The following is a 40,853-nucleotide window of genomic DNA, read 5'->3' as shown; positions in this document are numbered from 1 at the left end:
AAGCCAGCTTCCAACCCGTTACGCCTGACGACCTTAGCGAGTGGGAACCACCTGATCCCTTGCCGAACTCAGTAGTGAAACCACTCAGCGCCGATGATAGTGTGGGGCCTCCCCATGTGAAAGTAGGACATCGTCAGGCACCTATAAGATAATCCCTCTGACTCCATGAGTCAGGGGGATTTTTTATGCTGAAAAGAACTACTTGAACCTGCCCAGGTGACTGATGCGTCGGGAACGCATCAGAACGGCCGAAGGACGGCCCGAAGGGTGAGCGCCAGGGACGGTGCGAATAAAGTAGGTCATCGTCAGGCACCTCTACTAAACCCCTTGAGCACTGCTCAAGGGGTTTTTTTATGCCTAAAAGACTACTCCTGCGAGGGGTTATAGTTGCCTGAGATTTCAGAGTGCAATTATGCGTGAGTTTGGGGTATTTAAAAGAGGCAAGAATTTCTCAAAAGCAAAAGACGCACTACAAAGCTCCTGGACCACCCATCAGGCTTATTAACTAAAAACAGTTCCAACGTTAAGACTTCAAATTAGGAAGGAGAGAGTGCTAGGAGGCGTAGAGACCCTTCGTCGAGTTTTGAAAACAAATTCTTGGATTATTGAAGCTGCTCTATACCTTTTATTAGAAGAAGTTAGTGCGTAAACGTCGTTGGGCAATTACATCCTGGATCTTAAACAGATAGAATTGCTGCTTCTATTGGAGTGCCTATGAATTTATATCCACTTGTAAAGTTGCTCAGTGATGGTCAGCCTCATTCTGGCACTGAACTCGGCCAGAAACTGGGTATCAGCAGAACTGCCATCTGGAAGCAGATTCAGAAACTTCCTGAATTAGGCCTGACTTACCGCAGCGATAAGCAAAAGGGCTACAGTCTTTCTGCCCCGCTGGATTTGCTTGACCCTGGCTACCTCGAACAAGCTTTGCAGTCTTCAGAAGGCTTGAACGGTTGCGAGTTATTTTTTGAGCCCGTCATTACCTCAACCAATACATTTCTGTTGGATAGAGTCAATTCAGGTGAGCCTATCCATAAGTCTTTGGCCGTCGCCGAAATGCAAAGCTCGGGAAAAGGGCGTCGTGGAAAGAGTTGGTTCAGTCCTTTTGGCTATTCTCTAAGCTGTAGTCTTGGCTGGCAATTTGAGGGGTCAGCACAAGAGCTCCAGGGGATGAGTCTTGCGATTGCTGTTGCGTTAAAGAATGCTCTTGAAGGCCTGGGCATCCAGGGTATTGGCTTAAAATGGCCCAATGACCTCTATCTACAAGATGCTAAGTTGATTGGGGTTTTGATTGAGATCAGTGGTGATCTATCCGGTCCTTGTCAGCTAGTAGTCGGATTTGGGGTCAATGTCTACCGTCCCCAGCAACTGGACGCAGAATGTATTGATCAGCCTGCCAGTTTTTTGAGCGATTTAGGCAGTCTTTTACCGAGCCGCAATGACTTGGTCGTTGCCATGAATTTAGCGGTTGCTAACGTTCTTACACGCTTTGCCAATGATGGCTTCCAGCCCTGGCAAGCGGCCTGGAATGAAGCGCACCTATGGGATAATAAGCCTGGGTGGGTGATAGCTGGTGAGCATAAAGAGGCGGTTACTTTGCATGGTGTGAACGACCAGGGCGAATTACGAGTCACTCTCGAGGATGGTAGTGAAAAACACCTTAATTCGGGAGAGATTAGTGTGAGGCTGAAAGCATGATACTCGATCTTGATATTGGCAACACTCTGACCAAGTGGCGCCTGAAATGCGTCACCAGCAGCCGGATACTAGATCGTGGCTCCATCTGGACCCGTGATCGCTGGGAAGATTCAGATGAAATTCCAGACTTTCGCGATATTAAGGTGATGCGCGTTTCCAATGTGGGTGGTAAAGAGGTATTAGGTGAGGTAGAACGTATTGCCCGTCGCTATCGTGTGCCCCTGCATATTGCACGTTCATCCGAGCGATTTTCGGGTGTACGCAACGCCTATCAAGAACCGAGTAAGCTGGGCGTTGATCGCTGGCTGGGCCTCCTGGCCGGTTTTCATGTTGCAGGAGGTTGCTGTGTTGTTGACTGCGGCAGTGCCATTACGATTGATTTTGTGCTTCCCAGTGGCGAGCATCTGGGTGGTTTTATTGCTCCAGGTATTCGATTGATGAAAGAAAGCCTGAAGCTGGGGACTAGAAATGTCCCTGTCAATCCAGATGAAGATCATCAGGGCTTGACCACGCCAGGGCTTTCCACTCATGAGGCCGTAAGCCATGGAATTTATCTTGCTGCAATCGGCCAGATCAACATGGCCTACGAGCAATTGTCTGCAACGCATGGGCAAGGTTATCCACTGATTCTGACCGGTGGTGATGCATTCTTGGTATCAGGAGGGCTGGATCAAAAACCCTTCTGTTGGCCTGATATGGTCTATGCCGGGCTGGAGCTGATGTTTCCAGTTACCGCCCACGAAAAGTCAGGTACTCTAAGCGGCATTCCTGAAGGAATTTTTGAAAAAAACCTTGCTGAATCATCAGCTAACTGTTAAAGTTGCGCCCGTTGTTGAGGAGAGGCCAAGCAATAAATTCTTTCCTTGACACAGGCGAAAATTTGAATATAATTTATCGCCTCGCTGGAGGGGTTCCCGAGTGGTCAAAGGGAGCAGACTGTAAATCTGCCGCGCGAGCTTCGAAGGTTCGAATCCTTCCCCCTCCACCAGTTTTCTGCCGGGCAAGCGGGCATAGTTTAATGGTAGAACCTCAGCCTTCCAAGCTGATGACGCGGGTTCGATTCCCGCTGCCCGCTCCAGTTTGCTCATGTAGCTCAGGGGTAGAGCACACCCTTGGTAAGGGTGAGGTCGGCGGTTCAAATCCGCCCATGAGCTCCACGATCCAGTATTTTCGTTTCGTGAGTGCCAAGCAAGTAAATGCCAAGTTTAGGCCAGTAGCTCAATTGGCAGAGCAGCGGTCTCCAAAACCGCAGGTTGGGGGTTCGATTCCCTCCTGGCCTGCCAATCTCCCCCAGGTTGGTCTGAAACGATTTCCAAATTATAAGCGCTGCCGTAAGGAGTTGATTCTCTGATGAAAGCAAAAGCCGAGGCTCAGCCAGCTCGCCTGGATGGTTTGAAATGGGCACTTGTAGTGCTGCTGGTTTCAGCTGCAGTGCTGGGGAATATGTATTTTGATGAGGCGCCACTGCTATACCGAGCAGTTGGCGTTGTTGTGTTTTTGGCGCTGGCTGGTCTGGTTTTTACTCAAACCGGCAAGGGTCAGAACTTCTTGGTGATGGCGCGCGAAGCTCGTACCGAGATTCGTAAGGTCGTTTGGCCGACCCGTCCGGAGACAATGCAGACAACCTTGATTGTTCTCGCTGCTGTCGCCCTGGTTGCGCTGCTACTTTGGCTCATAGACACATTCTTGGGCTGGATAATTCAAAGCCTGATTCAGTAGGAGAAGCTTTATGGCCAAGCGTTGGTATGTTGTGCACGCTTATTCTGGCTTTGAAAAGCAGGTTATGCGATCGCTCCAGGAAAGAGTAAAGCTCAAAGAGATGGAAGATCTCTTTGGGCAAATTCTCGTTCCTACCGAAGAAGTTGTGGAGATGCGCGATGGCAAAAAGCGCAAGAGCGAGCGTAAATTCTATCCCGGCTATGTCCTGGTAGAAATGGATATGAACGATGATAGCTGGCACCTGGTGAAAGAGACGCCCAAGGTGCTTGGCTTTATTGGCGGCACTCCTGAAAAGCCGGCTCCTATCACTAGCAAGGAAGCCGATCAGATTCTTCAGCGAGTTCAGGATGGTAGTGATAAGCCACGCCCCCGCACGATGTTTGAACCCGGTGAAGTGGTTCGCGTGCTGGATGGTCCTTTTGCCGATTTCAATGGTGTGGTCGAAGAAGTGAATTACGAAAAGAGTCGACTGCATGTGTCGGTTCTTATTTTTGGCCGCGCCACACCAGTCGAACTGGATTTTGGCCAGGTCGAAAAAGATTAAAACAGCTGCCTTTTAGGTAGTTTAATAAACGGGAAGCCGCAAGGCGCTAAACCCACTAGGAGTAAACATGGCTAAGAAAGTACAGGCCTATATCAAGCTGCAAGTTGGAGCTGGTAAGGCTAATCCAAGCCCCCCCGTTGGTCCAGCACTGGGTCAGCACGGCGTTAATATCATGGAATTCTGTAAGGCTTTTAATGCCGAGACTCAAGAAGTCGAAGCTGGTCTGCCGATTCCTGTTGTTATTACTGTATACAGCGACCGTAGCTTCACTTTTGTCACCAAGACACCACCTGCTTCTATCCTGCTGAAGAAGGCCCTGGGTCTGAAGTCTGGTTCTGCAGAGCCTAACAAGAACAAGGTTGGCAAAATTACCCGCGAACAGCTGGAAGAAATTGCCAAGATGAAAGACCCTGACCTGACTGCTGCCGATATGGATGCAGCGGTACGTACAATTGCTGGCACCGCGCGCAGTATGGGTATTGATTCGGAGGGTGTGTAAATGGCCAAGCTAACTAAACGCCAAAAGCTGATTGCTGAAAAAGTAGATGCGAACAAGGCTTACACCCTGGAAGAAGCTGTTGAACTGCTGTCTTCTCTGCCTGCAGTTAAGTTCAAGGAAACCTTTGAGCTGGCGGTAAATCTGGGCGTAGATCCGCGTAAATCCGATCAGGTTGTACGTGGCGCTACAGTTTTGCCCAATGGTACCGGTAAAGACGTACGTGTTGCTGTTTTTGCTCAGGGTGCTGCTGCTGATGCTGCCAAAGAAGCTGGTGCAGACATCGTGGGTATGGAAGACCTGGCTGAAACCGTTAAGAAAGGCGAGCTGAACTTTGACGTAGTCGTTGCAGCGCCCGACGCTATGCGCGTTGTGGGTCAGCTGGGCCAGATCCTGGGTCCACGTGGCCTCATGCCTAACCCTAAAGTTGGCACAGTAACTCCAGATGTGGCCACAGCGGTTAAAAATGCTAAAGCCGGTCAGGTTCGTTTCCGTACTGACAAAAACGGTATTATCCATGCTGGCGTTGGCAAGATCGATTTTGCCGCTGATGCAGTGCGTGGCAATATCGAAGCCCTGCTGGCAGACCTCAAGAAGCTCAAGCCTGCTTCTTCTAAAGGGGTTTATGTTAAGAAGATTTCCCTGTCCAGCACGATGGGACCAGGCCTTACGCTTGACACTTCAAGCCTGAGCCTCTAAGAAGTAACTTTGCGGAATCCGGCTGGTGTTGCTAGCCGGATCACCGTCAAAGACCGCAGGAGCCTATGGCTTAATATTTCCTGCGCAGATGGCGACCGCCAAAATTGTCGGTCCAACCATCATTACCGACTCCAGTTTACTGGAGGGTTGGAAACCGTAGAGAGCTATAAAGCCTCTCTTAAATAGGAGCAAGTAAAGTGGCACTTAGTCTGAAAGACAAAAAAGCTATTGTTGCTGATGTCAACGAAGCTGCCAAAGCTGCTCAGTCCGTTGTTGTTGCTGACTCTCGTGGTGTCACCGTGGCTGCGATGACCGAGCTGCGTAAGCAGGCTCGTGAAAACCAGGTGGATATGCGCGTTGTGCGTAATACCCTGGCTCGCTTCGCCTTTGCGGACACCCCTTATGAAGAGCTGTCTGAGTTCTTCGTAGGTCCAACTCTGGTTGCTTTTTCCATGGACCATCCGGGTGCTGCTGCCCGTTTGTTCAAGGACTTCGGCAAAGACCAGAAGGAATTTGAAGTCAAGGCAATGGCCTACGCGGGTGAGATTATCCCAGCCAAAGATATCGATCGTCTGGCAAGTCTGCCAACTTACGACGAAGCGATTGCCAAGCTGATGTCTGTTATGAAAGAAGCTTCGGCTGGCAAGCTGGTACGCACCCTGGCGGCACTGCGCGATCAAAAGGAAGAAGCGGCTTAATCCCTTCTTCATTCCTGTTTACGAGTTATTACTCAAATCAAATTAGGTAGAGCTAACATGGCACTTAACAAAGACGACATCATCAACGCTGTTGCTGAAATGTCAGTAATGGAAGTAGTTGAACTGATCGAAGCAATGGAAGAGAAATTCGGTGTATCTGCTGCAGCTGCTGTAGTTGCCGGTGGTCCCGCTGCTGGCGGCGAAGCTGCTGAAGAACAGACTGAATTCGATATCGTTCTGGCTTCCGCTGGTGACAAGAAGGTTAACGTTATCAAAGCTGTTCGTGAAATCACTGGCCTGGGCCTGAAAGAAGCCAAGGGCATGGTAGACGGTGCACCTGCAACTGTTAAAGAAGGCGCTTCCAAGGAAGACGCTGAAGCAGCCAAGGCAAAACTTGAAGAAGCCGGTGCTACGGTGGAACTCAAGTAATTTGCGTGGCAGCTTACGGCTGCAACAGTTGAGTGGCTGGTGGCGCTTTGCGCCCCCGGCCTTTTTCTGTTCAAGCCTGCTGAATATTAGATGACTGCATGTTTCACCGTGACTGGTGCATCGCAGTTGGGGCGCGCCTCCCCCTGAAGGCGTAGTGACCACTTGCGGTCTGGTTTCTGGTGAACAAGCTGGGGAAAATTGATGGCTTACTCGTACACAGAGAAAAAACGCATCCGCAAGGATTTCAGTAAACTGACCCAGGTAATGGATGTTCCCTACCTGCTGGCCATTCAGCTGGATTCCTATCGCCAGTTCCTTCAAGAAGATAAGGATGGCGATACGCGTACTGAAACTGGTTTGCATGCTGCATTTCAGTCCGTGTTCCCTATCGAGAGCTACTCAGGCAATGCAGCGCTTGAGTATGTAAGCTACCGTCTTGGAACCCCGGCGTTTGACGTTAAGGAGTGTATTCTGCGTGGTGTGACCTACGCTGCACCTCTGCGCGTTAAAGTACGTCTGGTAATCTATGACAAGGATTCGCCCAACAAGGCGATTAAGGACATCAAGGAACAAGAAGTATACATGGGCGAAATGCCGCTCATGACTGAAAACGGTACCTTCGTTATCAATGGTACTGAAAGGGTTATTGTCTCTCAGCTGCACCGTTCACCCGGCGTATTTTTTGACCATGACCGGGGTAAAACCCATTCTTCCGGGAAGCTTCTCTATTCTGCCCGTATCATTCCCTACCGTGGTTCCTGGCTGGATTTTGAATTTGATCCCAAGGACATGGTTTTTGTCCGTATCGACCGTCGCAGAAAGCTGCCTGCATCGATTCTTTTGCGTGCTCTGGGCTACTCTGCCGAGCAGATTCTCGACATGTTTTTCGAGACCAGCACCTTCTATATGGATAAAGACGGCTTTGCCGTGGACCTGGTGCCCTCCCGCCTGCGTGGTGAGACGTCATCTTTTGAAATCTGTGATCAGGACGGCAAGGTTATTGTCGAGAAAGATCGCCGTATCACCCAAAAGCATATTCGTCAGATTGAAAAAGCGGGTATTACGCGACTTGCAGTTCCTGCTGAATATCTGTTCGGTAAGGTTCTGGCCAAGGATATGGTTGATCCAGGTACCGGTGAGCTGATTGCCGAGTGTAACACTGAACTCAACACCGAAGTTCTGGCCAAGCTGGCAGAAGCCAAGATTAGCAGTTTTGAAACGCTCTACACCAATGATCTGGATTGCGGTCCTTTCATGTCGGATACCCTTAAAGCGGATCCGACGCGTTCACAGCTGGAAGCACTGGTAGAAATCTATCGCATGATGCGCCCTGGTGAACCACCCACCAAGGAAGCAGCAGAAAGTCTGTTTGAAAATCTTTTCTTCTCTGAAGATCGTTACGATCTATCTGTCGTAGGCCGGATGAAGTTTAATCGCCGCCTGCGTCGTGACGGTGATCGCGGTTCTGCAATTCTGGAACATGAAGATATCATCGATGTCATGCGTGAGCTGCTGAACATTCGGAATGGCAAGGGTGATGTGGATGATATCGATCACCTGGGTAACCGCCGTATACGTTCAGTCGGTGAAATGGCTGAAAACCAGTTCCGAGTTGGCCTGGTACGTGTTGAGCGCGCAGTTAAAGAGCGTCTGTCCCTGGCCGAAAGCGAAGGCCTGATGCCTCAGGATCTGATCAACGCCAAACCGGTTGCCGCGGCGGTCAAAGAATTCTTTGGTTCCAGCCAGCTGTCCCAGTTTATGGATCAGAACAACCCCTTGTCCGAGGTAACTCACAAGCGTCGTGTTTCTGCCTTGGGCCCTGGTGGTCTGACTCGTGAACGTGCTGGCTTTGAGGTGCGTGACGTACACCCGACCCACTATGGACGTGTGTGCCCAATCGAAACGCCAGAAGGCCCCAATATCGGCCTGATCAACTCGCTGGCTACCTATTCGCGCACTAACTCCTATGGTTTCCTGGAAACGCCTTACCGTAAGGTTGTGGATGGCAAGGTAACGGATGAAGTGGCTTATCTCTCCGCGATTGAGGAAGGACAGTTCGTTATCGCTCAGGCTTCAGCCAAGCTGAATGATGAAGGTGAGCTGGTTGATGACCTGGTGCAGGTACGTCATAAAGGCGACACCACCTTTGTAACACCTGACCAGGTTACCCTGATGGATGTATCTCCACGTCAGGTGGTTTCGGTCGCGGCATCGCTGATTCCTTTCCTTGAGCATGACGATGCTAACCGTGCTTTGATGGGTTCCAACATGCAGCGCCAGGCTGTACCTACACTTAAGGCAGATAAGCCGTTAGTGGGTACTGGCATGGAGCGTTTCGTGGCTCGCGACTCCGGCGTTTGCGCTGTTGCCTTGCGTGGCGGTGTTGTCGATTCTGTCGATGCCTCGCGCATTGTCGTACGCATCAATGAAGATGAATTGGTGGGCGGTGAAGCAGGTATTGATATTTACAACCTGACCAAATACACCCGCTCCAACCAGAACACTTGCATTAATCAGCGTCCGATTGTTAAGCCTGGCGACACTGTCAGCCGTGGCGACATTCTGGCCGATGGTCCTTCGGTCGATATGGGTGAACTGGCCCTGGGTCAGAACATGCGTATCGCCTTTATGCCTTGGAATGGTTTCAACTTCGAGGACTCCATCCTGGTATCCGAGCGCGTGGTTGAAGAAGATCGCTTCACCACTATTCATATTCAGGAACTGACCTGTGTATCCCGTGATACCAAGCTGGGTTCTGAAGAGATTACCTCGGATATTCCCAACGTGGGCGAGTCTGCACTCTCCAAGCTGGACGATTCAGGCATTGTTTACATTGGCGCGGAAGTAGGCCCCGGTGACATTCTGGTCGGTAAGGTCACGCCCAAGGGTGAAACTCAGCTAACACCTGAAGAGAAGCTGCTGCGTGCCATCTTCGGTGAAAAGGCGTCTGATGTTAAGGACACCTCCCTGCGGGTTTCTACCGGCATGAAGGGTACGGTTATCGATGTCCAGGTCTTTACCCGCGATGGCGTGGAGAAAGACAAGCGTGCTCTGTCGATTGAGCAGATGCAGCTGGACGAAGTACGCAAGGACCTGAAAGAAGAGTACCGGATCGCCGAAGAAGCTACCTTTACCCGTCTGCGTAATGCCCTGGATGGCCAGCCAGTTAATGGTGGTCCAGACCTGTCCAAAGGCGATAAGGTCAGCACTGACTACCTGGATGGTCTGCCGACTGCCCAGTGGTTCAAGCTGCGCATGCAAGATGAAGCGCTGAACGAACTTCTTGCCCAGGCCCAGCAGCAGCTGGAAGAGCGCAAGAACATCATGGAAGAGAAGTTCGAAGACAAGAAGCGCAAGCTTCAGCAGGGCGATGACCTGGCACCTGGCGTACTTAAGATCGTCAAGGTCTATGTGGCAGTTAAGCGTCGCATCCAGCCTGGTGACAAGATGGCCGGTCGTCACGGTAACAAGGGTGTTATCTCTGCGATCATGCCGGTCGAAGATATGCCTTATAACGAAAAAGGCATTCCTGTTGATGTGGTCCTCAACCCTCTGGGTGTACCTTCACGGATGAACGTAGGTCAGGTACTGGAAACTCACCTGGGTCTGGCAGCCAAGGGGCTGGGTGAACGCATCGAAGAAATGCTGATGCAGGAACGTGCAGCCCAGGTTGGTGAAATCCGCAGTTTCCTTGAGCAGGTTTATAACCAGCTAGGTGGTAAGAACAAGGAAGAGCTGGATAGCTTCAGTGATGAAGAAGTCATTGAGCTGGCTCACAACCTGAAGAAGGGCGTGCCCATGGCTACCCCGGTCTTTGATGGTGCCAAGGAGCACGAAATCAAGGGCATGCTGGAGCTTGCAGGTCTGCCGCGTAGTGGTCAGATGGACCTCTATGATGGCCGCACCGGTGAAAAGTTTGACCGTCCGGTAACCGTTGGCTACATGTACATGCTGAAGCTAAACCACTTGGTTGATGACAAGATGCATGCGCGCTCCACCGGTTCCTACAGCTTGGTTACCCAGCAGCCTCTGGGTGGTAAAGCCCAATTCGGTGGTCAGCGCTTCGGTGAGATGGAAGTCTGGGCACTGGAAGCTTACGGCGCTGCCCACAGCTTGCAGGAAATGCTGACAGTTAAATCGGACGACGTGAATGGTCGTACCAAGATGTACAAGAACATCGTGGACGGCAATCACAAGATGGAGCCAGGCATGCCTGAATCCTTCAACGTTCTGATCAAAGAAATACGTTCTCTGGCGATCGATATCGACCTGGAGTATTAATACCCCAGGCTGATATCCGGGGAACCCCCTTGCGGGGCTAGAGTAGAAAGTGCCGGCGGATCCCAGTGATCCGCCGTAACTCCAACGGGAGCTGCGGCTGATGAAAGACCTAGTCAATGTATTGCGTACTCAGGGACAACCTGAGGAATTTGAATCCCTTAAGATCTCCCTTGCTTCACCGGACATGATTCGTTCCTGGTCCTTTGGTGAAGTCAAGAAGCCAGAAACGATCAACTATCGTACGTTCAAGCCTGAGCGTGATGGCTTGTTCTGCGCCAAGATTTTTGGTCCAGTTAAAGACTATGAGTGCCTCTGCGGTAAGTACAAGCGCATGAAGCACCGTGGCATTATTTGTGAGAAGTGTGGTGTAGAAGTTACCCAGGCGAAAGTCCGTCGTGAGCGTATGGGTCACATCGATCTGGCTTCTCCAGTTGCTCATATTTGGTTCCTGAAATCCCTGCCATCCCGCATCGGTCTGATGATGGACATGACCCTGCGTGACATCGAGCGGGTTCTCTACTTCGAAAGCTTTATCGTTATCGACCCCGGCATGACCACCCTGGAAAAGGGTCAGCTGCTCAATGACGAACAGTATTTCGAAGCACTGGAAGAATTTGGTGATGACTTTGATGCCCGTATGGGTGCCGAAGCTGTCCAGGCTCTTTTGAATGACATCGATCTGGATGAAGAGATCGAAACCATTCGCGAAGAGATTCCTCAGACTTCTTCTGAAACCAAGATGAAGAAGCTGACCAAGCGTCTTAAGATTCTTGAAGCCTTCCGTGATTCCTCCAACCAGCCCGGTTGGATGGTAATGGAAGTGCTGCCCGTGTTACCACCCGATCTGCGCCCTCTGGTCCCTCTGGACGGTGGTCGTTTTGCGACTTCCGATCTGAACGACCTCTATCGCCGCGTGATCAACCGTAACAACCGCCTCAAGCGTCTGTTGGAGCTGAATGCTCCTGATATCATCGTGCGCAACGAAAAGCGGATGCTGCAGGAAGCAGTCGACGCCCTGCTGGATAACGGTCGTCGTGGTCGTGCTATTACCGGCAGCAACAAGCGTCCTCTGAAATCCCTGGCCGACATGATCAAGGGTAAGCAGGGTCGTTTCCGTCAGAACCTCTTGGGTAAGCGCGTCGACTATTCCGGCCGTTCCGTTATCACTGTGGGCCCGACTCTGCGTCTGCACCAGTGTGGTTTGCCCAAGAAGATGGCACTGGAGCTGTTCAAGCCGTTTATTTTTGCCAAGCTGGAAGCTCGTGGTCTGGCCACGACCATTAAAGCGGCCAAGAAGATGGTAGAACGCGAGTTGCCTGAAGTCTGGGATATCCTCGCTGAAGTTATCCGTCAGCATCCGGTTATGTTGAACCGTGCACCGACGCTGCACCGTCTGGGCATCCAGGCATTTGAGCCGGTACTGATTGAAGGTAAGGCCATTCAACTCCACCCTCTGGTCTGTGCGGCCTACAACGCCGACTTTGACGGTGACCAGATGGCGGTTCACGTGCCTCTGACGCTGGAAGCCCAGCTGGAAGCCCGTGCCCTGATGCTGTCCACTAACAACGTTCTGTCTCCATCGAATGGTGAGCCGATCATCGTTCCTTCGCAGGACGTGGTTCTGGGTCTTTACTACATGACCCGTGAAAAAATCGGTGCTGAAGGTGAAGGTCGTATCCTCAGTGGTATGGACGAAGCCGAACGTGCTTACGATACCGGTAGCCTGAGCCTGCATGCGCGCGTGAAGGTTCGTATCCACGAAACCGTAAAAGAAATTGAAGGCGAGCCACAGAGTCGTACCTTCCTGGCCGATACCACGGTTGGTCGTGCGCTCTTGTTCCGCATTCTGCCCAAGGGTCTGCCCTTTGAGCTGGTTAACCAGCCACTGAACAAGAAGGCGATTTCGCGTCTGATCAATGAGGCCTACCGCCGCGTTGGTCTGAAGGATACCGTCATTTTTGCCGACCAGCTGATGTACACCGGCTTCCGTTATGCGACCTGGTCCGGCTGTTCCATCGGTGTTAACGACTTTGTTATTCCTGATGAGAAAGCGGAAATCGTTGCTGATGCAGAAGCCGAAGTCAAACAGATCGAACAGCAGTTTGCGTCCGGTCTGGTCACCCAGGGTGAGAAGTACAACAAGGTAATCGACATCTGGTCCAAGGCCAACGATAAGGTTGCCAAGGCGATGATGACCGGTATTTCCAAAGAGAAGGCCGTTGACCGTAAGGGTGTCGAACACGAACAAGACTCCTTTAACAGCGTCTTTATCATGGCTGACTCGGGCGCTCGTGGTAGTGCTGCGCAGATCCGTCAGCTGGCCGGTATGCGGGGTCTGATGGCCAAGCCTGATGGCTCCATCATCGAGACGCCAATCGTGGCCAACTTCCGTGAAGGTCTGAACGTACTCCAGTACTTCATCTCCACTCACGGTGCGCGTAAAGGTTTGGCGGATACCGCTCTGAAAACAGCTAACTCCGGTTATCTGACGCGTCGTCTGGTGGATGTGGCTCAGGATCTGGTTGTCACTGAAGAAGATTGTGGCACCGAAGAAGGCCTGACCATGCACCCGATTATCGAGGGTGGCGATATCATCGTGCCTCTGTCCCAGCGTGTTCTGGGTCGCGTGGTAGCCCGCGATGTCGTGAGTGCTGACACTGGTGAAGTTGTCATTGCCAAGGGCACGCTGCTCGACGAAAAATGGTGCAGCCGCCTGGACACCCTGAGTGTGGATGAGATCGTCGTTCGTTCAGCGATCACCTGTGACACCCGTTATGGCGTTTGTTCCAAGTGTTATGGCCGTGATCTGGCACGGGGTCACCAGGTTAACGTAGGTGAAGCAGTGGGCGTTATCGCTGCTCAGTCCATCGGTGAGCCGGGTACTCAGCTGACCATGCGTACCTTCCACATTGGTGGTGCGGCTTCGCGTGCTTCTGCAACCGACAGTGTTCAGGTCAAGCATGGCGGTAAGATTCGCTTCCATAACATCAAAGTGGTTGATCGTGAAGACGGTAAGCTGGTTGCCGTTTCTCGTTCCGGTGCCTTGGCGGTTGCCGATTCCCAGGGTCGTGAGCGCGAATTCTACAAGCTACCCTATGGTGCTGAAATCAGCGTCAAAGATGGCGAGCAGGTTGAAGCCGGACAGGTAGTCGCCAAGTGGGATCCACACACCCATCCGATCGTTGCCGAAGTGGCTGGTCAGGTTCAATTCAGCGATATGGAAGATGGCATCACTATCAACCGTAATATCGACGAGCTGACCGGTCTTTCTTCGATTGAGGTTATCGAAACCCAGCACCGTCCAGCAGCCGGTAAGGACAAGCGTCCTATGCTTCTGCTGTTGGACGAAAATGGCAAGGAAATTACCCTGCCAGGTAGCCAGACGCCTGTTCAGTACATGATGCCAGGTAAAGCGGTGGTCACCATTGAAGACCGTTCTGAGGTTAAAGTGGGTCAGATCATTGCCCGTATTCCTCAGGAAAGCAGTGGTAACAAAGATATCACCGGTGGTCTGCCACGCGTTGCCGACCTCTTTGAGGCGCGTAAACCCAAAGAGCCTTCCGTACTGGCAGAAATTACCGGTACCATCTCGCTGGGCAAGGAAACCAAAGGCAAGCAGCGGATCATTATCACCCCCAATGATGGTGGTGATCCGGTTGAAACCCTCATTCCCAAGTGGCGTAAAATCAACGTCTTCGAAGGTGAAACGGTCGAACGTGGTGAAGTCATCTCAGATGGTCCTTCTAACCCGCATGACATTTTGCGTCTGCTGGGTGTGAGTGAGCTGGCCAAATACATCACTTCCGAGGTTCAGGATGTTTACCGCCTCCAGGGTGTAGGCATCAATGATAAGCACATTGAAGTGATCGTGCGCCAGATGCTGCGTAAGGTTGAGATCACTGAGCCAGGTGATTCCAGCTTTATTGGTGGTGAACAGGTTGAATACTTCAAGGTTATCGAAGAAAACGATCGCCTGAATGCAGCGAACAAGTTCCCTGCTAAATTCAACCGCTTGCTGCTGGGTATAACCAAGGCTTCGCTGGCGACGGAATCCTTCATTTCCGCAGCCTCGTTCCAGGAAACAACCCGCGTTCTGACCGAAGCAGCGGTAACTGGCAAGAAGGATTACCTGCGCGGCCTGAAGGAAAACGTGGTGGTGGGACGTCTGATTCCTGCCGGTACAGGTTTGACTTATCACGCGCAGCGTAAGCGCCGCCGTGAAGAGCAAGAAGCTCTGCTGGCTGGTCCAAGTGCCAGTGAAGTAGAAGCAGCCCTGACCAGTGAGCTTTCTGCACTGGATCAGGACGAGGAATAAGCGTAATTAGTCAAGATTTGCAGGAAATTCCCTGCAAGTCTTGACCTTGTCTACCGAGTAACCGTAGAATGCGCTTCCTCAAAAGAGGGGATAGGTGCGTCTATCCATTTTGTAATATCAGAAATCTGCCTAGTTGCAGCACCTCTAGAAGGTGCTAAAACAGACATTGGAGTTTGCTTGCATGGCAACAGTTAATCAGTTGGTTCGCAAGCCACGTAAGCGGAAAGTAGCCAAGAGTGACGTTCCTGCACTTCAGGCCTGCCCGCAAAGACGTGGCGTATGTACTCGTGTTTACACGACTACCCCTAAAAAACCTAACTCGGCACTGCGTAAAGTCTGTCGTGTGCGTTTGACCAATGGCTACGAAGTTTCTTCGTACATTGGCGGTGAAGGTCACAACCTTCAGGAGCACTCGGTTGTTCTGATTCGCGGCGGTCGTGTAAAAGACCTTCCCGGTGTGCGCTATCACACCGTACGCGGTGCTCTGGATACCTCCGGTGTTCAGGATCGTAAGCAAGGTCGTTCCAAATACGGCGCCAAGCGTCCTAAGTAATATTTATTTTAACAAGTGTCTGATAAGAGTAAGGCCAGGCCGTTAGATTTTATTTGGTGTCCTGGAGTTACCTGAAGACCGTTTAGAGGGCTTATCATGCCAAGAAGAAGAGTTGCGGCAAAACGTGAAGTACTTCCAGATCCTAAGTACGGAAGTGAGCGTTTGGCCAAGTTTATGAACCACGTGATGGAAAGCGGCAAAAAATCCGTTGCTGAGCGTATTGTCTATGGCGCGCTGAGCAAAGTGGAAGAACGCACCAAGAATGATCCCCTGGAAGTTTTCGAGAAAGCCTTGGAAACCATTCAGCCGCTGGTCGAAGTAAAATCACGTCGTGTTGGTGGTGCCACTTACCAGGTGCCCGTTGAAGTCCGTCCTTCGCGCAGAAATGCACTGGCCATGCGCTGGCTAGTAGATTTTGCCCGCAAGCGCGGTGAAAAATCCATGGATCTCCGCCTGGCGGGTGAAATTCTGGATGCCGCTGAAGGTAAAGGTGCAGCCGTTAAGAAGCGTGAAGATGTGCACCGCATGGCCGAAGCCAACAAAGCATTTTCTCACTACCGCTTCTAAGGGAGGCCCCAAGTGGCACGTAAGACCCCTATTAAACGCTATCGCAACATTGGTATCTGTGCTCACGTTGACGCAGGTAAAACCACTGCGACCGAGCGGATTCTGTTTTATACCGGTGTAAACCACAAGCTGGGCGAGACCCACGACGGTGCATCCACCACTGACTGGATGGCTCAGGAGCAGGAGCGTGGTATTACCATCACCTCCGCTGCTGTAACAACCTTCTGGAAAGGTATGGACCACCAGTTTGAAGAACATCGGGTTAACATCATCGATACTCCTGGGCACGTTGACTTTACCATCGAGGTAGAGCGTTCCCTGCGTGTACTGGACGGTGCCGTAGTTGTTTTCTGTGGCTCCTCAGGTGTTGAGCCTCAGTCTGAAACAGTATGGCGTCAGGCCAACAAGTACGAAGTACCGCGTCTTGTTTTTGTTAACAAGATGGACCGTTCCGGTGCGGACTTCGAACGCGTTGTTGGTCAGATCAAAACCCGCCTGGCTTCCAATCCTGTTCCCATTCAGCTGCCAATCGGTGCCGAAGACGAATTTGAAGGTGTTATCGACCTGATTCGCATGAAGGCTATCTACTGGAATGAAGAAGACAAGGGTACTACCTTTGAACTTCGTGACATTCCGGCTGAGCTGCAGGAGAAATCCGAACAGTATCGCGAAGAGATGCTGGAAGCCGCTGCAGAAGCTAATGAAGAACTCATGGACAAGTACCTGGAAGAAGGTGACCTGTCTACTGAAGAAATCAAAGCAGGTCTGCGTCAGCGTGTTCTGGCCAACGAAATTGTTCTGGCCATGTGCGGTTCTGCGTTCAAGAACAAGGGTGTTCAAGCAATGCTGGACGCTGTTGTTGAATACCTGCCTGCACCTGACGAAGTTCGTGCTATTGAGGGTGAGCTGGAGAACGGTGAGATCGGCACTCGTCCGGTTGATGACAAAGAGCCGTTTGCTGCGCTGGCCTTTAAAATCGCCACTGACCCCTTCGTGGGTACTTTGACGTACATCCGTGTTTACTCCGGTGTTCTGGAAACTGGCCAGGGTGTCTATAACTCTGTCAGCCAGAAGAAAGAGCGTGTTGGTCGTCTGGTTCAGATGCACGCCAACAACCGTGAAGAGATCAAGGAAGTACGTGCTGGTGATATCGCGGCCTGTGTTGGTCTGAAAGATGTAACCACGGGTGATACCCTGTGTAACCCAGATCACAAGATCGTTCTGGAGCGCATGGAATTCCCTGATCCGGTTATCTCTGTGGCTGTTGAGCCCAAGTCCAAGGCTGACCAGGAGAAGATGAGTATTGCACTGGGCAAACTGGCTCAGGAAGATCCATCTTTCCGCGTTAAAACTGATGAAGAGTCCGGTCAGACCATCATCTCCGGTATGGGTGAGCTGCACCTGGATATCATCGTTGACCGCATGAAGCGCGAATTCAAGGTTGAAGCCAACATCGGTAAGCCTCAGGTTGCCTACCGCGAATCCATCCGCAAGACAGTTGAGCAAGAAGGCAAGTTTGTTCGTCAGTCTGGTGGTCGTGGTCAGTATGGTCACGTTTGGCTGCGCATCGAGCCTCTTACCGATAAGGGTGAAGATGGCGAGAAAGACTATGAGTTCGTTAATGAAATCGTTGGTGGTGTAGTTCCACGCGAATATATCGGCTCTGTAGATAAAGGCTGTTACGAGCAGCTGCAGAACGGTGTCTTGGCTGGCTACCCAATGATCGACGTTAAGGTTACCCTCTATGATGGTTCCTACCACGACGTTGACTCTAACGAAATGGCCTTTAAGATTGCCGGCTCTATGGCAATCAAGGAAGGCGCCAAAAAAGCAGGTGCAGTGCTGCTTGAGCCTATGATGAAGGTTGAAGTGGTTACCCCTGAAGAGTACATGGGCGACGTCATGGGCGATCTTAACCGCCGTCGTGGCCTGGTGCAGGGTATGGATGATGTGCCTTCCGGCAAGATTATCCGTGCTCAGGTGCCGCTGGGCGAAATGTTTGGTTATGCAACCGATCTGCGCTCTGCGACCCAAGGTCGTGCTAGCTACTCGATGGAGTTCTCCGAGTACGCCGAAGCTCCGTCCAGCATCGTAGAAGCCGTAATCAATCAAAAGTAATTGTTAAATTCTGCCGTTAACTGAAGAGGTTATCGTTGTGGCTAAAGAAAAATTTGAACGTAGTAAACCGCACGTAAACGTTGGCACCATCGGTCACGTTGACCATGGTAAAACCACTCTGACAGCTGCTCTGACTCGTGTATGTCACGAAGTTTGGGGTTCTGGTGCATCCGTTGCTTTTGACGGTATCGACAACGCTCCTGAAGAAAAAGAGCGTGGTATCACCATCGCTACTTCTCACGTTGAGTACGATTCTCCAATTCGTCACTACGCGCACGTAGACTGCCCAGGCCACGCTGACTATGTTAAGAACATGATCACTGGTGCTGCTCAGATGGACGGCGCTATCCTGGTTTGTTCCGCTGCTGATGGCCCCATGCCTCAGACTCGTGAGCACATCCTGCTGTCTCGCCAGGTTGGTGTTCCTTACATCGTTGTCTTCCTGAACAAAGCTGACATGGTTGACGATGAAGAGCTGCTGGAACTGGTTGAGATGGAAGTTCGTGAACTTCTGTCTGACTACGACTTCCCAGGTGATGACACGCCTATCGTTATCGGTTCTGCACTGATGGCTCTGGAAGGTAAAGACGACAACGAAATGGGTACTACTGCCGTTAAGAAGCTGGTAGAAGCCCTGGATGATTACATCCCTGAGCCAGAGCGTGCTGTTGACCAGCCGTTCCTGATGCCTATCGAAGACGTTTTCTCTATCTCCGGTCGTGGTACTGTTGTTACCGGTCGTGTTGAGCGCGGTATCATCAAAACTGGCGAAGAAATCGAAATCGTTGGTATCGAAGCTACCACCAAGACTACCTGTACTGGTGTTGAAATGTTCCGCAAAATGCTCGACGAAGGTCGTGCTGGTGAGAACATCGGTGCCCTGCTGCGTGGTACCAAGCGTGACGAAGTTCAGCGTGGTCAAGTACTGGCCAAGCCTGGCTCCATCACTCCTCACACCGTATTTGAGTCAGAAGTTTATGTTCTGTCCAAAGACGAAGGTGGTCGCCACACTCCTTTCTTCAAGGGCTATCGTCCTCAGTTCTACTTCCGTACTACTGACGTAACCGGAAGCTGTGAACTGCCAGAAGGTACTGAAATGGTTATGCCTGGCGACAACGTCAAGCTGGTTGTTACTTTGATCGCTCCTATCGCGATGGAAGAAGGCCTGCGTTTCGCTGTTCGTGAAGGCGGCCGTACTGTAGGTGCTGGTGTTGTAGCCAAAATCATTGAGTGATTTGGTGACCAACTAGGTACCTGAAGAGGGCCTCCGCAAGGAGGCCCTCTTTGTTGTATAAATCTTGATGGCAAGATTTGACATTAGCTTTAACGCAGCACTATAATGCTGCTCCTTTTTTAGGTGCAGTGCAGATGTCTGCATCATAGAGTCCGTATCGGAGCATTGGATAATGCAAGACCAGAAAATCCGTATTCGGCTGAAATCGTTTGACCATCGACTGATCGATCAGTCCGCGCTGGAAATCGTTGAAACTGCCAAGCGCACTGGTGCTCAGATCAAGGGTCCGATTCCTTTGCCGACTCGCAAAGAAAAGTTTACTGTGCTGATTTCTCCGCACGTAAATAAAGATGCCCGTGACCAGTATGAGATCCGTACTCACAAGCGTGTACTGGATATCGTCGAGCCAACTGAAAAAACAGTTGATGCCTTGATGAAACTTGAGCTGGCTGCTGGTGTTGATGTTCAGATCAGCCTGGGTTAATACCTGCTGAGACACTAAGTGGTTCGCGTCGCGAGACGCAATACAATTGAGATAGTGGAATGCCCTGAAAAAGGCAGCCATAGCGGGTGATAGCCCCGTACACTGATAGGAGACATAAACATGGCTCTTGGTTTGATCGGTAAGAAAAGCGGCATGACCCGCATTTTCACCGAAGACGGTACATCTGTACCAGTCACCGTTATTGAAGTGACTCCTAACCGAGTAACGCAGGTACGTAGCCCTGAAGCTGATGGCTACTCTGCTGTTCAGGTTACTGCAGGCTCACGCAAAGCCAAACACCTTACTAAGGCCCAGGCAGGTCACTTTGCCAAGGCGGGTGTTGAGGCAGGCCGTGTTCTGCGTGAATTCCCCCTCGCTGAGGGTCAGGAAGCTCCTGAAGTGGGTGCTGAACTGACTGTCAGCCTGTTCGAAGCTGGTCAGGCAATCGATGTCACCGGCACATCCAAAGGTAAGGGTTTTCAGGGCGCTGTTAAGCGCTGGAATTTCCGTACTCAGGATGCTACCCACGGTAACTCTCTCTCTCACCGCGCTCCTGGCTCCATCGGTCAGAACCAGACTCCTGGTCGTGTCTTTAAAGGCAAGAAAATGGCCGGTCAGATGGGTAACGAGCGTGTCACCGTGCAATCCCTGGAAATCGTCCGTGTCGATGAAGAGCGTAACCTGCTGTTGGTAAAAGGCGCTGTGCCTGGATCCACTGGCAGTGATGTGCTGGTTCGTCCGGCGGTCAAGGCTCGCAGCTAAGAGGATAGAGACACATGAACCTGAATCTTGCCGGAGCTCAGGGTACTGTCGAAGTATCCGATGCGACCTTTGGAAAAGAATTCAACGAAGCCCTGGTTCACCAGGTCGTCGTTGCCTACATGTCTGGTGCTCGCCAAGGCACCCGCGCACAGAAGAATCGCGCTGAAGTCAGTGGCGGTGGTAAGAAGCCCTGGCGTCAGAAAGGTACTGGCCGCGCTCGCGCCGGTACAGCGACTTCTCCGATCTGGCGGAAAGGTGGCGTTACTTTTGCGGCCCGCCTTCAAGATCACTCACAAAAAGTGAACAAGAAAATGTATCGCTCTGCGATGCGTTCCATTCTCTCCGAGCTGGCCCGTCAGGATCGCTTGGTGGCTGTCGAAGATTTTTCAGTAGACGCTCCCAAGACTAAACTGCTGGCGACCAAGCTTGCTGAGATGAAGCTGGAAAAGGTACTGATCGTTACTTCTGAATTGAACTCCGATCTCTACCTGGCAGCGCGTAACTTGCCGCACGTTGATGTGATTGAAGCCAATGCTGCTGATCCTGTAAGCCTGATCGCCTACGAAAACGTGCTGGTCACTGTGCCAGCCCTGCGTCAGTTCGAGGAGAAATTGGGATGAACCAGGAGCGCCTATACAAAGTGCTGCTCGGTCCACATATGACCGAGAAGGCTGCTGTACAAGCTGACGAAAGAAATCAGTATGTATTTAAAGTAGCTTCAGATGCGACTAAGCCTGAAATCAAGAAGGCTGTCGAGCAACTGTTTGATGTCAAGGTTGATGCCGTTAACGTAGTTAACAATAACGGCAAAACCCGACGCACTCTTCATGGTCTCGGTCGTCGCAAAGGTTTCCGCAAGGCGTATGTCAGCCTGGCGGAAGGTCAAGCGATCGATTTCGCTGACGCGGAATAAGGCAAGGGGTTGAATCATGGCAGTTATGAAAGCTAAGCCGACTTCAGCCGGTCGCCGCCACCTGGTAAAGGTGGTGAATAAGGATCTGCACAAGGGCGCCCCCTACGCACCCTTGCTGGATACCAAGCGCAAGTCTGGCGGCCGCAACAACAATGGACGCATTACCACTCGCCACATTGGTGGTGGTCATCGTCAGCACTATCGTATTGTTGACTTCAAGCGCAATAAAGATGGTGTTGCCGGTGTAGTAGAGCGTCTGGAATATGATCCTAACCGCTCAGCACACATTGCGCTGATCAAGTACCTGGATGGCGAGCGTCGTTACATCATCGCTCCCAAGGGTCTGACAACTGGTGACCGTATTCAGTCGGGTATGGATTCACCAATCAAGGTGGGTAACACCCTGCCGCTGCGCAATATGCCGCTGGGTTCTACCGTACACTGCATTGAGCTGAAGCCTGGCAAGGGTGCCCAGATGGCACGTTCCGCCGGTACTTCCGCACAGCTGGTTGCCCGTGAAGGTGCTTACGCTACTCTGCGTATGCGCTCTGGTGAAACCCGCAAGGTTCTGGTTGACTGCCGCGCCACTTTGGGCGAAGTCAGCAACTCTGAACACAGCCTGCGTGTACTGGGTAAGGCCGGTGCTTCTCGCTGGCGTGGCGTACGTCCAACTGTTCGTGGTACTGCCATGAACCCAGTTGATCACCCCCATGGTGGTGGTGAAGGACGTAACATGGGTAAACACCCAACCACGCCTTGGGGTGTACCTACCAAGGGTTACAAAACTCGCAAAAACAAGCGTACTAACAATCTGATTGTTCGTCGCCGTAAAGCGAAATAACGAATAAGGGGATACCGCTGTGCCTCGTTCACTGAAGAAAGGTCCTTTCATTGACCTTCATCTGTTGAAGAAAGTGGAAGTTGCGGTCGAAGGCAATGACAAGAAGCCAATTAAGACTTGGTCTCGTCGTTCAATGATCATTCCTGACATGATCGGCCTTACTATCGCTGTCCACAATGGACGCCAGCATGTACCGGTCTACATCACTGAAGAGATGGTCGGTCACAAGCTGGGTGAATTTGCTGCTACCCGTACTTATCGCGGACATGCAGCTGACAAGAAAGCCAAGCGCTAATCCAGGAGGTAATGATGGAAGTCGCCGCTAAATTGCGTGGTGCCCGTCTGTCCGCACAGAAGGCGCGCTTGGTTGCTGATCAGGTGCGTGGCAAGAAGGTTGCGGATGCACTTAACCTGCTTGCGTTCAGCCCCAAAAAGGCTGCCACGCTGGTTAAGAAAGTTCTCGAGTCTGCAATTGCAAACGCTGAGCATAACGAAGGTGCAGATATTGATGAGCTGCGTGTCTCTACCATTATGGTAGATGAAGGTATGACCATGAAGCGTATTAAACCACGCGCCAAGGGTCGTGCTGACCGCATTCTCAAGCGCACTTGCCATATCACCGTCAAGGTTGCAGACCGGTAAGGAGTCACCCGATGGGTCAGAAAGTCAATCCTACCGGCATTCGCCTGGGCATCGTAAAAGATCATACCTCTACTTGGTATGCCGAAGGCCAGGCTTATGCCGACAAGCTTAACAATGACTTGCAGGTGCGTAGCTTCCTCGAAGCTCGTCTAAAGCAAGCTGCAGTCAGTCGCATTCAGATCGAGCGTCCTGCTAACAACGCTCGCATCACCATTCACACCGCCCGCCCCGGCATCGTGATTGGCAAAAAAGGTGAAGATGTAGATCGCCTGCGCAAGGATGTGTCTGACATGATGGGTGTGCCTGTGCACATCAACATCGAAGAAGTCCGTAAGCCTGAGCTGGATGCAGCTCTGGTGGCACAAAGTGTTGCTGGCCAGCTGGAGCGTCGTGTGATGTTCCGTCGTGCCATGAAGCGCTCTGTGCAGAACGCCATGCGTCTGGGTGCCAAAGGCATCAAGATTCAGGTCGGTGGACGTCTCGGTGGTGCAGAGATTGCCCGTTCCGAGTGGTACCGCGAAGGTCGTGTACCTCTGCACACTCTGCGCGCTGATATCGACTACGCCACTGCTGAAGCACACACCACCTATGGTGTCATCGGTGTGAAGGTGTGGATCTTTAAAGGCGAAATTCTGGGCGGGATCGAAGAGGTGCGTGCAAACGCTGCCAAGCAGCAGCCGCAACAGGCGCCTAAGAAGAAAGGTTCCAAGTAAGGGGATAGTCGATGTTACAGCCCAAGCGTACAAAATTCCGCAAGATGCACACTGGCCGTAACCGTGGCCTGGCAAATCGCGGTAATAAGGTCAGCTTTGGTGAATTCGGTCTGAAAGCCACAGGTCGTGGTCGTCTGACTGCCCGCCAGATTGAGGCGGCGCGTCGTACTATGACCCGTCACATTAAACGTGGTGGTAAAATTTGGATCCGGGTTTTTCCTGATAAGCCGATTACAGAAAAGCCGTTGGAAGTTCGTATGGGTAAAGGTAAGGGTAACGTAGAATACTGGGTCGCCCTCATCCAGCCCGGCAAGGTACTTTACGAAGTTGAAGGTGTATCTGAAGAGCTTGCTCGCCAGGCCTTCACCCTCGCAGGTGCCAAGCTTCCTATTCCGACAACTTTTGTTAAACGGACGGTGATGTAATGAAAGCTCAAGAACTGCGCGAGAAATCCGCTGACGAGCTCAATGAACAGCTGCAAGGTCTGCTGCGTGAACAGTTTCAACTGCGCATGCGTAAAGTGACCGGCCAGCTGGGTCAGACACATCTGCTGAAGCAGCTGCGTCGCGATGTGGCTCGGATTAAAACCGTGCTCAACGATAAGGCAGGTAATTAAAATGGCCGAAGTCGAAAAGAAAGCCAGAACTGTCACCGGTAAGGTGGTCAGCGATAAAATGGATAAAACTGTAACAGTTATGGTCGAGCGTAGTGTTGCTCACCCTCTGTACGGCAAATACGTTCGTCGCTCCACTAAGCTACATGCACATGACGAGTCCAATGATGCTCGCATGGGTGACACCGTAACCATCCAGGAAAGCCGTCCGCTGTCTAAGACGAAAACCTGGAAACTGGTCGAGATTGTTGAGCGTGCTAAAGAGGTCTGAGGTGACTCAGACTCTGAACGCTTAAAGTTTGGAGATAACAAATGATTCAGACGCAATCAATGCTGGATGTTGCCGACAACAGCGGCGCGCGTCGCGTCATGTGCATCAAGGTGCTCGGTGGTTCCCACCGTCGCTATGCACGTGTTGGTGACATTATTAAGGTCACCGTCAAAGATGCCATTCCGCGTGGCAAGGTGAAAAAAGGCCAGGTTCTGAAGGCTGTGGTAGTCCGCACCAAGGCACCGGTTCGCCGTCCTGACGGCTCTGCTATTCGTTTTGACGGCAATGCTGCTGTCATTCTGGATAACAAAGACGCACCTATGGGCACCCGTATTTTCGGGCCGGTAACCCGTGAGCTGCGTGGCGACAAGTTCATGAAGATCATTTCCTTGGCACCCGAAGTGCTGTAAGGAGCGAGGCCGGTTATGCGTAAAATTAAACGTGACGATGAAGTGATCGTCATCGCAGGCAAAGACAAGGGTAAGCGTGGCACTGTTAAGCGTGTACTCAAGGACAACCGTTTTGTTGTGTCCGGAGTTAACATGATCAAGCGCCACACACGCCCAAACCCCTATGCCAATCAGCCTGGTGGCATTATCGAGCGTGAAGCTCCGATTCATGCCTCCAACGTTGCCATTTTCAATAAAGAAACTGGCAAGGCAGATCGAGTAGGGTTCAAGGTCCTGGACGACGGTTCCAAGGTACGTATTTTTAAGTCGACTCAAGCTGAGATCGACTCCTAATCAAGTCAGGTAACAGCATGGCTAGATTGAAAGAGCTTTACCGTGAAGAAGTAGTAGCCAAGCTGACAGAAGAGTTTGGTTTGAAAAATGTGATGGAAGTTCCACGCGTTACCAAAATCACCCTGAACATGGGTCTTGGTGAAGCACTCAGCGATAAAAAGCTGATCGAGAACGCCGTTGCAGATCTGGAAAAATTGAGCGGGCAAAAGCCTGTTGTGACCAAGGCGCGTAAGTCGATCGCGGGCTTCAAAGTTCGTGAAGGCTGGCCCATTGGTTGCAAGGTGACCCTGCGCCACGAGCGCATGTGGGAATTCCTCGATCGTTTGGTGGATATTGCGATTCCTCGTATTCGTGACTTCCGTGGCTTGAGTCCCAAGTCTTTTGACGGTCGTGGTAACTACAGCATGGGTGTGCGTGAGCAGATCATTTTCCCTGAAATCGAATATGATAAAGTCGACAGGGTGCGTGGCCTGGACGTAACCATCACCACAACTGCCCGTAACAATGACGAAGGTCGTGCGCTACTGACTGCGCTCGGCTTCCCGTTCAAGAAGTAAGGGGAAAGACATGGCGAAGGTTTCCATGGTTCAACGCGAGCTCAAGCGCGCCAAACTGGTTGATAAGTATGCAGCCAAGCGTGCAGAGCTGAAAGCGATCATTGTTAACCCTAACTCTTCCGAAGAAGAGCAGTGGGAAGCATTGCAAAAACTGCAAAAGATGCCACGCGATGCCAGTCCTGTTCGTCAGCGTAACCGCTGCCGTTCAACCGGGCGTCCGCATGGTTTTTATAACAAGTTCGGCCTGAGCCGCAACGCACTGCGTCAAGCAGCTATGCGTGGTGACGTGCCTGGCCTGCGTAAGTCCAGCTGGTAAGCTTAGGATCCAGGAGTGCAAAGCGAATGAGCATGCAAGACACCCTGGCGGATATGGTCACCCGTATTCGCAATGCACAGATGGCAACTAAGGAAACGGTTACCATGCCGTCTTCCAAGATGAAGGTTGAAGTTGCCCGGGTGCTTAAAGAAGAGGGTTTCATCGTGGACTACCAGGTCCAGGGTGATGTAAAGCCTGAACTGACTGTGACTTTGAAATATTTTGAAGGCAAAGCGGTCATCGAGAAGATCGAACGTGTAAGCAAACCCAGTTTGCGTAGCTACAAAGGCAAAAGCGAACTGCCTAAAGTTGCCGGCGGCCTGGGCGTAGCGATCATTTCCACTTCGCGTGGTGTAATGAGTGATCGTGCAGCACGTGCGGCCGGTGTCGGTGGCGAAGTCATCTGCACCGTGTTCTAAGGGAGAGTATAATGTCCCGCGTAGCAAAGAAACCGATTGAACTACCAGCAGGCGTTGAGCTGAAGCTCAATGACCGCAAGGTAACTGTCAAGGGCGCCAATGGCACTCTTGAGCTGGATCTGCATCCGCTTGTTGAAATGCAGGTCGAAGACAAAACTGTGACGGTTGCTGCTGGTAACCCTAACAACCGAGCTGCCTGGGCTCATGCAGGTACAATCCGCGCACTGGTCAACAATATGGTGACTGGCGTTTCCACTGGCTTTACACGGTCTTTGGAAATCAATGGTGTGGGTTATCGTGCACAAGCCAAAGGGCAAACCATCAATCTTACCTTGGGCTTCTCCCATCCGGTGGAATATACCCTTCCTGCCGGTGTGACTGCAGAAACGCCCAGCAACACACAAATCGTACTGAAAGGTGCGGACAAGCAATTGCTTGGCCAGTGTGCTGCTGAGATTCGCAGTTATCGCCGTCCAGAGCCTTATAAAGGCAAGGGCATCCGCTATAGCGACGAGATGGTTCGTCGTAAAGAAGCCAAGAAGAAGTAAGGCAGGGTTATGAACGCGAAGAAAGAATCTCGTTTACGTCGTGCCCGCCGTGCCCGCGCCAAAATTCGCGAGCTGGGTGCGATTCGCCTGTGCGTGAACCGCACTCCGCGGCACATTTATGCGCAAATTATTTCCGCCGATGGAGGCCAGGTTCTTGCCAGCGCTTCCACTTTGGATAGCAGTCTGCGCAGCGGTGCGACAGGTAATATCGAAGCCGCCACCAAGGTTGGCAAGTTGATCGCCGAAAGAGCCAAAGCTGCAGGTATTGAAACTGTTGCCTTTGACCGCGGTGGTTTCAAATATCATGGTCGCGTAAAAGCCCTGGCTGATGCGGCTCGTGAAGGCGGCCTGGAATTCTAAAGGGTGTGACGATGGCGAATATTGATAAGACAGCCGGTGACCTGCAAGAAAAGCTTGTCCAGGTTAACCGTGTCGCCAAAGTAGTTAAGGGTGGCCGTATTTTCGGTTTTACCGCCTTGACTGTAGTTGGCGACGGCAAGGGTCGCATTGGCTTTGGTCGCGGTAAGGCACGTGAAGTGCCTGTTGCGATCCAGAAGGCAATGGAACAGGCTCGCCGTAACATGGTAAGCGTCCAGCTGGACGGTACCACTCTTCAGTATCCTGTACGTGCAGCTCATGGTGCTTCCAAAGTATTCATGCAGCCTGCATCCGAAGGTACCGGTATCATTGCCGGCGGTGCGATGCGCGCCGTACTGGAACTGGCTGGTGTACACAACGTACTGGCCAAGTGTTACGGTTCAACCAATCCAGTAAACGTGGTACGTGCCACGGTTAAGGGTCTGGCTGCTATGCGCGCGCCAGAAGACATAGCCGCAAAACGCGGCAAGACCGTAGAAGAGATTCTGGGGTAAACCATGGCGAAAATTAAAGTAACTCTGGTACGCAGCCCCATTTCAATTCTGCCCAAGCACAAGCTTTGTGTGAAAGGGTTGGGTCTGCGCCGTATTGGCCACCAGGTAGAACTGGAAGACACTCCCGCAGTACGTGGCATGATCAATAAGGTCAACTATCTGCTGCGAGTTGAAGGAGCATAAGTCATGCATCTGAACGATCTGAGCCCGGCACCGGGCTCCAAGACCGACGCTCGCCGCGTTGGTCGTGGTATCGGTAGTGGCCTGGGTAAAACCGGCGGTCGCGGCCACAAGGGTCTGAAGTCTCGCTCCGGCGGTACTGTGAAGCCGGGTTTTGAAGGCGGTCAAATGCCCTTGCAGCGTCGTCTGCCCAAGTTTGGTTTCACTTCGCACAAGGCGCCTCTGAGTGCTGAAGTGCGTCTGCATGAAATCGGACTGGTTGAAGGTGACGAGGTCACTCTGGAAACACTGAAAGCGGCTGATGTGATCAAGAACTCCATCCAGTACGTTAAAGTGATTCTGTCCGGCGAAATCAACCGCGCAGTTACCGTTAAGGGTCTCAAGACCACTAAGGGTGCTCGTGCGGCCATTGAAGCGGCTGGCGGTAAAGTCGAAGACTAAGTAAGTCGAGGACGAAATGGCAAAACCAGGATCCATACCAGGTAATCAAAGCGGACTCGGCGAAGTTTGGGCCCGCTTACGTTTTGTCATCCTTGCGATCATTGTGTATCGCATTGGTGCTCACGTACCCGTTCCTGGTATCAATCCTGACCAGCTTACTGCCATCTTCGAACAAAACAAGGGCACCATTCTTGACATGTTTAACATGTTCTCGGGTGGTGCTCTTGAAAACATGAGTATCCTGGCGCTGGGCATCATGCCCTATATCTCCGCCTCGATTATCATGCAATTGCTGACAGCAGTGACACCCAAGCTGGAAGCTTTGAAAAAAGAAGGTGAGGCCGGGCGCCGCAAGATCAACCAGTACACCCGTTATGGCACGGTGGCACTGGCATTTCTGCAGGCAATCGGCATGTCAGTGGGTCTGGCAGGACAAAGTGGTGTCGTCTACATGGCGGACTTCGGGTTTTACTTTGTCGCGGTAACGACCTTGGTTAGTGGTGCCGTCTTCCTGATGTGGCTCGGTGAGCAGATTACTGAAAGGGGTATCGGCAACGGTATTTCCCTGTTGATCTTCTCTGGCATAGTGGCAGGTCTGCCCGGTGCCATAGGTAGCTCGCTGGAGATTGCACGCAGCGAAGGCAGCTGGAATCTGATTCCTCTGCTGGTCATTGGTGTGCTGGGTATTGCAACCATCGCGTTTGTTGTTTTCATGGAACGTGGTCAGCGCCGTATCACAGTCAACTACGCCAAGCGCCAGGTTGGCAATCAGATGTATGCCGCCCAGTCTAACCATCTCCCGCTTAAAGTGAACATGGCCGGTGTTATTCCGCCCATTTTTGCTTCAAGTATCCTGTTGTTCCCTGCCTCCTTAGGTCAGTGGTTCGGTAGTGCAGAAGGTATGGGTCTGATGCAGGATCTGGCGCAACTCCTTTCGCCAGGTGCTCCGCTCTATATCTTGCTTTTTGCACTCAGTGTTGTATTCTTCTGCTTCTTTTATACAGCACTCATGTTCAACCCCAAGGAAATTGCTGAAAACCTGAAGAAATCAGGTGCCTTTTTACCCGGTATTCGTCCAGGTGAACAGACAGCAAAATATATCGATGGGGTAGTAACACGCCTGACCCTGTTTGGGGCACTGTATATTACGGCTGTTTCCCTGATGCCTCAGTTCCTGCAGGTTGCCTGGGATATTCCCTTCTACGTTGGCGGCACATCCTTGCTGATTGTCGTGGTCGTGGTAATGGATTTCATGGCACAACTGCAGTCACACTTGATGTCGCATCAATACCAGAATCAGTCCTTGCTTAAGAAAGCCAACCTGAAAGGTTATGGTCGCCGGCGGTGATCCTAGCTGAGGGGAACGGAGTAGAAGATGAAAGTTCGTGCATCTGTTAAGAAGATCTGTCGTAACTGTAAGATCATTCGTCGTCGTGGTTCTGTTCGTGTAATCTGCATCGAGCCACGTCACAAGCAGCGCCAGGGTTAATTCCCTGGACAGGACCATAAAGGTTGCGCCTACCCCTTGATATTTTTTTTATCAGGGGGTAAGCTTTTGCGCCCTTTATGGACATAAAAACTGTAACAGGCTTTTGCCTGTTTGGAATCGGAGTAAAGTGAATGGCACGTATTGCTGGTGTCAACATTCCGGACAACAAACATACGGTCATCTCCCTGACCTACATCTTCGGTATCGGTAAAACCCGTGCCCAGAAGATCTGTGCTGAGTCCGGTATTGAACCTAATCGTAAAATTGCCGACCTGTCGACTGACGAGTTGGACAAACTGCGTACTGCCGTGGGTACTTTCACTGTTGAAGGTGACCTGCGTCGTGAAACTACGCTGAACATCAAGCGTCTGATGGATCTGGGTTGTAACCGTGGTATTCGCCACCGCCGCAACCTGCCGGTTCGTGGTCAGCGCACTAAAACCAATGCGCGTACCCGTAAAGGACCGCGTAAACCTATTCGCAAATAAGCTGGCACCACACCGTTAGGGTGTGGTCCCGCGAAAATCAGGAAATTAAGATACTATGGCTAACCCGCGTACTCGTAAAAAAGTTAAAAAGACGGTGGTGGATGGCGTTGCCCATATCCATGCCTCTTTTAACAACACCATCATTACGATAACTGACCGCCAGGGCAATACCCTTTCCTGGGCTACTGCCGGTGGTTCGGGTTTTCGTGGTTCTCGCAAGAGCACCCCGTTCGCAGCGCAAGTCGCGAGTGAACGTGCCGCTACAGCGGCAGCCGAGTATGGTCTGAAGAACGTCGACGTTATGGTTAAGGGCCCTGGTCCTGGCCGTGAATCTGCCGTTCGCGCCCTGAACGCTGCTGGTTTCAAGGTCACCAACATTACCGATGTGACCCCGATTCCACACAACGGTTGTCGTCCACCGAAGAAACGCCGCGTATAAGGAGGCAGATTCATGGCACGTTACTTAGGTCCCAAGTGTAAGCTCTCACGCCGTGAGGGTACTGATCTGCTGCTGAAGAGCGGTGTAACTCCTTTTGAGAAGAAGTGTAAATCAGAAGCAGTTCCCGGTCAGCACGGTCAGCGTCGTTCGCGCCTTTCAGACTATGGTCTGCAACTTCGCGAGAAACAGAAAGTCCGTCGTATGTACGGTGTTCTGGAAAAGCAATTCCGTAATTATTACAAAGCAGCTGCCCGCATGAAGGGCGCAACAGGTGAAAACCTGCTGCAGCTGCTGGAATCACGTCTGGATAACGTGGTTTACCGCATGGGCTTTGGCTCCACTCGTGCAGAAGCACGCCAGCTGGTCAGCCACAAGGCCCTGACAGTTAATGGTAAGACCGTTAATGTTGCGTCTTACCAGGTTCAGCCCGGTGATGTCGTTGCCGTGCGTGAAAAGGCCAAACAGCAGCTGCGTATCAAGAACGCTCTGCAACTGGCTTCTCAGCGCTCTGACGTTTCCTGGGTCGAGGTTGATGGCAACAAGCTGGAAGCAACTTATAAGTCTGTGCCTGAGCGCACCGACCTTTCAGCTGAAATCAACGAAAACCTCATCGTCGAGCTTTACTCCAAGTAATCTTGGGGTAACCGTCTGGCAGCCAAACAGGTGTTCATATGCAGCGTTCAGTGACAGAGTTTCTTCGCCCAAGAGATATCAAAGTCGAGACCCTGAGTCCGACCCGAGCAAAAATCATTCTCGAACCTTTCGAGCGTGGTTTCGGCCATACCCTGGGGAATGCTCTGCGTCGTATCCTGCTTTCCTCCATGCCCGGCTGTGCCATAGTCGAAGCGGAGATCGAAGGCGTCGAGCATGAGTACAGCGCCCTGGAAGGTGTGCAGGAAGATGTAATCGAGATCCTGCTCAACCTGAAACAGGTAGCGGTTAAGCTCTTTAACCGTGACGAAGCTGTATTGACGCTGACAAAACAAGGTCCTGGTCCTGTAACGGCGGGTGATATCCAGGGTGATCACGATCTCGAGATCGTTAATCCTGATTTGGTTATCGCCCACGTCAACGAAGGGGCTGAACTGAAAATGCAACTGCGTGTTCAAAAAGGACGCGGTTATGTTCCAGCAGATGCCCGGGTCGCGGATGATGATGAAAGCCGCCCCATCGGTCGTCTGGCTCTGGATGCCACTTTCAGCCCCGTTCTTCGTGTTGCCTATGCTGTTGAAGCAGCACGTGTTGAACAGCGTACTGACCTTGATAAGCTGGTTCTTGAACTGGAAACTGACGGCACTCTGGACCCTGAAGAGTCCATTCGTCGTTCAGCGACTATTCTCCAGGAGCAGCTGGCTGCCTTCGTTGATCTGGAAACAGACAAGCAACAAGAGCCCGAAGAAGAGGAAGATCAAATCGATCCAGTACTTCTTCGCCCGGTAGACGACCTTGAACTGACTGTGCGTTCTGCCAACTGCCTCAAGGCCGAGAACATTTACTACATTGGTGATCTGATCCAGCGCACTGAAGTCGAGCTGCTCAAGACACCTAATCTGGGTAAAAAGTCCCTGACCGAAATCAAGGACGTTCTCGCCGCCCGAGCCTTGTCTCTGGGTATGCGGTTAGAAAACTGGCCACCCGCCAGTTTGAAGAACGACGATAAGGCCAGCGCCTAAAACGTCATTTCAAGTCTCAAGGTTTGGAAAGGATAAACGACAATGCGTCATCGTAAGAGTGGTCGTAAACTCAACAGAAACAGCAGCCACCGTAAGTCCATGTTTAAAAACATGAGCGTTTCGTTGGTTGAACATGAAGTCATCAAAACTACCCTGCCCAAGGCAAAAGAGCTGCGCCGTGTCGTTGAGCCTCTGATTACCCTGGCTAAGGTAGATAACGTCGCTAACCGTCGTTTGGCAATGGCTCGTACCGGTTCTAAAGCTGCCGTTGGTAAGCTTTTCTCTGAACTGGGCAAGCGTTATGCTGAACGTCCAGGCGGTTATGTACGCATCCTCAAGTGTGGCATGCGTACAGGCGACCAGGCTCCCATGGCCTATGTGGAACTGGTTGACCGTCCTGTTGCTGAGGAAGATGCTGAATAAGCAACTTTCCAGTATAAAAAAAACCGGCCTGTTGGCCGGTTTTTTTATGCCTGCTTTTCGGCTTTACAGCATCCTCGCCAGAAAGCGCCCCGTATGCGAAGCCTCAATGCTAGCCACTTGCTCCGGGGTTCCCTCGGCAATCACCTGACCGCCGCCTTTGCCGCCTTCCGGTCCCATATCGATAATCCAGTCTGCTGTCTTGATGACATCCAGATTATGTTCAATAACCACCAGGGTATTGCCTTGGTCACGCAGGCGATGGAGCACAGCCAAGAGCTGTTTGATGTCTTCAAAATGCAGGCCGGTCGTGGGTTCATCGAGGATATAAAGCGTTTTGCCGGTATCGCGCCTTGCCAGCTCTCTTGCCAGTTTAACGCGCTGTGCTTCACCACCTGAAAGAGTGGTCGCACTCTGTCCCAGGCGTATGTAGGATAGCCCGACATCCATCAGGGTTTGTAGACGCCGCGCGACTGCCGGAATGGCCGTGAAGAACTCTCGGGCTTCTTCGATGGTCATTTCCAGTACTTCATGGATGCTTTTGCCCTTATAGCGTATTTCCAGGGTTTCCCGGTTATAGCGCTTGCCCTTGCAGACATCGCAGGGGACATAGATATCGGGCAGGAAGTGCATCTCCACCTTGATCAGGCCATCGCCCTGGCAGGCTTCGCAGCGCCCACCCTTGACGTTAAAGCTGAAGCGTCCCGGCTTGTAACCGCGTGAGCGGGCCTCCTGGGTTCCGGCAAAAAGCTCGCGGATGGGTGTAAAGATGCCGGTGTAGGTAGCCGGATTGGATCTTGGTGTGCGACCGATGGGGCTTTGATCGATATCGATCACCTTATCCAGAAGATCCATCCCCTGAATTGCCTTGAATGGGTGGGGACTCAGGCTTTTGTTGCCATTGAGTTCATGGGCTGCGTGAGGATAGAGGGTGGCATTGATCAGGGTGGATTTACCCGAGCCGGAGACCCCGGTTACGCAGGTCATAATGCCCAAAGGGATGCTGACATCCAGGTCCTTCAGATTGTTGCCTGCAGCTCCCTGGATTCGCAAGGACTGGCCTTCCTCGGGAAGATGGCGTACCTGGGGTACTTCAATTTTCTTGCGCCCGGTCAGGTAATCAGCGGTTATCGAGCCTTCTGCCTGCATGACCTCCTGCGGCGTACCCTGGGCCACGATCTGCCCACCATGGACACCAGCGCCGGGACCGATATCGATTAGATGATCGGCCTGACGGATGGCATCTTCATCATGTTCCACCACCAGGACGGTATTGCCCAGGTCTCTCAGCCGCGTGAGTGTATTGAGAAGTCGCTCGTTGTCACGCTGATGCAGACCGATGGAGGGTTCGTCAAGAATGTACATGACACCAACCAGACCCGCACCGATCTGACTGGCTAGACGAATGCGTTGCGCTTCCCCGCCGGACAGGGTTTCGGCACTGCGCTCCAGGGAAAGGTAATCCAGGCCGACATTGACCAGAAAATTCAGCCGCTCAACGATTTCCACGAGGATGCGCCCGGCAATCTCACCGCGTTGACCCTCCAGCTTCAGGTTGCCGAAGTAATCACTGGCTTCGCCCAGGGGCATTCTGACGACCTCGGGCAGATTGACGTCCCCCACAAACACATTGCGTGAGGCTTCACGCAGACGGCTGCCATGACAGCTGGGGCAGGCATGGGTGGTCAGTAGCTTGGCCAGTTCTTCGCGCAGGTTCTGGGATTCCGTTTCCCGATAGCGCCTTTCCAGATTGGGCAGGACACCCTCGAAAGGATGCGCCTTGACCACCTTGCGTCCGCGGTCACTGGTGTAACTGAAATCGATCTCTTCCTTGCCGCTGCCTTCCAGCAATATCTTCTGGATTTTACGTGGCAGCTCCTTCCAGGGGGTTTCCAGGGCAAAATCATAGTGCTGGGCCAGGTGTTTTAGCAGCCCGAAATAATAGATGTTGCGTCTGTCCCACCCCTTGATCACGCCCTCGGCCAATGATAGTTCCGGCGACACGATCAGTTTTTGTTCATCAAAAAAAGCCTTGTGGCCCAGGCCATCACAGGTAGGGCAGGCACCGGCCGGATTGTTGAAGGAGAAAATCCGTGGTTCCAGTTCGGGCAGGGCATAGCCACAATGCGAGCAGGCATAGTTGGCGGAAAAGAGCAGATCCTCCTGCTCGCCACGCATGAAGCTGACCACCGCCAGTCCATCGGAAAGGGCCAGGGCGGTTTCAAAAGACTCAGCCAGACGTAGCTGCTGGTCTTCACGCACCTTGAGGCGATCCACCACGACTTCGATGCTGTGCTTGCGTTTTTTATCCAGCGCAGGAGCTTCATCCAGCTCGACGACTTCACCATCAATACGGGCGCGAATAAAGCCCTGGGCTTTGAGGTCAGCCAAGAGGTTCAGGTGTTCACCCTTGCGATCCTGAATCACCGGGGCGAGGATCAGAATGCGCGACTCCTCGGGCAGATTAAGAACTTCATCCACCATTTCCGAGACAGTCTTGGCCACCAGCGGTTGCTGGTGTTCAGGACAGCGGGGAATCCCGGTGCGCGCATACAGCAGGCGCAGGTAATCATAGATTTCGGTAATCGTGCCCACAGTGGAGCGGGGGTTATGGGAGGTGGATTTCTGTTCAATGGAGATGGCCGGGGACAGCCCTTCGATGTGGTCAACATCCGGCTTTTCCATCATGGATAAAAACTGGCGGGCATAGGCCGACAGGGATTCAACGTAGCGCCGCTGGCCTTCAGCATAGAGAGTATCAAAAGCCAGTGAGGATTTGCCCGAGCCGGATAAGCCGGTAATCACTACCAACTGGTCGCGCGGAATCTCCAGGGAGACATTCTTCAGGTTGTGGGTTCTTGCCCCACGTACACTTATTCGGTCCAGAGCCACCTTGCCACCTCCTCGTTAATGCGACCGACTATTATAGGTTTTTATACAGGTCTGTGTCTGTAGCCGGATCAGAAAGGTTGGGGTGCTGGTGAGTCGTCTTGCAGAAGGGTAGAATAGCGGGTTTTCTGCAAACGGAAGCACTATGTCCAGCAATACCCTGTCATCCCTGGAAATCAGGGCAGTAAGCGGCCTGGCCGGTCTTTATGGACTGCGCATGCTGGGGCTGTTTATGGTTCTGCCCGTCATGCCTCTGTTGTTGGTGGATTTCGAAGGGGCGACCCCCCTGGCCATCGGCCTGGCAGTCGGGATCTATGGCTTCACCCAGGCCCTGTTGCAGTTGCCTTTTGGCTGGCTATCCGATCGTTTCGGGCGCAAGCCCATGATTTATCTCGGGCTACTTCTCTTTATTCTGGGTAGTCTGGTGGCAGCCCAGGCCGAGAGTCTGGGCTGGGTTATTCTGGGGCGGGCGCTGCAGGGGATGGGAGCCATCGCTAGTGTGATCATGGCGCTACTGGCTGATTTGACTCGGGATGAAAAGCGTACTCAAGCCATGGCCAGTGTGGGCATAAGTATCGGTCTGGCTTTTATTGCTGCCATGGCGCTGGGCCCTTGGCTGGCTGGCTGGTTTGGTCTCTCGGGTCTTTTCTGGCTGACAGCCGTGCTGAGCCTCTTGGGTATGCTGGTGCTCTGGCGCTGGGTGCCTTCGCCGGTTAAACTCCGCCGTCACCTGGATGCCGGAATCGATCCGGGCCAATTAAAAGCTGTGGTGACTCAACCGCAATTGTTGCGTCTGGACTTGAGTATTTTCCTGCTGCATCTTTTATTGACGGCTATTTTTGTAGCCGTGCCCGGCTTGTTGCAGGAAGCGGGCTGGACCCTGACTGAGCACGGTATCATCTACCTGGTATCGATGTTGCTGGGTTTTGTCGCCATGGTCCCCCTGATCGTGATCGGGGAGAAGCAGCATAAAATGAAGTTGCTACTCCTGACCGGGTTTGTCCTTCTGGCTGCCGGCTTGCTAATCTTGTTGCTGGGTGGCTGGTTGCTACTGGCCGGTCTCTGGGTCTTTTTTATCGGGTTTAACCTGCTGGAAGCCAGCTTGCCTTCACTGATCAGTAAGCAGGCGCCGGTCGTGGCCAAGGGAACTGCCATGGGGGTTTACTCCACCTCCCAATTTTTGGGGGCCTTTGTAGGGGGGCTGGCCGGGGGTTGGGTGCTGGATACCTGGGGAGCCAACTACCTGCTGGCAGCAGCGGCCCTGGCTTGTTTGCTATGGCTTTTGGGTTTGCTGGGTTTTCAGCAGCCGCGTCATCTTTCCAGCAGAATTTTTCATCTGCCGGTCGTCAGCGGCGAAGAATTGCAGGCCTTCCAGGCGCGGCTGGAACAGCTGGAAGGTGTTGAAGAAGTGGTTTTTCTGGCTGAAGAAGCCACAGGCTATTTAAAGCTGGATCGGCAAAAACTGGATGAAGACGAGCTCGACAGCTTGTTGGCCAACCAGTAATTATTCGTTATTCATTATTTAGACAATCAGGTTTAAAACCGGGGAGCACACCATGGCAAGGGGCATCAATAAGGTCATCTTGATCGGTAATCTGGGGCAGGACCCTGACGTACGTTTTACCCAGAACCAGAAACAGGTGGCTAACGTCAGTGTGGCCACCAGCGAACAATGGAAAGACCAGAATACTGGTCAGCAGCAGGAAAGAACCGAATGGCACCGGGTCGTCTTTTTCGGCCGCCTGGCTGAGATCGTTGGTCAGTATCTGAAAAAAGGCAGTAAAGTCTATATCGAAGGCAAGCTGCAAACGCGGAAATGGCAGAACCAACAGGGTGTAGACCAGTACACCACGGAAATTGTCGCCAACGAAATGCAGATGCTGGATTCAGCCGGTGGTGGTGGCCAGGCTTACGGTAATGCCGGGCGTGCTGCGCCCATGGATTACAACCAGGCTCCTCCACAGAATCAACAGGGTTACTCTCAGCCTCAGGGCGGCTATAGCCAGCCGGCTCCACAACAGCAGCCCATGCCTCAGGCCGCGCCGCAGCAACCGGCGCCACAACAGCCTCCACAGCACCAGGCACCGGCTCAACCTCAGCCCAACTATCAACAGCCGGGTGGTTATCCCCAGCAGGGTGGCCAGCCTCAAAGTCAGCCGCCTCAGCAGCCAGCGCCCGGTGCCCCCAGCTTTAATGACATGGATGATGATATTCCCTTCTAGGATGTACCATAGATATAAAGAGTAAAAATCTATCTTAAAGGCCTGTATTAACAGGCTTTTTTTTATTGTATTGGAATTAATGTAAAGAAGAGGTTGCTGGGGCTTAAGAGGTTATGGATACTATGTAAAAGTGTAAAAAAGGTGTTGGCAATTTATGTTCCACGTCTCAAGTTTTGTTTTTGATACCGGTGAGCGCTACAGCTTGATGGTGTCCAAGGAAAGTGGCTTGCCAGTATATTATCCGAACCTCTACCTGATGACACAGTTAAGAAACAGAAGCGTTTCATCTTCAACCTTGGCTGCCGAAGCTGCACACCTTGTTGGACTCTACTCATTTTGCAAGAGACAAGAGATTGACCTGGAAAGCAGGCTGAGAAATCAGGAATGTCTTAGCGTTCAAGAAATTGATCATTTGCGTGACTTTTGCCAGAAAAACCTCAGCAAGAATCATGCTGACTCCACGGTTGTTAGTATTTCTAGCTTCCGAAAAAAAACTGAAGGGGTTTGCTTGGGAACCCAGTACGCACGTTTAACATCTATCGCAAATTACCTGAAATGGCTTCCACTCGTATTGGTCACGAGCCCTTCTGACAGCTTCCAAGCAAACCTGAAGCGTATGGTTGAGCAGGTTAGAGCGCGTAGGCCGAAAAAGAAGAACAGAAACCCTAAAGACCGGTCAATCAATGATGGTCAAATTGAGGCTTTGCTTGAGGTGATCAGGCCAGGCTCAGAGCTAAACCCATTTGGTAGCAAGGTGCAGGCCAGAAACAAGCTGATTATTCTCCTTTTGCTACATCTAGGCATTCGCCGAGGTGAACTACTAAACATACGCATCCAGGATGTTGACTTTAATAGCAATCAATTGGCCATTGTTCGCCGTGCGGATGACAAAGATGATGTTCGAGTTCAGTCACCCAATGCCAAAACTCAAAGTAGGCGCCTGCCCTTGTCAGACTTGCTGATGAAAGATCTGCATGGCTACATCACAAAAGATCGACGTAGTGTGCCTGGGGCACGTAAACATGACTACTTGATGGTGACCCATAAAGAAGGCCCGAGCAGTGGTATGCCGCTATCAATCAGCGGTTATCAGAAGGTTGTATCTGACCTGAGAAGCCAGTTTCCCGAATTAAGTGAAATTACCGGACACATGCTGCGCCACACGTGGAACAGAAATTTTTCGGAAAAGCTAGATGCAATGACTGATTCACCATCGCATGAAAAGCAAGAACAGGTAAGATCATTTCTGATGGGCTGGAAGCAGGGATCAGGAACAGCAGCAACGTATAACAGACGGTTTGTTGAACAAGCAGGGCATAAAGCATCACTAGCAATGCAAGAACGCTCAGGTGTCAGGGCCCCAAAGGAGGCTGATCATGGTGAAGGCTGAAAATACGGGCATAAGCGACAGTGCCAGTAAAACTAGGAAAGGGTTTAATAAAGGGTATGATTTCAGCTTAAATGATAAAATATGGACTCTAAGTAAAGATATAAAAATAAATCTAGAGCCAGTATTAATGCTTTTAGATGACGAAACATGTGAGGGCTTCATTCAGGCACTGGCTTTCTATGCTGAGAATTTTTCGGCGGTTTCCGCAAGTATTGCTTGCAGGCAATGTCTATCAATGATGAGAGCTACCGGCGCGCAGCAAATCGATTCTGACACTCTTATTAACTATCGCGCTTCGCTCACTAAAAAAAATGAGTGGCACTTAGGTACAATACGTACCTTTCTGAAAAAATGGCACGAACTTGGGTATCCCGGTATTAACGACGATGTGATCACGCTTCTAAAGGGATGGCGAATCAAAGGATGCATAAAAGGGGATGCAGTAAAAAGGATGGACCCAATAGAAGGGCCACTATCGGATGCTGAACTTCAATCTTTTAATGAGGGTGTTGTCATGGCCTACGAGCAAGATCTGATCACTCTGTCAGATCTTGCAATTTGTTTAATTACAAGTAGCACTGGACGTCGACCCATTCAGATATCACACATGCGAGTTGCTGATCTGATTTGTGGCTCAAATACCAAGGGCGAACCCTACTACATTCTGAATGTGCCAAGAGGCAAACAGGGAGACGGTTTTAGAAATAGCTTTAAGGCTTTTGCGATGACTGAAGAGTTGTGGGTCGTTGTGAACACTCATGTCCAGTCTGTTATTAAGAAAGCAGAAGAAAGCTTGGGGTTTGCGCTGACAGAAAAAGAAAAACTGCAATTGCCAATGTTTCCAAACGAAGATGCACTACAAGAGTTGAGCTTTATCGATGAATATAGAGAGCTAGTTAAAACAGATAAGCTCCACATCGTATCGAGGGGAATAACTAAAGTCATACAGGAAGCAGTTTCAGCAGCAGATATTTTCTCGGAGAGAACTGGTGAGCCCTTAGCTATAAATGCACGCCGTTTTCGCTACACAACCGGAACACGCGCTGCCAGAGAGGGTTTTGGTGAGCTGGTGATTGCGGAGTTGCTAGATCACTCAGACACTCAAAATGCAGGCGTGTACATCAAAAACATTCCAGAGCATGTAAAACGCCTAGATGAGGCTGTTGGGTTCCAGTTG

Annotated in this window: 47 protein-coding genes, 4 tRNA genes and 1 rRNA gene (1 of these 52 only partly in view); 51 read left to right on the top strand and 1 reads right to left on the bottom strand. The window is 51.7% G+C overall.

The window, feature by feature from the left end:
- Positions 1-23 precede the first annotated feature (23 nt).
- The 47 genes from rrf to rplQ all read left to right on the top strand — a co-directional run bounded on the left by rrf (position 24) and on the right by rplQ (position 33,178).
- A 5S ribosomal RNA gene (gene rrf, locus DFK18_RS09720) occupies positions 24-139 on the top strand.
- Positions 140-714: 575 nt separating this feature from the next.
- On the top strand, positions 715-1,698 hold the full coding sequence (locus tag DFK18_RS09715) for a biotin--[acetyl-CoA-carboxylase] ligase (RefSeq protein WP_114418063.1): 984 nt from the start codon (positions 715-717) through the stop codon (positions 1,696-1,698).
- Positions 1,695-2,516 (top strand): type III pantothenate kinase, encoded by an 822-nt coding sequence (locus DFK18_RS09710; RefSeq protein WP_114418062.1) that lies wholly within the window; start codon positions 1,695-1,697, stop codon positions 2,514-2,516. Before DFK18_RS09715 ends, DFK18_RS09710 begins: the two co-directional genes overlap by 4 nt.
- A gap of 86 nt (positions 2,517-2,602) precedes the next feature.
- Positions 2,603-2,686: transfer RNA gene (locus tag DFK18_RS09705), tRNA-Tyr, on the top strand.
- A 16-nt stretch (positions 2,687-2,702) separates the two neighbouring features.
- A tRNA-Gly gene (locus DFK18_RS09700) sits at positions 2,703-2,776 on the top strand.
- 4 nt (positions 2,777-2,780) lie between these two features.
- Positions 2,781-2,855, top strand: a tRNA-Thr gene (locus DFK18_RS09695).
- A gap of 50 nt (positions 2,856-2,905) precedes the next feature.
- Positions 2,906-2,981: transfer RNA gene (locus tag DFK18_RS09690), tRNA-Trp, on the top strand.
- A gap of 67 nt (positions 2,982-3,048) precedes the next feature.
- Entirely contained in the window at positions 3,049-3,417 is a 369-nt protein-coding gene (secE, locus tag DFK18_RS09685) for a preprotein translocase subunit SecE (RefSeq protein WP_114418061.1), read from the top strand.
- 10 nt (positions 3,418-3,427) lie between these two features.
- Positions 3,428-3,961: a transcription termination/antitermination protein NusG gene (gene nusG / locus DFK18_RS09680; RefSeq protein ID WP_114418060.1), complete on the top strand. Its 534-nt coding sequence runs from the start codon at positions 3,428-3,430 to the stop codon at positions 3,959-3,961.
- A 67-nt stretch (positions 3,962-4,028) separates the two neighbouring features.
- Complete coding sequence (gene rplK, locus DFK18_RS09675) at positions 4,029-4,460, top strand: 50S ribosomal protein L11 (protein WP_114418059.1); 432 nt, start codon at positions 4,029-4,031, stop codon at positions 4,458-4,460.
- Positions 4,461-5,156: a 50S ribosomal protein L1 gene (gene rplA, locus DFK18_RS09670; RefSeq protein ID WP_114418058.1), complete on the top strand. Its 696-nt coding sequence runs from the start codon at positions 4,461-4,463 to the stop codon at positions 5,154-5,156. It abuts the gene before it with no gap.
- 197 nt (positions 5,157-5,353) lie between these two features.
- A complete protein-coding gene (gene rplJ / locus DFK18_RS09665; RefSeq protein WP_114418057.1) occupies positions 5,354-5,854 on the top strand; it encodes a 50S ribosomal protein L10 in 501 nt (166 codons plus the stop codon).
- Between the two features lie 57 nt (positions 5,855-5,911).
- The gene (gene rplL / locus DFK18_RS09660; RefSeq protein WP_114418056.1) at positions 5,912-6,283 is read left to right on the top strand and encodes a 50S ribosomal protein L7/L12; all 372 of its coding nucleotides are present in this window, start codon (positions 5,912-5,914) and stop codon (positions 6,281-6,283) included.
- A gap of 201 nt (positions 6,284-6,484) precedes the next feature.
- Positions 6,485-10,564, top strand: a complete 4,080-nt coding sequence (gene rpoB, locus DFK18_RS09655) for a DNA-directed RNA polymerase subunit beta (protein ID WP_114418055.1) — start codon at positions 6,485-6,487, stop codon at positions 10,562-10,564.
- A 100-nt stretch (positions 10,565-10,664) separates the two neighbouring features.
- Positions 10,665-14,879, top strand: a complete 4,215-nt coding sequence (gene rpoC, locus DFK18_RS09650; protein WP_114418054.1) for a DNA-directed RNA polymerase subunit beta' — start codon at positions 10,665-10,667, stop codon at positions 14,877-14,879.
- A gap of 181 nt (positions 14,880-15,060) precedes the next feature.
- Positions 15,061-15,432: a 30S ribosomal protein S12 gene (gene rpsL, locus DFK18_RS09645; protein ID WP_114418053.1), complete on the top strand. Its 372-nt coding sequence runs from the start codon at positions 15,061-15,063 to the stop codon at positions 15,430-15,432.
- 96 nt (positions 15,433-15,528) lie between these two features.
- Positions 15,529-15,999 carry a 30S ribosomal protein S7 gene (gene rpsG, locus DFK18_RS09640; RefSeq protein ID WP_114418052.1) on the top strand — a complete coding sequence of 157 codons (471 nt, stop codon included), beginning with the start codon at positions 15,529-15,531 and terminating at the stop codon, positions 15,997-15,999.
- 12 nt (positions 16,000-16,011) lie between these two features.
- Entirely contained in the window at positions 16,012-18,117 is a 2,106-nt protein-coding gene (gene fusA / locus DFK18_RS09635) for an elongation factor G (RefSeq protein ID WP_114418051.1), read from the top strand.
- Positions 18,118-18,154: 37 nt separating this feature from the next.
- Positions 18,155-19,351 carry an elongation factor Tu gene (gene tuf / locus DFK18_RS09630; RefSeq protein WP_114418050.1) on the top strand — a complete coding sequence of 399 codons (1,197 nt, stop codon included), beginning with the start codon at positions 18,155-18,157 and terminating at the stop codon, positions 19,349-19,351.
- A 172-nt stretch (positions 19,352-19,523) separates the two neighbouring features.
- Positions 19,524-19,835, top strand: a complete 312-nt coding sequence (rpsJ, locus tag DFK18_RS09625; protein WP_091964861.1) for a 30S ribosomal protein S10 — start codon at positions 19,524-19,526, stop codon at positions 19,833-19,835.
- A gap of 120 nt (positions 19,836-19,955) precedes the next feature.
- Complete coding sequence (gene rplC / locus DFK18_RS09620) at positions 19,956-20,597, top strand: 50S ribosomal protein L3 (RefSeq protein ID WP_114418049.1); 642 nt, start codon at positions 19,956-19,958, stop codon at positions 20,595-20,597.
- A 14-nt stretch (positions 20,598-20,611) separates the two neighbouring features.
- Entirely contained in the window at positions 20,612-21,217 is a 606-nt protein-coding gene (gene rplD, locus DFK18_RS09615; RefSeq protein ID WP_114418048.1) for a 50S ribosomal protein L4, read from the top strand.
- Positions 21,214-21,510: a 50S ribosomal protein L23 gene (gene rplW, locus DFK18_RS09610; protein WP_114418047.1), complete on the top strand. Its 297-nt coding sequence runs from the start codon at positions 21,214-21,216 to the stop codon at positions 21,508-21,510. Before rplD ends, rplW begins: the two co-directional genes overlap by 4 nt.
- A gap of 16 nt (positions 21,511-21,526) precedes the next feature.
- Entirely contained in the window at positions 21,527-22,351 is an 825-nt protein-coding gene (rplB, locus tag DFK18_RS09605; RefSeq protein ID WP_114418046.1) for a 50S ribosomal protein L2, read from the top strand.
- 19 nt (positions 22,352-22,370) lie between these two features.
- Positions 22,371-22,646 carry a 30S ribosomal protein S19 gene (rpsS, locus tag DFK18_RS09600; RefSeq protein ID WP_114418045.1) on the top strand — a complete coding sequence of 92 codons (276 nt, stop codon included), beginning with the start codon at positions 22,371-22,373 and terminating at the stop codon, positions 22,644-22,646.
- Positions 22,647-22,660: 14 nt separating this feature from the next.
- A complete protein-coding gene (gene rplV / locus DFK18_RS09595) occupies positions 22,661-22,993 on the top strand; it encodes a 50S ribosomal protein L22 (RefSeq protein ID WP_114418044.1) in 333 nt (110 codons plus the stop codon).
- A gap of 11 nt (positions 22,994-23,004) precedes the next feature.
- Positions 23,005-23,706 (top strand): 30S ribosomal protein S3, encoded by a 702-nt coding sequence (gene rpsC / locus DFK18_RS09590; protein WP_114418043.1) that lies wholly within the window; start codon positions 23,005-23,007, stop codon positions 23,704-23,706.
- An 11-nt stretch (positions 23,707-23,717) separates the two neighbouring features.
- The gene (gene rplP, locus DFK18_RS09585; protein ID WP_114418042.1) at positions 23,718-24,131 is read left to right on the top strand and encodes a 50S ribosomal protein L16; all 414 of its coding nucleotides are present in this window, start codon (positions 23,718-23,720) and stop codon (positions 24,129-24,131) included.
- Positions 24,131-24,322: a 50S ribosomal protein L29 gene (gene rpmC / locus DFK18_RS09580; protein WP_114418041.1), complete on the top strand. Its 192-nt coding sequence runs from the start codon at positions 24,131-24,133 to the stop codon at positions 24,320-24,322. Before rplP ends, rpmC begins: the two co-directional genes overlap by 1 nt.
- A gap of 1 nt (position 24,323) precedes the next feature.
- Complete coding sequence (rpsQ, locus tag DFK18_RS09575; protein ID WP_114418040.1) at positions 24,324-24,590, top strand: 30S ribosomal protein S17; 267 nt, start codon at positions 24,324-24,326, stop codon at positions 24,588-24,590.
- Positions 24,591-24,631: 41 nt separating this feature from the next.
- Positions 24,632-25,000, top strand: a complete 369-nt coding sequence (gene rplN / locus DFK18_RS09570) for a 50S ribosomal protein L14 (protein ID WP_072326865.1) — start codon at positions 24,632-24,634, stop codon at positions 24,998-25,000.
- Positions 25,001-25,015: 15 nt separating this feature from the next.
- Positions 25,016-25,333: a 50S ribosomal protein L24 gene (gene rplX / locus DFK18_RS09565; RefSeq protein ID WP_114418039.1), complete on the top strand. Its 318-nt coding sequence runs from the start codon at positions 25,016-25,018 to the stop codon at positions 25,331-25,333.
- Positions 25,334-25,350: 17 nt separating this feature from the next.
- Positions 25,351-25,890, top strand: a complete 540-nt coding sequence (gene rplE / locus DFK18_RS09560) for a 50S ribosomal protein L5 (RefSeq protein WP_114418038.1) — start codon at positions 25,351-25,353, stop codon at positions 25,888-25,890.
- A 10-nt stretch (positions 25,891-25,900) separates the two neighbouring features.
- A complete protein-coding gene (rpsN, locus tag DFK18_RS09555; RefSeq protein WP_114418037.1) occupies positions 25,901-26,206 on the top strand; it encodes a 30S ribosomal protein S14 in 306 nt (101 codons plus the stop codon).
- A gap of 26 nt (positions 26,207-26,232) precedes the next feature.
- A complete protein-coding gene (gene rpsH, locus DFK18_RS09550; protein WP_114418036.1) occupies positions 26,233-26,625 on the top strand; it encodes a 30S ribosomal protein S8 in 393 nt (130 codons plus the stop codon).
- An 11-nt stretch (positions 26,626-26,636) separates the two neighbouring features.
- Positions 26,637-27,173: a 50S ribosomal protein L6 gene (gene rplF, locus DFK18_RS09545; RefSeq protein WP_114418035.1), complete on the top strand. Its 537-nt coding sequence runs from the start codon at positions 26,637-26,639 to the stop codon at positions 27,171-27,173.
- Positions 27,174-27,182: 9 nt separating this feature from the next.
- A complete protein-coding gene (gene rplR / locus DFK18_RS09540; protein WP_114418034.1) occupies positions 27,183-27,533 on the top strand; it encodes a 50S ribosomal protein L18 in 351 nt (116 codons plus the stop codon).
- 11 nt (positions 27,534-27,544) lie between these two features.
- Complete coding sequence (rpsE, locus tag DFK18_RS09535) at positions 27,545-28,045, top strand: 30S ribosomal protein S5 (RefSeq protein ID WP_114418033.1); 501 nt, start codon at positions 27,545-27,547, stop codon at positions 28,043-28,045.
- A 3-nt stretch (positions 28,046-28,048) separates the two neighbouring features.
- Positions 28,049-28,228 carry a 50S ribosomal protein L30 gene (gene rpmD / locus DFK18_RS09530; RefSeq protein WP_114418032.1) on the top strand — a complete coding sequence of 60 codons (180 nt, stop codon included), beginning with the start codon at positions 28,049-28,051 and terminating at the stop codon, positions 28,226-28,228.
- Positions 28,229-28,231: 3 nt separating this feature from the next.
- The gene (rplO, locus tag DFK18_RS09525; RefSeq protein ID WP_114418031.1) at positions 28,232-28,666 is read left to right on the top strand and encodes a 50S ribosomal protein L15; all 435 of its coding nucleotides are present in this window, start codon (positions 28,232-28,234) and stop codon (positions 28,664-28,666) included.
- Between the two features lie 16 nt (positions 28,667-28,682).
- The gene (gene secY / locus DFK18_RS09520; RefSeq protein WP_114418030.1) at positions 28,683-30,014 is read left to right on the top strand and encodes a preprotein translocase subunit SecY; all 1,332 of its coding nucleotides are present in this window, start codon (positions 28,683-28,685) and stop codon (positions 30,012-30,014) included.
- A 27-nt stretch (positions 30,015-30,041) separates the two neighbouring features.
- Positions 30,042-30,155, top strand: coding sequence for a 50S ribosomal protein L36 (rpmJ, locus tag DFK18_RS09515; RefSeq protein ID WP_072326876.1), 114 nt, complete (start codon positions 30,042-30,044; stop codon positions 30,153-30,155).
- Between the two features lie 131 nt (positions 30,156-30,286).
- Positions 30,287-30,643, top strand: coding sequence for a 30S ribosomal protein S13 (gene rpsM / locus DFK18_RS09510; RefSeq protein ID WP_114418029.1), 357 nt, complete (start codon positions 30,287-30,289; stop codon positions 30,641-30,643).
- A gap of 55 nt (positions 30,644-30,698) precedes the next feature.
- Positions 30,699-31,082 carry a 30S ribosomal protein S11 gene (gene rpsK / locus DFK18_RS09505; protein WP_091964905.1) on the top strand — a complete coding sequence of 128 codons (384 nt, stop codon included), beginning with the start codon at positions 30,699-30,701 and terminating at the stop codon, positions 31,080-31,082.
- Positions 31,083-31,094: 12 nt separating this feature from the next.
- Positions 31,095-31,715, top strand: a complete 621-nt coding sequence (gene rpsD / locus DFK18_RS09500; RefSeq protein ID WP_114418028.1) for a 30S ribosomal protein S4 — start codon at positions 31,095-31,097, stop codon at positions 31,713-31,715.
- A gap of 38 nt (positions 31,716-31,753) precedes the next feature.
- Complete coding sequence (locus DFK18_RS09495; protein ID WP_114418027.1) at positions 31,754-32,755, top strand: DNA-directed RNA polymerase subunit alpha; 1,002 nt, start codon at positions 31,754-31,756, stop codon at positions 32,753-32,755.
- Between the two features lie 42 nt (positions 32,756-32,797).
- Positions 32,798-33,178 carry a 50S ribosomal protein L17 gene (gene rplQ / locus DFK18_RS09490; protein ID WP_114418026.1) on the top strand — a complete coding sequence of 127 codons (381 nt, stop codon included), beginning with the start codon at positions 32,798-32,800 and terminating at the stop codon, positions 33,176-33,178.
- Between the two features lie 63 nt (positions 33,179-33,241).
- Here rplQ and uvrA read toward each other — a convergent pair whose 3' ends face one another.
- A complete protein-coding gene (uvrA, locus tag DFK18_RS09485; protein WP_114418069.1) occupies positions 33,242-36,061 on the bottom strand; it encodes an excinuclease ABC subunit UvrA in 2,820 nt (939 codons plus the stop codon).
- Between the two features lie 148 nt (positions 36,062-36,209).
- Between uvrA and DFK18_RS09480 the strand changes: the two genes are divergently transcribed.
- The 4 genes from DFK18_RS09480 to DFK18_RS09465 all read left to right on the top strand — a co-directional run.
- Positions 36,210-37,568, top strand: coding sequence for an MFS transporter (locus tag DFK18_RS09480; protein ID WP_114418025.1), 1,359 nt, complete (start codon positions 36,210-36,212; stop codon positions 37,566-37,568).
- A gap of 52 nt (positions 37,569-37,620) precedes the next feature.
- Entirely contained in the window at positions 37,621-38,286 is a 666-nt protein-coding gene (locus DFK18_RS09475; protein WP_114418024.1) for a single-stranded DNA-binding protein, read from the top strand.
- A 154-nt stretch (positions 38,287-38,440) separates the two neighbouring features.
- Positions 38,441-39,676, top strand: a complete 1,236-nt coding sequence (locus tag DFK18_RS09470; protein WP_114418023.1) for a site-specific integrase — start codon at positions 38,441-38,443, stop codon at positions 39,674-39,676.
- Positions 39,663-40,853, top strand: the 5' portion of a protein-coding gene (locus DFK18_RS09465) for a site-specific integrase (RefSeq protein ID WP_114418022.1). It continues 372 nt past the right edge of the window; the window shows 1,191 of its 1,563 coding nt (coding positions 1-1,191); its start codon is at positions 39,663-39,665; its stop codon lies beyond the right edge, outside the window. Before DFK18_RS09470 ends, DFK18_RS09465 begins: the two co-directional genes overlap by 14 nt.

This window comes from Marinospirillum perlucidum, from assembly GCF_003336805.1.
GTDB classification, from domain to species: Bacteria; Pseudomonadota; Gammaproteobacteria; order Pseudomonadales; family Halomonadaceae; genus Marinospirillum; species Marinospirillum perlucidum.
The sequence above is the reverse complement of the archived record's forward strand: the minus strand, read 5'-3'. Positions and strand labels throughout refer to the sequence as shown.

Bases quoted from the DNA above. Each gene is read 5' to 3' on its own strand.
- rpsM (WP_114418029.1), top strand. From the start codon at position 30,287: ATGGCACGTATTGCTGGTGTCAACATTCCGGACAACAAACATACGGTC.
- rplE (WP_114418038.1), top strand. From the start codon at position 25,351: ATGGCTAGATTGAAAGAGCTTTACCGTGAAGAAGTAGTAGCCAAGCTG.
- rplQ (WP_114418026.1), top strand. From the start codon at position 32,798: ATGCGTCATCGTAAGAGTGGTCGTAAACTCAACAGAAACAGCAGCCAC.
- rpsG (WP_114418052.1), top strand. From the start codon at position 15,529: ATGCCAAGAAGAAGAGTTGCGGCAAAACGTGAAGTACTTCCAGATCCT.
- DFK18_RS09710 (WP_114418062.1), top strand. From the start codon at position 1,695: ATGATACTCGATCTTGATATTGGCAACACTCTGACCAAGTGGCGCCTG.
- rpsJ (WP_091964861.1), top strand. From the start codon at position 19,524: ATGCAAGACCAGAAAATCCGTATTCGGCTGAAATCGTTTGACCATCGA.
- rpsN (WP_114418037.1), top strand. From the start codon at position 25,901: ATGGCGAAGGTTTCCATGGTTCAACGCGAGCTCAAGCGCGCCAAACTG.
- rpsH (WP_114418036.1), top strand. From the start codon at position 26,233: ATGAGCATGCAAGACACCCTGGCGGATATGGTCACCCGTATTCGCAAT.
- rplR (WP_114418034.1), top strand. From the start codon at position 27,183: ATGAACGCGAAGAAAGAATCTCGTTTACGTCGTGCCCGCCGTGCCCGC.
- DFK18_RS09475 (WP_114418024.1), top strand. From the start codon at position 37,621: ATGGCAAGGGGCATCAATAAGGTCATCTTGATCGGTAATCTGGGGCAG.
- rplA (WP_114418058.1), top strand. From the start codon at position 4,461: ATGGCCAAGCTAACTAAACGCCAAAAGCTGATTGCTGAAAAAGTAGAT.
- rpsD (WP_114418028.1), top strand. From the start codon at position 31,095: ATGGCACGTTACTTAGGTCCCAAGTGTAAGCTCTCACGCCGTGAGGGT.
- rplK (WP_114418059.1), top strand. From the start codon at position 4,029: ATGGCTAAGAAAGTACAGGCCTATATCAAGCTGCAAGTTGGAGCTGGT.
- rplB (WP_114418046.1), top strand. From the start codon at position 21,527: ATGGCAGTTATGAAAGCTAAGCCGACTTCAGCCGGTCGCCGCCACCTG.
- DFK18_RS09495 (WP_114418027.1), top strand. From the start codon at position 31,754: ATGCAGCGTTCAGTGACAGAGTTTCTTCGCCCAAGAGATATCAAAGTC.
- rplP (WP_114418042.1), top strand. From the start codon at position 23,718: ATGTTACAGCCCAAGCGTACAAAATTCCGCAAGATGCACACTGGCCGT.
- rpsC (WP_114418043.1), top strand. From the start codon at position 23,005: ATGGGTCAGAAAGTCAATCCTACCGGCATTCGCCTGGGCATCGTAAAA.
- rpsE (WP_114418033.1), top strand. From the start codon at position 27,545: ATGGCGAATATTGATAAGACAGCCGGTGACCTGCAAGAAAAGCTTGTC.
- rplO (WP_114418031.1), top strand. From the start codon at position 28,232: ATGCATCTGAACGATCTGAGCCCGGCACCGGGCTCCAAGACCGACGCT.
- secE (WP_114418061.1), top strand. From the start codon at position 3,049: ATGAAAGCAAAAGCCGAGGCTCAGCCAGCTCGCCTGGATGGTTTGAAA.
- rpoB (WP_114418055.1), top strand. From the start codon at position 6,485: ATGGCTTACTCGTACACAGAGAAAAAACGCATCCGCAAGGATTTCAGT.
- rplW (WP_114418047.1), top strand. From the start codon at position 21,214: ATGAACCAGGAGCGCCTATACAAAGTGCTGCTCGGTCCACATATGACC.
- rplV (WP_114418044.1), top strand. From the start codon at position 22,661: ATGGAAGTCGCCGCTAAATTGCGTGGTGCCCGTCTGTCCGCACAGAAG.
- DFK18_RS09480 (WP_114418025.1), top strand. From the start codon at position 36,210: ATGTCCAGCAATACCCTGTCATCCCTGGAAATCAGGGCAGTAAGCGGC.
- rpmC (WP_114418041.1), top strand. From the start codon at position 24,131: ATGAAAGCTCAAGAACTGCGCGAGAAATCCGCTGACGAGCTCAATGAA.
- secY (WP_114418030.1), top strand. From the start codon at position 28,683: ATGGCAAAACCAGGATCCATACCAGGTAATCAAAGCGGACTCGGCGAA.
- rpsL (WP_114418053.1), top strand. From the start codon at position 15,061: ATGGCAACAGTTAATCAGTTGGTTCGCAAGCCACGTAAGCGGAAAGTA.
- DFK18_RS09470 (WP_114418023.1), top strand. From the start codon at position 38,441: ATGTTCCACGTCTCAAGTTTTGTTTTTGATACCGGTGAGCGCTACAGC.
- rpoC (WP_114418054.1), top strand. From the start codon at position 10,665: ATGAAAGACCTAGTCAATGTATTGCGTACTCAGGGACAACCTGAGGAA.
- rpsQ (WP_114418040.1), top strand. From the start codon at position 24,324: ATGGCCGAAGTCGAAAAGAAAGCCAGAACTGTCACCGGTAAGGTGGTC.
- rplF (WP_114418035.1), top strand. From the start codon at position 26,637: ATGTCCCGCGTAGCAAAGAAACCGATTGAACTACCAGCAGGCGTTGAG.
- rplL (WP_114418056.1), top strand. From the start codon at position 5,912: ATGGCACTTAACAAAGACGACATCATCAACGCTGTTGCTGAAATGTCA.
- rplD (WP_114418048.1), top strand. From the start codon at position 20,612: ATGAACCTGAATCTTGCCGGAGCTCAGGGTACTGTCGAAGTATCCGAT.
- nusG (WP_114418060.1), top strand. From the start codon at position 3,428: ATGGCCAAGCGTTGGTATGTTGTGCACGCTTATTCTGGCTTTGAAAAG.
- rplC (WP_114418049.1), top strand. From the start codon at position 19,956: ATGGCTCTTGGTTTGATCGGTAAGAAAAGCGGCATGACCCGCATTTTC.
- rpmJ (WP_072326876.1), top strand. From the start codon at position 30,042: ATGAAAGTTCGTGCATCTGTTAAGAAGATCTGTCGTAACTGTAAGATC.
- rpsK (WP_091964905.1), top strand. From the start codon at position 30,699: ATGGCTAACCCGCGTACTCGTAAAAAAGTTAAAAAGACGGTGGTGGAT.
- rplN (WP_072326865.1), top strand. From the start codon at position 24,632: ATGATTCAGACGCAATCAATGCTGGATGTTGCCGACAACAGCGGCGCG.
- rplX (WP_114418039.1), top strand. From the start codon at position 25,016: ATGCGTAAAATTAAACGTGACGATGAAGTGATCGTCATCGCAGGCAAA.
- DFK18_RS09715 (WP_114418063.1), top strand. From the start codon at position 715: ATGAATTTATATCCACTTGTAAAGTTGCTCAGTGATGGTCAGCCTCAT.
- rpmD (WP_114418032.1), top strand. From the start codon at position 28,049: ATGGCGAAAATTAAAGTAACTCTGGTACGCAGCCCCATTTCAATTCTG.